The 56,389-nt window shown below is 56.7% G+C and carries 54 protein-coding genes and 1 other annotated feature (2 of these 55 only partly in view); of the genes, 30 read left to right on the top strand and 24 right to left on the bottom strand.

Annotation, left to right across the window (positions count from 1 at the left end):
- The 4 genes from ACOTWU_RS13685 to fimA form a co-directional block, all read right to left on the bottom strand.
- Positions 1-149, bottom strand: partial view of a fimbrial biogenesis usher protein gene (locus ACOTWU_RS13685; protein WP_252049330.1) — the start only. 2,410 nt of this gene lie to the left of the window's left edge; only the first 149 of its 2,559 coding nucleotides appear in the window; it begins with the start codon at positions 147-149; its stop codon lies off the left edge, out of view.
- A gap of 14 nt (positions 150-163) precedes the next feature.
- Positions 164-856: a type 1 fimbria chaperone FimC gene (gene fimC, locus ACOTWU_RS13680; protein ID WP_017383236.1), complete on the bottom strand. Its 693-nt coding sequence runs from the start codon at positions 854-856 to the stop codon at positions 164-166.
- A gap of 34 nt (positions 857-890) precedes the next feature.
- Positions 891-1,433: a type 1 fimbrial protein subunit FimI gene (gene fimI, locus ACOTWU_RS13675; protein WP_017383235.1), complete on the bottom strand. Its 543-nt coding sequence runs from the start codon at positions 1,431-1,433 to the stop codon at positions 891-893.
- 69 nt (positions 1,434-1,502) lie between these two features.
- Positions 1,503-2,066, bottom strand: a complete 564-nt coding sequence (gene fimA / locus ACOTWU_RS13670; RefSeq protein ID WP_003858911.1) for a type 1 fimbrial major subunit FimA — start codon at positions 2,064-2,066, stop codon at positions 1,503-1,505.
- Between the two features lie 310 nt (positions 2,067-2,376).
- Between fimA and folD the strand changes: the two genes are divergently transcribed.
- The 5 genes from folD (at position 2,377) to ACOTWU_RS13645 (ending at position 6,935) form a co-directional block, all read left to right on the top strand.
- A complete protein-coding gene (folD, locus tag ACOTWU_RS13665; protein WP_006809817.1) occupies positions 2,377-3,243 on the top strand; it encodes a bifunctional methylenetetrahydrofolate dehydrogenase/methenyltetrahydrofolate cyclohydrolase FolD in 867 nt (288 codons plus the stop codon).
- 2 nt (positions 3,244-3,245) lie between these two features.
- A complete protein-coding gene (gene ybcJ / locus ACOTWU_RS13660) occupies positions 3,246-3,458 on the top strand; it encodes a ribosome-associated protein YbcJ (protein WP_015571224.1) in 213 nt (70 codons plus the stop codon).
- Positions 3,459-3,740: 282 nt separating this feature from the next.
- Positions 3,741-5,240, top strand: coding sequence for a PTS transporter subunit EIIC (locus tag ACOTWU_RS13655; RefSeq protein ID WP_003858916.1), 1,500 nt, complete (start codon positions 3,741-3,743; stop codon positions 5,238-5,240).
- 83 nt (positions 5,241-5,323) lie between these two features.
- Complete coding sequence (gene malI / locus ACOTWU_RS13650; protein WP_023303216.1) at positions 5,324-6,340, top strand: Mal regulon transcriptional regulator MalI; 1,017 nt, start codon at positions 5,324-5,326, stop codon at positions 6,338-6,340.
- Between the two features lie 73 nt (positions 6,341-6,413).
- Positions 6,414-6,935, top strand: coding sequence for a metal-dependent hydrolase (locus tag ACOTWU_RS13645; protein ID WP_047731523.1), 522 nt, complete (start codon positions 6,414-6,416; stop codon positions 6,933-6,935).
- Between the two features lie 91 nt (positions 6,936-7,026).
- Here the strand turns inward: ACOTWU_RS13645 and cysS are convergent, their stop codons facing one another.
- Positions 7,027-8,412, bottom strand: a complete 1,386-nt coding sequence (cysS, locus tag ACOTWU_RS13640) for a cysteine--tRNA ligase (RefSeq protein ID WP_032647477.1) — start codon at positions 8,410-8,412, stop codon at positions 7,027-7,029.
- A gap of 175 nt (positions 8,413-8,587) precedes the next feature.
- Between cysS and ppiB the strand changes: the two genes are divergently transcribed.
- The 5 genes from ppiB (at position 8,588) to mnmH (ending at position 12,656) form a co-directional block, all read left to right on the top strand.
- Positions 8,588-9,082 (top strand): peptidylprolyl isomerase B, encoded by a 495-nt coding sequence (ppiB, locus tag ACOTWU_RS13635; RefSeq protein ID WP_000256009.1) that lies wholly within the window; start codon positions 8,588-8,590, stop codon positions 9,080-9,082.
- 3 nt (positions 9,083-9,085) lie between these two features.
- Entirely contained in the window at positions 9,086-9,808 is a 723-nt protein-coding gene (lpxH, locus tag ACOTWU_RS13630) for a UDP-2,3-diacylglucosamine diphosphatase (RefSeq protein ID WP_023303214.1), read from the top strand.
- A gap of 119 nt (positions 9,809-9,927) precedes the next feature.
- Positions 9,928-10,437, top strand: a complete 510-nt coding sequence (gene purE, locus ACOTWU_RS13625) for a 5-(carboxyamino)imidazole ribonucleotide mutase (protein ID WP_006809824.1) — start codon at positions 9,928-9,930, stop codon at positions 10,435-10,437.
- Positions 10,434-11,501, top strand: a complete 1,068-nt coding sequence (gene purK, locus ACOTWU_RS13620) for a 5-(carboxyamino)imidazole ribonucleotide synthase (RefSeq protein WP_003858922.1) — start codon at positions 10,434-10,436, stop codon at positions 11,499-11,501. Before purE ends, purK begins: the two co-directional genes overlap by 4 nt.
- 84 nt (positions 11,502-11,585) lie before the next feature.
- Complete coding sequence (mnmH, locus tag ACOTWU_RS13615; protein ID WP_032671351.1) at positions 11,586-12,656, top strand: tRNA 2-selenouridine(34) synthase MnmH; 1,071 nt, start codon at positions 11,586-11,588, stop codon at positions 12,654-12,656.
- Positions 12,657-12,781: 125 nt separating this feature from the next.
- On the opposite strand, the gene ACOTWU_RS13610 is transcribed toward mnmH, so the two are convergent.
- The 3 genes from ACOTWU_RS13610 to ybbA form a co-directional block, all read right to left on the bottom strand.
- Positions 12,782-13,927: a porin gene (locus ACOTWU_RS13610; protein WP_017383228.1), complete on the bottom strand. Its 1,146-nt coding sequence runs from the start codon at positions 13,925-13,927 to the stop codon at positions 12,782-12,784.
- A gap of 182 nt (positions 13,928-14,109) precedes the next feature.
- The gene (ybbP, locus tag ACOTWU_RS13605) at positions 14,110-16,524 is read right to left on the bottom strand and encodes a putative ABC transporter permease subunit YbbP (RefSeq protein ID WP_040117276.1); all 2,415 of its coding nucleotides are present in this window, start codon (positions 16,522-16,524) and stop codon (positions 14,110-14,112) included.
- Complete coding sequence (gene ybbA, locus ACOTWU_RS13600) at positions 16,521-17,207, bottom strand: putative ABC transporter ATP-binding protein YbbA (protein WP_017383226.1); 687 nt, start codon at positions 17,205-17,207, stop codon at positions 16,521-16,523. Before ybbA ends, ybbP begins: the two co-directional genes overlap by 4 nt.
- Here ybbA and tesA point away from each other — a divergent pair.
- The 3 genes from tesA to ACOTWU_RS13585 are packed head-to-tail and all read left to right on the top strand — an operon-like array spanning position 17,178 to position 19,513.
- Positions 17,178-17,810, top strand: coding sequence for a multifunctional acyl-CoA thioesterase I/protease I/lysophospholipase L1 (tesA, locus tag ACOTWU_RS13595; RefSeq protein ID WP_003858933.1), 633 nt, complete (start codon positions 17,178-17,180; stop codon positions 17,808-17,810). The genes ybbA and tesA overlap by 30 nt on opposite strands.
- On the top strand, positions 17,791-18,600 hold the full coding sequence (locus ACOTWU_RS13590; RefSeq protein WP_126499170.1) for an SDR family oxidoreductase: 810 nt from the start codon (positions 17,791-17,793) through the stop codon (positions 18,598-18,600). The genes tesA and ACOTWU_RS13590 overlap by 20 nt, the downstream gene beginning before the upstream one ends.
- Positions 18,601-18,658: 58 nt before the next feature.
- The gene (locus ACOTWU_RS13585; RefSeq protein ID WP_017383224.1) at positions 18,659-19,513 is read left to right on the top strand and encodes a co-chaperone YbbN; all 855 of its coding nucleotides are present in this window, start codon (positions 18,659-18,661) and stop codon (positions 19,511-19,513) included.
- A 51-nt stretch (positions 19,514-19,564) separates the two neighbouring features.
- On the opposite strand, the gene fetB is transcribed toward ACOTWU_RS13585, so the two are convergent.
- Both fetB and fetA read right to left on the bottom strand, forming a co-directional pair.
- Positions 19,565-20,347, bottom strand: a complete 783-nt coding sequence (gene fetB, locus ACOTWU_RS13580) for an iron efflux ABC transporter permease subunit FetB (protein ID WP_017383223.1) — start codon at positions 20,345-20,347, stop codon at positions 19,565-19,567.
- A complete protein-coding gene (fetA, locus tag ACOTWU_RS13575; RefSeq protein WP_015571235.1) occupies positions 20,340-21,011 on the bottom strand; it encodes an iron efflux ABC transporter ATP-binding subunit FetA in 672 nt (223 codons plus the stop codon). The genes fetB and fetA overlap by 8 nt, the downstream gene beginning before the upstream one ends.
- Before the next feature lie 142 nt (positions 21,012-21,153).
- Here fetA and ACOTWU_RS13570 point away from each other — a divergent pair, with 142 nt between their 5' ends.
- The 3 genes from ACOTWU_RS13570 (at position 21,154) to ACOTWU_RS13560 (ending at position 23,526) form a co-directional block, all read left to right on the top strand.
- Complete coding sequence (locus ACOTWU_RS13570) at positions 21,154-22,008, top strand: hypothetical protein (RefSeq protein WP_015571236.1); 855 nt, start codon at positions 21,154-21,156, stop codon at positions 22,006-22,008.
- A 154-nt stretch (positions 22,009-22,162) separates the two neighbouring features.
- Positions 22,163-23,077, top strand: coding sequence for an SPFH domain-containing protein (locus ACOTWU_RS13565; protein ID WP_003858941.1), 915 nt, complete (start codon positions 22,163-22,165; stop codon positions 23,075-23,077).
- Positions 23,074-23,526 (top strand): NfeD family protein, encoded by a 453-nt coding sequence (locus tag ACOTWU_RS13560; protein WP_015571238.1) that lies wholly within the window; start codon positions 23,074-23,076, stop codon positions 23,524-23,526. Before ACOTWU_RS13565 ends, ACOTWU_RS13560 begins: the two co-directional genes overlap by 4 nt.
- Here ACOTWU_RS13560 and cueR read toward each other — a convergent pair.
- A complete protein-coding gene (cueR, locus tag ACOTWU_RS13555; RefSeq protein ID WP_017383222.1) occupies positions 23,523-23,933 on the bottom strand; it encodes a Cu(I)-responsive transcriptional regulator in 411 nt (136 codons plus the stop codon). The two genes, ACOTWU_RS13560 and cueR, sit on opposite strands and share 4 nt — an antisense overlap.
- A gap of 108 nt (positions 23,934-24,041) precedes the next feature.
- On the opposite strand from cueR, the gene copA reads away from it, so the two are divergent.
- From copA to ybaK, 3 genes are all read left to right on the top strand, one after another.
- Positions 24,042-26,540, top strand: a complete 2,499-nt coding sequence (gene copA / locus ACOTWU_RS13550; protein ID WP_017694389.1) for a copper-exporting P-type ATPase CopA — start codon at positions 24,042-24,044, stop codon at positions 26,538-26,540.
- A gap of 50 nt (positions 26,541-26,590) precedes the next feature.
- A complete protein-coding gene (locus tag ACOTWU_RS13545; RefSeq protein WP_017383220.1) occupies positions 26,591-27,385 on the top strand; it encodes a TraB/GumN family protein in 795 nt (264 codons plus the stop codon).
- A gap of 198 nt (positions 27,386-27,583) precedes the next feature.
- Positions 27,584-28,063, top strand: a complete 480-nt coding sequence (ybaK, locus tag ACOTWU_RS13540; protein ID WP_047728176.1) for a Cys-tRNA(Pro)/Cys-tRNA(Cys) deacylase YbaK — start codon at positions 27,584-27,586, stop codon at positions 28,061-28,063.
- 89 nt (positions 28,064-28,152) lie between these two features.
- Here ybaK and ushA read toward each other — a convergent pair whose 3' ends face one another.
- A complete protein-coding gene (gene ushA / locus ACOTWU_RS13535) occupies positions 28,153-29,805 on the bottom strand; it encodes a bifunctional UDP-sugar hydrolase/5'-nucleotidase UshA (protein WP_017383219.1) in 1,653 nt (550 codons plus the stop codon).
- Positions 29,806-29,969: 164 nt separating this feature from the next.
- On the opposite strand from ushA, the gene ACOTWU_RS13530 reads away from it, so the two are divergent.
- Positions 29,970-31,190: an MFS transporter gene (locus tag ACOTWU_RS13530; RefSeq protein ID WP_045338736.1), complete on the top strand. Its 1,221-nt coding sequence runs from the start codon at positions 29,970-29,972 to the stop codon at positions 31,188-31,190.
- Positions 31,191-31,422: 232 nt separating this feature from the next.
- Positions 31,423-33,099: a YbaL family putative K(+) efflux transporter gene (gene ybaL / locus ACOTWU_RS13525; protein WP_126499171.1), complete on the top strand. Its 1,677-nt coding sequence runs from the start codon at positions 31,423-31,425 to the stop codon at positions 33,097-33,099.
- A gap of 93 nt (positions 33,100-33,192) precedes the next feature.
- On the opposite strand, the gene ACOTWU_RS13520 is transcribed toward ybaL, so the two are convergent.
- The 9 genes from ACOTWU_RS13520 to ACOTWU_RS13480 form a co-directional block, all read right to left on the bottom strand.
- Positions 33,193-34,497, bottom strand: a complete 1,305-nt coding sequence (locus ACOTWU_RS13520; protein ID WP_032104066.1) for an inosine/guanosine kinase — start codon at positions 34,495-34,497, stop codon at positions 33,193-33,195.
- 62 nt (positions 34,498-34,559) lie between these two features.
- The gene (hemH, locus tag ACOTWU_RS13515) at positions 34,560-35,522 is read right to left on the bottom strand and encodes a ferrochelatase (RefSeq protein ID WP_017383216.1); all 963 of its coding nucleotides are present in this window, start codon (positions 35,520-35,522) and stop codon (positions 34,560-34,562) included.
- Positions 35,523-35,646: 124 nt separating this feature from the next.
- Positions 35,647-36,291, bottom strand: coding sequence for an adenylate kinase (gene adk / locus ACOTWU_RS13510; RefSeq protein WP_006809841.1), 645 nt, complete (start codon positions 36,289-36,291; stop codon positions 35,647-35,649).
- A 218-nt stretch (positions 36,292-36,509) separates the two neighbouring features.
- On the bottom strand, positions 36,510-38,384 hold the full coding sequence (gene htpG, locus ACOTWU_RS13505; protein ID WP_015571245.1) for a molecular chaperone HtpG: 1,875 nt from the start codon (positions 38,382-38,384) through the stop codon (positions 36,510-36,512).
- 111 nt (positions 38,385-38,495) lie between these two features.
- A complete protein-coding gene (recR, locus tag ACOTWU_RS13500; RefSeq protein ID WP_006809843.1) occupies positions 38,496-39,101 on the bottom strand; it encodes a recombination mediator RecR in 606 nt (201 codons plus the stop codon).
- A complete protein-coding gene (locus tag ACOTWU_RS13495) occupies positions 39,101-39,433 on the bottom strand; it encodes a YbaB/EbfC family nucleoid-associated protein (protein WP_003858972.1) in 333 nt (110 codons plus the stop codon). The genes recR and ACOTWU_RS13495 overlap by 1 nt, the downstream gene beginning before the upstream one ends.
- A 53-nt stretch (positions 39,434-39,486) precedes the next feature.
- On the bottom strand, positions 39,487-41,415 hold the full coding sequence (gene dnaX, locus ACOTWU_RS13490; protein ID WP_017383214.1) for a DNA polymerase III subunit gamma/tau: 1,929 nt from the start codon (positions 41,413-41,415) through the stop codon (positions 39,487-39,489).
- Positions 40,093-40,157 (bottom strand) — a sequence feature (DnaX frameshifting element). Its footprint overlaps the gene before it by 65 nt.
- An 88-nt stretch (positions 41,416-41,503) precedes the next feature.
- On the bottom strand, positions 41,504-42,055 hold the full coding sequence (apt, locus tag ACOTWU_RS13485) for an adenine phosphoribosyltransferase (RefSeq protein ID WP_000127359.1): 552 nt from the start codon (positions 42,053-42,055) through the stop codon (positions 41,504-41,506).
- A gap of 151 nt (positions 42,056-42,206) precedes the next feature.
- Positions 42,207-42,584: a DUF454 family protein gene (locus ACOTWU_RS13480; RefSeq protein ID WP_032104069.1), complete on the bottom strand. Its 378-nt coding sequence runs from the start codon at positions 42,582-42,584 to the stop codon at positions 42,207-42,209.
- Positions 42,585-42,634: 50 nt separating this feature from the next.
- Between ACOTWU_RS13480 and priC the strand changes: the two genes are divergently transcribed.
- Positions 42,635-43,162: a primosomal replication protein N'' gene (priC, locus tag ACOTWU_RS13475; RefSeq protein ID WP_017383213.1), complete on the top strand. Its 528-nt coding sequence runs from the start codon at positions 42,635-42,637 to the stop codon at positions 43,160-43,162.
- A 12-nt stretch (positions 43,163-43,174) separates the two neighbouring features.
- On the top strand, positions 43,175-43,351 hold the full coding sequence (gene rsmS / locus ACOTWU_RS13470) for a pleiotropic regulatory protein RsmS (RefSeq protein ID WP_017694394.1): 177 nt from the start codon (positions 43,175-43,177) through the stop codon (positions 43,349-43,351).
- 1 nt (position 43,352) lies between these two features.
- Here rsmS and mscK read toward each other — a convergent pair whose 3' ends face one another.
- Entirely contained in the window at positions 43,353-46,700 is a 3,348-nt protein-coding gene (gene mscK / locus ACOTWU_RS13465; protein ID WP_032671362.1) for a mechanosensitive channel MscK, read from the bottom strand.
- Positions 46,701-46,813: 113 nt separating this feature from the next.
- Positions 46,814-47,467, bottom strand: a complete 654-nt coding sequence (acrR, locus tag ACOTWU_RS13460; protein ID WP_015571247.1) for a multidrug efflux transporter transcriptional repressor AcrR — start codon at positions 47,465-47,467, stop codon at positions 46,814-46,816.
- Positions 47,468-47,608: 141 nt separating this feature from the next.
- Between acrR and acrA the strand changes: the two genes are divergently transcribed.
- The 6 genes from acrA to ACOTWU_RS13430 all read left to right on the top strand — a co-directional run bounded on the left by acrA (position 47,609) and on the right by ACOTWU_RS13430 (position 54,446).
- Entirely contained in the window at positions 47,609-48,802 is a 1,194-nt protein-coding gene (acrA, locus tag ACOTWU_RS13455; protein ID WP_126499173.1) for a multidrug efflux RND transporter periplasmic adaptor subunit AcrA, read from the top strand.
- A gap of 22 nt (positions 48,803-48,824) precedes the next feature.
- Entirely contained in the window at positions 48,825-51,971 is a 3,147-nt protein-coding gene (gene acrB, locus ACOTWU_RS13450; RefSeq protein ID WP_015571248.1) for a multidrug efflux RND transporter permease subunit AcrB, read from the top strand.
- A gap of 510 nt (positions 51,972-52,481) precedes the next feature.
- Positions 52,482-52,856 (top strand): Hha toxicity modulator TomB, encoded by a 375-nt coding sequence (gene tomB / locus ACOTWU_RS13445; protein ID WP_006809850.1) that lies wholly within the window; start codon positions 52,482-52,484, stop codon positions 52,854-52,856.
- A 27-nt stretch (positions 52,857-52,883) separates the two neighbouring features.
- Positions 52,884-53,102: an HHA domain-containing protein gene (locus tag ACOTWU_RS13440; RefSeq protein ID WP_015571250.1), complete on the top strand. Its 219-nt coding sequence runs from the start codon at positions 52,884-52,886 to the stop codon at positions 53,100-53,102.
- Positions 53,103-53,310: 208 nt separating this feature from the next.
- Positions 53,311-53,862 (top strand): maltose O-acetyltransferase, encoded by a 552-nt coding sequence (gene maa / locus ACOTWU_RS13435; protein ID WP_015571251.1) that lies wholly within the window; start codon positions 53,311-53,313, stop codon positions 53,860-53,862.
- Between the two features lie 116 nt (positions 53,863-53,978).
- Entirely contained in the window at positions 53,979-54,446 is a 468-nt protein-coding gene (locus ACOTWU_RS13430; RefSeq protein WP_015571252.1) for a YlaC family protein, read from the top strand.
- Here ACOTWU_RS13430 and ACOTWU_RS13425 read toward each other — a convergent pair.
- On the bottom strand, positions 54,418-55,878 hold the full coding sequence (locus ACOTWU_RS13425) for a PLP-dependent aminotransferase family protein (protein WP_033486652.1): 1,461 nt from the start codon (positions 55,876-55,878) through the stop codon (positions 54,418-54,420). The genes ACOTWU_RS13430 and ACOTWU_RS13425 overlap by 29 nt on opposite strands.
- 101 nt (positions 55,879-55,979) lie before the next feature.
- On the opposite strand from ACOTWU_RS13425, the gene ACOTWU_RS13420 reads away from it, so the two are divergent.
- A protein-coding gene (locus ACOTWU_RS13420) for a GNAT family N-acetyltransferase (protein WP_032670463.1) crosses the window boundary here: on the top strand, positions 55,980-56,389 show its 5' portion. The gene runs 301 nt beyond the window's last position; 410 of the gene's 711 nt are visible here — the first part of the coding sequence; its start codon is at positions 55,980-55,982; its stop codon lies off the right edge, out of view.

Here is a 56,389-nt window from a genome sequence, read left to right as displayed (position 1 = left end):
CCTTTTTCAAAACGCGACAAATCCGCCACGCTCGCCGTGTCATCGGAGAGAAACGCCGGGTTAAAGTAGCTTTCGCCCCAGCCAGCGAGTGGCCAGAGCGTTGCCATCAGTGCCAGCGCAACCGGGCAGTAACGCCATTGAGTGTTCATCGCCCTGTCTCTGCTCACAGGCTGACGCTACGCGCCGGCGTAATGGCGCCATAGTCATTCACACTCTGCCAGGAGAGCGTGCCGCTCGCAGCGGCAGGCAGCACCTGCTGCGCCGAGCTTTTAGGAGCAACCATCAGGTTATCCAGCGTCTGACCGCCGAGCTTCAGATTGACCAGCGTGACGTAATACGGCGAGGCATTGCTCACCTTAAGATGGTTGCCGACGCGCTCAAAGCGCAGCTGTGAGAGCGCCTCTTCCGGCGGCATCGCCAGGTTAGCCGGGCGAACAAACAGCTTGATACGTGACAGAATAGCCAGTTGCAGGACGTTGTTGCCGTCCTGATGTTTTTTGCTGACGGAGGGAATCGCTTTGACGTTCATGTAAAAGAGCGATTCGCGATCGGCAGGCAGCGCCGGGCCTGCGTAGATAATGCGCAGGGTGTTTTCGCTGGCCGGCTCGCTGACAAACAGCGGCGGCGTGACGGCAAAGGTTTTTTCCTTTTGCCCGTTGGCATTTTCTATCCACGCGTTAATTAAATAGCGCTCTTGTTTATTGCTGTTGGTGATCGCCAGCGACGTTTGTTTGGCATCGGCCGGATAAATAACGCGCGTCGCGCCCAGCGCAATTCCGCCGGACGCATTCGCGCTGGCAGAAACCATCATCAAAATAAAAGATAAAAACAGTCCAGGTTTAATCAGGGTGTTCATCACAACCGTACCTTTAATAATTAGTTCGCAGGCGTCAGGGATAAATCAACGTAAACCAGACATTCGACTGAATAGTGCCTGGTACAAGGTGTTCGGAAATTGCCCGGTAGCGGGCGCTGAAATGAAATACCAGCTCGCGGGTGTCAATGGGTAACCAGCTCACCGCCGTCGCGTTCGGGATGATCTGACGTTGCTGTTCGTCAAAAAGCGCCAGCCCGACACCGCTGCTGACCGCATTTTCCCCCGGCCGCGATGTCGCCAGGAAAACCTGCGGATCTTCTGCCGGTGTCACTCCCTGGAACTGGATCCCCACGGTGCGGGAGACGTCCACGCTGCAATCCAGCAGACGTACGGTGAAAGGCACATTAACCGTGGAAAAGCTGCCGACGCCGGAAAAGGCGTTTGTGCGGTATTGCCCCATATCCACGCGCATATTCTGGCTGTCCGGGGCCACGGCGCAGCCGCCGTTCACCAGCTCTCCCCTGAGGTGTACTTTGCCGCCGTCTATGACCACGGTATGTGCGTTTACCGCTGAGGCAATCGCAAGGGCACACAGCAGTATCCCAGTCCTTGTCATCCTTCGCTCCCGGTATAGGCGATCAAAAGACCTCTTCCCTGAGGCCAGCCACATCCCTGTACTCAGGCATTACTCGTATTTCATTACGAATGTTGCGTCCGCGTTTGCCTGGCCTGGCTCGGTGGTCGCCGCCGTGGCTTTATAGCGCGCGGTGAAGTTCAGGGTGTTAGTCCCTTCAATCAGGTTCTGCGCCGCAGAGAAGGTGGCGCCGTCCGGGGTCAGCGTGGAGGATTTGCTGTCGAGGATCTCAATACCCACGCCCTTCGCGGAGTTGTCGTTATTACCGGAGCTTACCGCCAGCAGCGTTTTGTCGGTGGCGTCGATCTGGCCGGTAAACGCGACAGCAGCGGTTTTCGCTACCGCAGGATCGCAGTCGTTCAGTTCGATGGTGAACGGAATATTGGAGGTGGTGTCACCTACTTTAGTGAATTTCGCGGTACGGTACTGGCCAAGATTAACCGTCTGCTCTGAAGAGTCAGTATTCACTGAGCACGCGGCATTCACTAATTCACCTTTAAAATGCACCGTACCACCGTTTACAGATACAGGCGCTACCGGATCTTCTGCGTGAGCGGCACCCGCGACCAGGGCCAGAGTTGCAATAACAGTAGAAGCAATGTTGCTGAGTTTCATGTCTATTCCTTTAAAATGTAAATAACCCTTCCCGCGCATATTCGGGAATAAGAAATACGATCAATTAAAAAATTGAAGGCTTATTTCGGAGAGGACAAAGTAGCTCAGGAATCTATTTTGTAATATGTCAAAACGCTGCCATTTTGCCAGGTCACATCCTAATCACCTCTAAGAAATTGACCATGCCCTGAGAAGGGATTTTGCGGGACATCGATGAAATCTCGTAAAGGGTGACTGACAGCGGCGCTCGCTTCTGACAAAATACAGGCAATCCCTCCTTTCTAACGTTACAGACGGAATCTTCTCTCTGATGGCAGCAAAGATTATTGATGGTAAAACGATTGCGCAGCAGGTGCGCTCTGAGGTTGCGGAAAAAGTGAAGGCGCGTAAAGCCGCCGGATTTCGCGCCCCCGGGCTGGCCGTTGTGCTGGTTGGCAGCAACCCGGCTTCGCAAATTTATGTCGGCAGCAAACGCAAAGCGTGTGAAGAGGTGGGGTTCGTCTCCCGCTCTTACGATCTGCCGGAAACCACCAGCGAAGCGGAACTGCTGGAACTGATCGACACCCTGAATGCCGATAAAGAGATCGACGGCATCCTTGTTCAGCTGCCGCTACCTGCGGGCATTGACAACGTGAAGGTGCTGGAGCGCATCGCGCCAGACAAAGATGTTGACGGTTTCCATCCGTATAACGTAGGCCGACTGTGCCAGCGCGCGCCACGCCTGCGTCCGTGCACCCCGCGCGGCATCGTGACGCTGCTGGAGCGTTATAACATCGATACCTACGGCCTCAACGCCGTGGTGATTGGCGCCTCCAACATCGTGGGCCGCCCGATGAGCATGGAGCTGCTGCTGGCGGGCTGTACCACCACCGTTACCCACCGCTTCACTAAAAACCTGCGTCACCACGTCGAAAACGCCGATCTGCTGATCGTTGCGGTCGGCAAGCCGGGCTTTATTCCGGGCGAGTGGATCAAAGAGGGCGCAATCGTCGTGGACGTGGGTATTAACCGTCTGGAAAACGGCAAAGTGGTCGGCGACGTGGTGTATGAAGATGCCGCAGCGCGCGCATCCTATATTACTCCGGTCCCGGGCGGCGTAGGCCCGATGACGGTAGCAACACTGATTCAGAATACCTTGCAGGCGTGCGAGGAGTATCACGACGTAGAGGACGCGTAATCATGGCAACTTTTTCTTTAGGTAAACACCCGCACGTTGAGCTGTGCGATCTGCTGAAGCTGGAAGGCTGGAGCGAAAGCGGCGCGCAGGCGAAGATCGTCATCGCCGACGGGCAGGTAAAAGTAGACGGCTCGGTGGAAACCCGCAAGCGCTGCAAAATTGTCGCGGGTCAGACCGTGAGCTTCGCAGGACAGAGCGTGACCGTGACGGCCTGAGCTGTCTGATGCCCGGTGGCGCTGCGCTTACCGGGCCTACGTACTGTCTCCGTTTGTAGGCCGGGTAAGGCGAAGCCGCCACCCGGCAACTTCTCTCACAATCCCCTCACACCCATCACGGTTAATTATCGATCAACTTCAAATAATCACTATTCCCTCTGGCGAAATGTGAAAATTAAGTTGCGCGATTTTCAGACTTTCCCCACGATAAGTAGAACGTTCTACTAAAACGTTCTACTTAAAAATAACAGCGCGAAAAAGCGCTACTCGGGGGAAATCAGCATGAGCCTGATATCAGGGTTTGTTAAATCGCTGTCTAAGTTATCGATGATTGGTCGCGCCTTAATGCTGCCAATTTCACTGCTTCCCGCTGCGGGCCTGCTGCTGGCCTTCGGCGATAAGTTCCATCTGCCGCTGATGATGAACGCCGGCGGGGTTATCTTTGATAACCTGCCGATGCTGTTCGCCATCGGCTCTGCCGTCGGACTGGCTTCGGAATCCGGCATTGCCGCACTCTCTGCCGCGGTCTCCGTGTTTGTCACCAACATCACCATCAGCACCGTGCTGAGCATCACGCCGGAAATGGCCTCTCAGGGCGGCAAATACGCCATGGTCGTTGGCATTCCGACGTTGCAGATGGGCGTCTTTGGCGGCCTGATCTGCGGTATTCTTGCGGCCTGGTGTTACAACCGCTTCCACACCATGCAGCTGCCGGAGTTCCTCGGCTTCTTCTCCGGCAAGCGCTTTGTGGCGATTGCGACGGCGTTTCTGTCGTTCCTGCTCGGCCTGCTGCTGCCGTACGTCTGGCAGCATATTCAATCCGGGATCGACGCCCTGTCCGTGGTGGTAAACGGCGATAACCAGGCGGCCTCGACCTTTATCTTCGGGCTGGTGGAGCGCGCGTTGATCCCGCTCGGCCTGCACCATATCTGGTATCCCTCCTTCTGGTATTCGTTCGGGGATTACACTACCCAGGCGGGTCAGGTGATCCACGGTGACCAGACCATCTGGTTCAAGATGCTGGAAGAGGGAGTGAAATCCTTCAGCAGCGACACCTACCAGAACGCCGGGAAATTCATGCAGGGCGAGTTCCCGCTGATGCTGTTCGCACTGCCTGCGGCGTGTCTGGCGATGTACCACGAAGCGCACACGAAGAATAAGAAAATCGCGGCCGGTATTCTGTTCTCTGCGGCCCTCACCTGCTTCCTGACGGGCATCACTGAGCCGGTAGAGTTCACCTTTATCTTCGTGGCGCCGATCCTTTACGTCTTCAACGCCATTATGGCGGGCCTGGCGTACATGACCATGTACCTGCTGCATGCGCACATCGCCAAGTCGTTCTCGGCGGGCTTTATCGACTACCTGTCGTTCGGGATCCTGCCGTCGTTTAACGGCTATCAGACCAACTTCCTGAGCGCCATTATCATCGGCATTCCGATGGCATTGATCTACTACTTCACCTTCCGCTTCGTGATCCGTCGCTTCGACGTGAAAACGCCGGGCCGCACCGAAGTGACCGCCAGCGCGAATGACAAGTCCGATTCCGAACTTGCCACCGAAATCATCGGCCTGCTGGGCGGTGCGCAGAACATTGATTCCGTCGGCTCCTGCATCACGCGTCTGCGTCTGGAAGTGGCGAAGAGCGAAGCGGTGGACCGGGACGGGCTGAACGGGCTTGGCGCGCGCGGCGTGGTGTTCGTTGGCGATAACGGAATACAGGTGATTTTCGGGGCCAGAGCACAGTTTATCGCCCAGACCATGTCCACGATGATTGGCAAATAATAAGATGCCTGAAGGAGGCGTCTCCTGTACGCTGGGGGACGCCTCTTATCTGGCTGATAATCGGGAAATTTCAGGGAGCGGTTTTGAAGAAAGTCAGCATTATTGATGTCGCAAAGCATGCGGGCGTGTCGGTTTCTACCGTTTCGCTGGTGCTGCGCCAGAAAGGGAAGATCTCAGAGGCGACGATCGGGAAGGTCAATGCCGCCATCACAACGCTGGGCTATGTTCATAACGTCGCCGCTGCCAATCTTCGCGCCAACACCTCCAACTTAATCGGCCTGATCCTGCGCGACTTCAGCGACAGCTTTTCCATCAAGGTGATGGCGAGCATCGTTCAGGAGCTGGAGAAACAGGGTTATATGGTATTTCTCGGTCAGCCGCTGAACGACGGCGAACATCTTGAGCGTACCCTGCTCTCATTTAAGCAGCAGGGCGTGGCGGGCGTCATCTACCTGGCGTCGGACACCCGCGCCGCCTCTCTTCCGGAACACATTCGTCACTGCCCGCTGCCGCTTGTGGCGGTTTCGCAGTCGTTGCTGGAAGAGAAATGCAACCTGGTGATGCGCGATAACCGCCAGGCGGCGAACCTGGCCGCGCGTTATCTTATCGAGCGCGGGCACCGTAACATCGCCTACATTGGCGGGCGCGACGGGTGCCGTATCCGCGAGCAGCGCCTGCTTGGTTTTCGCAGCGCGATGACGCAGAGCGGCCTGGTCTGGCGTGAGGAATATTCTCCCGCCTGCACCGATGACACGCAGGCGGCGGCCATGGCGACTCGTCAGCTGCTGGAGAAGAACAACACGATTACCGCCCTGCTCTGCCATTCACCGGACGCGATGATCGGTTCAATCTCAGGTATTCACCAGGTGGGGCGCACGGTGGGTAAAGACGTGTTTTTAACCCAGCAGGTGGCGCTGATTGGTTTTGAAGATATGCTCCACGTTAATCTCACGTCGCCGTCACTGACTTACGTTTCGTCTGCCAGCGAAGAGACCGGCCGCCAGGCGGCAGGGCTGATGATCCGCAGGCTGAAAGAGCCGGATCTGCAAACGCAGCGCATTACCCTCTCCGGGCAGCTTATCGCGCGAGAATCGGCGTAAAATCAGAATTTAGCACAGGTTTGCTGCGGCGGATCTGCTGCTATATTCCCATGATTTGCCATGGATAAATGCAATGCCTACCATTATCACCCACGCTGCCGTACCTCTGTGTCTGGGCTTAGGGCTCGGAACCAAAGTCATCCCACCCCGCCTGCTGTTTGCCGGGATCGTCCTCGCCATGCTGCCCGATGCCGACGTACTGGCGTTTAAATTCGGTGTTGCCTACGGAAATATTTTCGGCCATCGCGGTTTCACTCATTCGCTACTGTTTGCCCTGGTGGTGCCGATACTCTGCGTGCTGGCAGGCCGACGTTGGTTCAGGGCCAGCCTGACGCGGTGCTGGCTGTTTTTAACCGTGTCATTGCTGTCGCACAGCCTGCTGGATTCAATAACGACAGGCGGGAAAGGCGTCGGCTGGCTGTGGCCCTGGTCAGATGAGCGCTTCTTTGCGCCGTGGCAGGTGATCAAGGTCGCGCCGTTTGCGCTGTCGCGCTACGCCACGCCCTACGGGCATGAGGTCATTATCTCGGAACTGCTGTGGGTGTGGCTGCCGGGGATGGTGCTGATGGGGTTGCTGTGGTGGAGGCGGAGGTAAAAGAAAAGCCGGGTGGCGGCTACGCCTTACCCGGCCTACGGTCGTGATTTTGTAGGCCCGGTAAGCGTTAGCGCCACCGGGCGTTACGGACCTACTTACGACGCCAGGTGGTTCCCTGCGGGCCGTCTTCCAGAATAATGCCCATCTCGGTCAGACGGTTACGCGCCGCATCCGCCGCCGCCCAGTCTTTCGCCTGACGCGCTTCGAGACGCGCTTTGATCAGTGCTTCAATTTCCGCCACTTCACCGTCGTCCGCCTGCGCGCCGCTTTGCAGGAACAGGTCCGGCTCCTGCTCCAGCAGGCCGAGCACGGAAGAGAGCTTACGCAGATGAGACGCCAGCGCATTGGCCGCCGCCATATCTTCTGACTTCAGGCGGTTCACCTCACGCGCCATGTCGAACAGCACGGAGTAGGCTTCCGGGGTGTTGAAGTCGTCGTTCATGACCTCAACGAAGCGGGCCTCGAACGCCTCACCGCCTGCGGCCGGAACAGATTTATCGGTGCCGCGCAAGGCGGTATACAGACGCTCCAGCGCAGCGCGAGCCTGCTTCAGGTTCTCTTCGCTGTAGTTCAGCTGGCTGCGATAGTGGCCAGACATCAGGAAGTAGCGCACGGTTTCCGCGTCGTAATACTTCAGCACGTCGCGCACGGTGAAGAAGTTACCCAGCGATTTCGACATCTTCTCGCGGTCAACCATCACCATCCCGGAGTGCATCCAGTAGTTCACGTACTCGCCGCCGTGTGCACAGGTGGACTGCGCGATTTCGTTTTCATGGTGCGGGAACATCAGATCCGAACCGCCGCCATGGATGTCGAAATGGTTGCCCAGCTGCTTGCAGTTCATCGCGGAACATTCAATGTGCCAGCCCGGACGCCCTTCGCCCCACGGGGATGGCCAGCTCGGTTCGCCCGCTTTGGACATCTTCCACAGCACGAAGTCCATCGGATTGCGCTTCACGTCAACCACGTCCACGCGCGCACCGGCCTGGAGCTGGTCCAGATCCTGGCGGGAAAGCGCACCGTAGGTTGGGTCCGTCGGCACCGAGAACATCACGTCGCCGTTGTCCGCCACATAGGCGTGACCACGCTCGATCAGCGTTTGGGTGATATCAATGATTTCATGGATATGGTGGGTCGCACGCGGCTCGCTGTCCGGGCGCAGAATATTTAAGGCATCAAAATCCTTGTGCATTTCGGCGATCATGCGATCCACCAGCGCGACAAAGCTTTCGCCATTTTCATTAGCACGTTTAATGATTTTGTCGTCGATGTCGGTGATGTTGCGCACGTACTTCAGGTTATAGCCCAGGAAGCGCAGGTAGCGTGACACCACGTCGAACGCGACAAAGGTACGGCCATGGCCGATATGACAGAGATCGTAAACCGTAATACCACACACGTACATGCCGACTTCCCCGGCATGGATAGGTTTAAATTCCTCTTTTTGGCGCGTCATTGTATTAAAGATTTTTAACATCGAAGATTCCATGTAAACACGTGTGTGGATTGTTTGTTCCTTATAATACCCATAATTCGGAGTACGGTCAGCACACAATGCAAGGTGATCGTGTCCTGTGGTTATGCTATAACAAGCCCCTATATGTGACCCGAGCATGGGTCGACGCACCACAATAACGGAACAGGATGCAAAAATGGTTACTTTCCACACTAATCATGGCGATATCGTAATCAAAACCTTTGATGACAAAGCGCCTGAAACAGTTAAAAACTTCCTGGACTACTGCCGCGAAGGTTTCTACAACAACACTATTTTCCACCGTGTGATCAACGGCTTTATGATCCAGGGCGGCGGTTTCGAGCCTGGCATGCGCCAGAAAGAGACGAAAGAAGCGATCAAAAACGAAGCGAACAACGGCCTGAAAAACACCCGTGGTACGCTGGCAATGGCCCGTACTCAGGCGCCACACTCTGCGACCGCACAGTTCTTCATCAACGTAGCGGACAACGACTTCCTGAACTTCTCTGGCGAAAGTCTGCAAGGCTGGGGCTACTGCGTATTCGCAGAAGTGGTTGAAGGGATGGACGTGGTCGACAAGATCAAAGCCGTTTCTACTGGCCGCAGCGGTATGCACCAGGACGTTCCTAAAGAAGACGTTGTGATCACAAGCGTGACCGTCAGCGAGTAATTCGTGGCGACACTCTTTATTGCGGATCTGCATCTGCAAACAGAAGAACCGGCGATAACCGCCGGTTTTCTGCGTTTTTTACGCGGTGAAGCGAAAAGCGCCGACGCGCTGTACATTCTGGGCGACCTGTTTGAGGCCTGGATTGGCGACGACGATCCGAACCCGCTGCACCGTGAGATGGCGGCGGCCATTAAAGCACTGGTGGATTCCGGCGTCCCCTGCTATTTCATTCACGGCAACCGTGATTTCCTGATCGGCCAGCGCTACGCCCGCGAGAGCGGTATGACGCTGCTGCCGGAAGAGCAGGTGCTCAACCTCTATGGCCGCAATATTCTGATCATGCACGGCGACACGCTCTGCACTGACGATACCGGCTACCTGGCGTTTCGCGCCAAAGTTCACACCCCGTGGATCCAGAAAGTGTTCCTCGCCCTGCCGCTGTTTATCCGCAACCGCATCGCCGCCAGAATGCGCGCGGGCAGCAAGGCCGCCAACAGCAGCAAATCGATGACCATCATGGACGTCAATCCGCAGGCGGTGGTGAAGGTGATGGAGAAGCATCGCGTTCAGTGGCTGATCCACGGCCATACCCATCGTCCCGATGTGCATTCCCTTATCGCCAACGGCGAGCCCGCCCATCGCGTGGTTTTAGGCGCCTGGCACAGCGAAGGATCGATGGTCAAAGTTACGCCGGAAGGTGTCGAACTGATCGCCTTCCCGTTTTAACGCCTCCCCGTCTTTTCGCTCATTTCCCGACCACGCAACCGTTTTCCTTGCCGGTATTACATGCTATTCTCTGTGCCCTCGAAAGCAGTGTGTTCCGCACCACAGGAGTTTTAAGACGCATGTCTTCCCGCAATAATCCGGCGCGTGTCGCCATCGTGATGGGGTCCAAAAGCGACTGGGCTACCATGCAGTTCGCCGCCGAAATCTTTGAAATCCTGAATGTTCCGCACCACGTCGAAGTGGTTTCCGCGCACCGTACGCCGGATAAACTGTTCAGCTTCGCCGAAAGCGCCGAAGAGAACGGTTACGAGGTGATCATTGCCGGTGCGGGCGGCGCAGCACATCTGCCGGGCATGATTGCCGCCAAAACGCTGGTGCCGGTACTGGGTGTTCCCGTGCAAAGCGCCGCGTTAAGCGGGGTGGATAGCCTTTACTCTATCGTCCAGATGCCGCGCGGTATTCCTGTCGGTACCCTGGCGATTGGTAAAGCAGGTGCGGCAAATGCCGCCCTGCTGGCCGCGCAGATCCTGGCGACGCATGATAAAGATTTGCACCAGCGTCTGGCGGAGTGGCGTAAAGCCCAGACCGATGAGGTGCTGGATAACCCGGATCCGCGGGGTGCAGCATGAAGCAGGTTTGCGTTCTTGGTAATGGTCAGCTTGGCCGGATGCTACGTCAGGCCGGTGAGCCGCTGGGTATTGCCGTCTGGCCCGTCGGGCTGGATGCCGAGCCGGAAGCCGTGCCGTTCCATCAGAGCGTGATCACCGCCGAAATTGAACGCTGGCCGGAAACCGCCCTGACCCGCGAGCTGGCGCGCCATAACGCCTTTGTGAACCGCGACGTCTTCCCGATCATTGCCGACCGTCTCACGCAAAAACAGCTTTTCGACAAGCTCGGCCTCGCGACCGCGCCGTGGCAGCTGCTTTCCGATAAGCGCGAGTGGGATGACGTGTTTGCGATGCTGGGAGACCTGGCGATTGTGAAGCGTCGCGTCGGCGGCTACGACGGCCGCGGGCAGTGGCGCCTGCGCGCGAACGACACCGCCGAGCTGCCGGACGACTGCTACGGCGAGTGCATTGTTGAGCAGGGCATTAACTTTAGCGGTGAAGTGTCGCTGGTTGGCGCGCGCGGGCATGACGGGCACACCGTTTTTTACCCGCTAACGCATAACCTGCATCAGGACGGGATTCTGCGCACCAGCGTCGCCTTCCCGCAGGCCAATGCTGACCAGCAGGCGCAGGCGGAAGAGATGCTCTCTGCCATCATGCATGAGCTGGGCTATGTGGGCGTGATGGCGATGGAGTGTTTCGTCACGCCGTCGGGTCTGCTGATCAACGAACTTGCGCCGCGCGTGCACAACAGCGGCCACTGGACGCAAAACGGCGCCTCCATCAGCCAGTTCGAGCTGCACCTGCGCGCCATCACCGATCTGCCGCTGCCGCAGCCGGTGGTGACCAGCCCGTCGGTGATGATCAACCTGATCGGCACCGATCTGAACTACAACTGGCTGAAGCTGCCGCTGGTGCACCTGCACTGGTACGACAAAGAGGTGCGTCCGGGGCGTAAGGTCGGCCATCTGAACCTGAACGATACCGACACGGACCGCCTGAGCGCCACGCTGGAAGCGATTGTTCCCCTGCTGCCGCCAGAATATGCGAGCGGTATTGTCTGGGCGCAGTCAAAACTGAAGTAAGTATCCCTCGCCGGGGAGTTGACCTTCCCCTTCCCCGGCGTACAATCCCCGCCCATTGCTGCTCAGTTTTCTTCTGGAACCACCATGAACGATGGAACGGACTATCGCGCGATCCTCGCGTCCGATACCCCTTTAATCGACGTTCGCGCGCCGATCGAATTTGCCCAGGGTGCGATGCCCGCCGCACTCAACCTGCCCTTAATGAACGACGACGAGCGTGCCGCCGTCGGCACCTGCTATAAACGCCAGGGTCCGGACGCCGCGCTGGCGCTCGGCCATAGCCTGGTCAACGGCGAGACGCGCGAGGCGCGCATCAGCGCCTGGCGGGAAGCCAGCCTTGCCCATCCTGAGGGCTACCTTTGCTGCGCGCGCGGTGGCCAGCGCTCACACATCTCCCAGGCCTGGCTGAAAGAGGCGGGCATCGACTACCCGCTGATCCGCGGCGGCTATAAGGCCCTGCGTCAGACGGCGATTCAGGTGACCATTGAGCAGTCACAAAAGCCGATGGTGCTTATCGGCGGCTGCACCGGTAACGGGAAAACGCTGCTGGTGAAGCAGCATGCGCAGGGCATCGATCTGGAAGGGCTGGCGCACCATCGCGGCTCGTCGTTTGGCCGCACGCTCACCCCGCAGCTTTCTCAGGCGAGCTTCGAGAATCACCTTGCGGTTGAGCTATTGAAAAAAGACGCCGCGCGCTGGGTGCTTGAAGACGAGGGCCGGATGATTGGCTCTAACCACCTGCCGGAGTGCCTGCGCGACCGCATGGCTGAAGCGCCTGTCGTAGTGGTCGAGGATCCGTTTGAGATCCGTCTTGAGCGCCTGCGCGAAGAGTATTTCGTCCACATGTGGGCCGACTTTTCTGCCGCCTACGGTGAAGAGGCGGGCTGGAAAGCGTACAGCGAATATCTGCATCACGGCCTGTACGCCATTCGTCGCCGTCTGGGGCTGCAACGCTTTGCGGAATTTACCGCCCTGCTGGATGCCGCGCTTGTCGAGCAACAGCGTACTGGCAGCACTGACGCGCACTTCAGCTGGCTTGTGCCGTTGCTGAAGGACTATTACGACCCGATGTACGGCTATCAGCTGGAGAAAAAGGCGGAGAAGATTGTGTATCGCGGGACGTACGAAGAAATTGCTGAGTGGCTCGATCGCTGAAAAATAAAGCCGGGTGGCGAGGTAAAAGCAAAACGGCAACCTGGGTTGCCGTTTTTAATGTTTTTTCCCTCTCCCCGTGGGAGAGGGTCAGGGTGAGGGCATCAGGCCGCACCCTACATGACAACTTAGAAGTCGTAACGCAGACGCACCAGGTTCATATCGCCCAGGTTGTCGGTGCTGGAGGTGAACACGTGTTCGTAATCCACGCGGAAACCGTAATCCAGCTGGAAGCTGATACCCACACCGTTGTCGATGCGCTGGTAGTTACGGCCATTCACGTACTCAATACGGTCGCCCATGAAGTACGGCTGGATGGATTTCACCGCATACTGACCAACCGGGAACTTGTAACCCGCAAAGTATTCAATACCCCATGCATCACCGGCGAAGTAGTCGTTAACGGACACTTTTTTGGTGGTCAGGAAGTTCTGATACCAGCCGCCGCCTGCGGAGAAGGTCCAGTTATCCGGCGTCCAGCTCAGGGCGGTACCAAGGATATTCTGGTCGTAGGATTTGCTGTCGCCGTTGTCCGGGTTACGCATGTCCGCGCGGGTGTAGTTCCACGCTGCGCCCCAGGTCAGATCGGTAGTCAGGTGATAATCGATACCCAGTGAACCGCCGCCTTTACGTTTGTAACGCAGGCCGTTGCCCGGCAGGTATTCGCTGTCTTCAAACAGGTAAGAGGCGTAGATGTCAGCATCGCCCACGGTTTTCTTGTACTTCAGCATCTGGCGTGAACGGTAAGAGCCGTCATAGTCGCCGTTGATCCCGTTACCTGGCGCCTGACCAATCATGTCGTAGTCCCAGATATCGGTTTTTGCGCCCACTACGTCATAGTACACGCTGTTCTGCTGGCCGAAGGTCAGCGTACCCCAGGTGTCGCTCTTCAGACCGGTGTAGAGCATACGACGAGAGGTGTCGTGCGCGCCGTCGGCGTAGTGATGATCCCAGTTGAACTGCGCCGGAATGTTCACACCCAGCTCGTAGTAGCTGATCCAGCTGATGTCATCGAACAGGTAGTAATCCGCAGCGAAACGGAAGCGGGTGCCGCCGTCAAAGCCGTTGCGCTTGTAGCTGTTTTTGCCGTCATCACCGGTCATATTCTGGAACTGAGGACGGATGCTGCCGCCAACGGTGAAGTTCAGGCGGCTCAGCGGGTTACCCGCCTGCGGATCCTGTTTCAGAAGGGTGATTTCCGCCTGAGAAGCGAAAGAAGCTAATGCCACTGCTGCGCCGATCGTTGTCGCCAGCGCTGTTTTTCTTATAGTCATTCTTTTTCCTTGATAGACACGCTGCTAAATATTTAGCTGGTGAATATTAACCGGAAAAATTCGGGCTGTGTGGGCGGGTTTTTAATGTTTTGTGCTACTAAATGCAGGGGCATTAACGATTTGTGCCGTTAAGCGATGACGCACCAGCAGAAATGCCGGTGCGTCATCATCACGTCAGTAAACTAGCTGACAAACTGGCGGAATAGCGCTTTACCTTTCAACAGCCGGGTTCCGAGCCAGCCGCCGCACAGGGACAGCAGCACGGCGCCGCAGACGGGCAGCGTGAGCCACAGCCGCCAGTCGGGCTCCCACGGGAAGTCGAAGACTTTGCTCTGGAGTACCGCCAGCGCGGTTTCCGCCCCGATGGCCGCCACCAGGCCCGCCACCAGACCGAGCAGGGCAAATTCGCTCCACAGCGTGGCGCGCAGCAGCCGTTTACTGGCTCCCAGCGTGCGGTAGACCACCAGCTCCTGATGACGCTGACGCATGCCCACCTGCACCTGCGCCAGCAGCAACAGCACGCCGCAGACGGTCACCAGCACTACCATCACCTCCAGCGCGCGGCTCACCTGCTCCAGCACCTGCCCGACCTGTTTGAGGATCGCGCCGATATCCAGCAGGCTCACCGTCGGAAATTCCCGGTTAAGCTGCGTCAGCATGCCGTTGCCGTTTTCCCAGCGGAAGCTGGTGAGCCAGCTCTGGGGCTGTCCGTCCAGCGCACCCGGCGGGAAGATGAAGAAGAAGTTTGGTCGCAGGCTTTCCCAGTCCACTTTACGCAGGCTGGTAACTTTGGCGGTGAAATCCTGGGTATCACCGGTGAAGGTCACGCTGTCGCCGAGGTTCACGTTCAGGCGTGTCGCCAGCCCCTCCTCCATCGACACTTCCCCCGCTTTCGGCGGCCAGGTGCCGGCAACGATCGGGTTATGGTCCGGACGTTTCGCCTGCCAGGTCAGGTTGAGTTCGCGATTGAGCGATTCATCCTTATTTCCCTCCGTCGACTGGCCGTTGATCTGCGTCAGGCGGGCGCGCACGATCGGATAGAACGATTCCGGAATAATGTGATGCTCAGACAGGAAACCCTTCAGCGGCGTCACCTGTTCGGGAGCAATGTTGATCAGGAAATAGTTCGGGCTTTCCGGCGGAAGCTGTTGCTGCCAGCGATCCAGCAGATCCCCGCGCAGCACCAGCAGAAGCGCCAGCAGCATAAACGACAGCGAAAATGCCGAGAGCTGGCTGAGGGTAGACCACGGCTGGTGCAGCAGTCGGTTAACCGCTAACCGTATGGGGAGTGATTTAACTGTCAGCTTTCTCAGGACATTAAGCAGTATCCAGCCCACTACGCCGCACAGCAGCGCCAGCACCACCGCGCCCGCCAGCACCGCCCACAGCAGCTTACTGCCGCCCATCAGCCAGGCCAACAGCCCGACCGCCACCGCAATAATCACCGGCAGATAGAACTTCAGCGGCCAGACGCTGGCCACCACATCGCGGCGCAGCACGCGCAGCGGCTGGGTGGCGAGCAGCAGCCGGTACGGGCGTAACCCCACCAGCAGGGAGATCGTCGTCATCGCGCCGATGGCCCACAGCCACGGCCAGAGGCTGGCAGGCGGTAATGCGGCGGGCAATACCGGTTTGAGCAGCACCATCAGCAGCTTTTCAAACAGCAGCCCTATCGCCCCGCCGGTCAGAGCCGACAGCGCCAGCACCATCAGCCACTGGCCGACAATCAGCTTGCGCAGCTGCGCGCGGCCCGCGCCGAGGGTTTTGAGGATCGCCACCAGATCGTAACGGCTGCGACAGTAGTGCCCCATCGCCACGGCAACCGCCGCAATGGCAAGCAGCAAGGTTAACAGCGCCGACAGCAGCAGGAACTGCTGGGAACGTTCGAGGGATTTGCCGAGCGCCCCGTCATCCTGCTCCAGCCCGTACCAGCGGTGTTCCGGCTTGAGCTGCGGCAGGAGCCATTTTTCGTACGCCTCCAGCTGCGCAGGCGTCCCGCCAAACTTATACCGCCAGGTGACACGGCTTCCCGGCTGGACGGCGTTGGTTTTCGCCACATCAGCGCTGTTCATCAGCAGGCGCGGCGCAAGCTGGAACGGATTAAATCCAGAGTCGGGCTCCTGCACCACTTCCCCGGCAATTTTGAGTGTCGCGTCGCCGACGTCGATACTGTCGCCGGGTTTCAGGTTCAGCAGCGCCATCAGTCGCGATGCCAGCAGGACCGTACCGGCCGTCGGTTTTAGCCCCGGCGGGCTGGTTTGTAAGTCACCGTACATCGGGTAGATGTCATCCACGGCTTTTACGCTTGCAAGCTGCGGCGTGTCGCCCGCAAAGGTCATAGTCTGAAAGGTGATCTGCTCCCCTACCTTCAGCCCCTCTTTGCGCGCTTCCTCAATCCAGCCCGGCGGCACGGGGCGAGAACTTTGCAGAGCCCGGTCCCCGGCCATAAATTCCCGACTCTGCTGGCTAAGCCCTTTCTCCATACGATCGCTGACGCTACCGAGCGCCAGCACGCAGGCCACCGCCAGGCTCAACGCCAGCCAGACAATCAGCAGCGAGGGCGAGCGCCACTCGCGCCAGAACCAGCGGGCAATCATGCTTCCTCCTGAAGAATACCGTTCACCAGCCGCAGGCGGCGGTCGCAGCGGGCGGCCAGCTGCGGATCGTGGGTAACCAGAATCAGCGTGGTGCCGTGCTCGCGGTTGAGGGAAAACAGCAGATCGGCAATTTTGTCCCCGGTTTTACGGTCGAGATTGCCCGTTGGCTCATCGGCAAACAGCACTTCCGGGCGGCCGTTAAACGCCCGGGCCAGCGCCACGCGCTGCTGCTCACCGCCGGAAAGCTGTGCCGGAAGGTGGTCGAGACGTTTGCCCAGCCCCAGCTGTTCCAGCAACGCCTTCGCGTGATCGCGGCTTTCACGAGTATTGTCACCGCGCAGCAGGCCGGGCAGCTCAACGTTTTCCAGCGCGTTCAGCGTCGGGATCAGCATGAATGACTGAAAGACAAACCCGATATGCCGGGCACGCAGCGCGGCGCGGGCCTCTTCATCAAGCGCGTGGAGGGGCTGGCCGACCAGGTTCACTTCCCCACTGCTGCCATCGTCCAGACCGGCGAGAATGGCCAGCAGCGTGGACTTACCGGAACCGGATTCACCAATCAGGGCGATGGTTTCGGCACGTTTGACAACGAGTTCAACTCCGGTGAGGATGGAAAGCTCGTGTTCTCCCTGACCGACGGACTTCTTAAGACGATGAACTTCAACAATGTTTTCCGCTGGCATTTGCCCTTCCTGTTTTTGATGCTGATGACCTTCCGCGCGGCGGCTGCGGACACGTTATTGATTCTGGGCGACAGCCTGAGTGCGGGCTATCGTATGGCCGCCAGTGCGGCCTGGCCCGCCCTGCTCAATGATAAATGGCAGTCCCGGGCGTCTGTCGTGAACGGCAGCATCAGCGGCGATACGTCGCAGCAAGGCTTATCGCGCCTGCCTGCCCTGCTTAAGCAGCATCAACCGCGTTGGGTGCTGGTTGAACTGGGCGGTAATGATGGTTTGCGCGGCTTCCAGCCTCAGCAAACGGAGCAAACGCTGCGGACCATTTTGCAGACCATTAAGGCCGCCAATGCCCAGCCGCTGCTGATGCAAATTCGCCTGCCCGCCAACTACGGCCGTCGGTATAATGAGGCGTTTAGCGCGATCTATCCTAAGCTTGCCAAAGAGTTTGATATTCCGCTGCTGCCATTTTTCATGGAAGAGGTCTATCTGAAACCCCAGTGGATGCAGGATGATGGCATTCACCCCAATCGCGATGCCCAGCCGTTCATTGCCGACTGGATGGCAACCCGGCTGGCTCCTTTAGTAAAACATGACTCGTCAAACAGCTGAGAACCTGACAGGTAAAGTTATGCAAAAATCGGTCTTAATAACAGGATGTTCCAGCGGAATTGGCCTTGAAAGCGCCCTTGAACTGAAACGTCAGGGGTTTTGGGTACTGGCAGCCTGCCGCAAACCCGAGGATGTCGAACGCATGCGAGGGCTGGGATTTACCGGCATTCTGCTGGATCTCGATTCGGCAGAGAGCGTAGAGCAGGCCGCCGATGAGGTTATCGCCCTGACCAACAACCGTCTTTACGGTCTCTTCAACAATGCGGGCTACGGCGTGTACGGCCCGCTACAGACTCTCTCACGGGAACAGCTGGAGCAGCAGTTCTCCGCAAACTTTTTCGGGGCGCATCAGCTTACCATGCGCCTTCTCCCCGCCATGCTGCCGCACGGCGAAGGGCGCATCGTGATGACCTCCTCGGTCATGGGCCTGATCTCCACGCCGGGCCGCGGGGCTTACGCCGCCAGCAAATATGCGCTTGAAGCCTGGTCCGATGCGTTGCGCATGGAGCTGCGCCACAGCGGTATTAAGGTCAGCTTGATTGAACCGGGCCCGATCCGCACCCGCTTTACGGAAAACGTTAACCAGACGCAGGCGGACAAACCGGTCGAAAACCCCGGCATCGCGGCGCGTTTTACGCTTGGGCCAGAAGCCGTCGTTGCCAAAGTGCGCCACGCGTTTGAGAGCGATACCCCTAAAATGCGCTATCCGGTCACGCTGGTAACCCATGCCGTCGGCTGGTTGAAACGCCTGCTGCCGGGGCGGATGATGGACAAAATTTTGCAGGGTTGAGTTGAAGCGACGACGCTTACCCCCATGTAAAGAGTAAACCGATAAAAGAGAATGCCGCATGTCCGTACAGAATATCGTCAACATAACTGAAGCTAACCTGCAACAGACGCTCGAACAGTCAATGATTAAACCGGTGCTGTTCTACTTCTGGTCTGAACGCAGCCAACACTGCCTGCAACTGACGCCGGTCCTGGAAAGCCTTGCCGCGCAGTACAACGGTCAGTTCATTCTGGCGAAGCTGGATTGTGACGCCGAACCGATGGTGGCTTCCCAGTTTGGCCTGCGCGCGATCCCAACCGTCTACCTGTTCCAGAACGGTCAGCCGGTGGATGGCTTCCAGGGGCCGCAGCCGGAAGAGGCGATCCGCGCCCTGCTGGATAAAGTTCTGCCGCGCGAAGAAGAGCTGAAAGCGCAGGAAGCCATGGCGCTGATGCAGGAAGGTAAGTACGACGAGGCGCTGCCGCTGTTAAAAGACGCGTGGCAACTGTCGAACCAGAACAGCCAGATTGGTCTGCTGCTGGCAGAGACCCAGATTGCGCTGCACCGCCCTGAAGACGCGGAAGCCGTGCTGAAAACGGTGCCGATGCAGGATCAGGATACCCGTTATCAGGGTCTGGTGGCGCAGATTGACCTGCTGAAACAGGCGGCCGATACCCCTGAAATTCAACAGCTTCAGCAGCAGGTTGCGGACAACCCGCAGGATGCCGCGCTGGCAAGCCAGCTGGCGCTTCAGCTTCATCAGGTGGGGCGTAACGAAGAGGCGCTGGAGCTGCTGTTTAGCCATCTTCAGAAGGACCTGGGCGCCGCAGACGGACAGGCGCGGAAGATGTTCCAGGAGATCCTGGCCGCGCTGGGTACCGGTGACGCGCTGGCGTCGAAATATCGTCGTCAGCTGTACGCGTTGCTCTACTAGTAAAAAAATGCCCGGTGGCGCTAACGCTTACCGGGCCTACAAAAGCCGATATTACCCCGTCTTTTTCAACTGCGTCACCACCAGCTGGTGGCGCGCGTTGTAAAACTTCCGATAGGTCAGGTAGCAGGCAATGATGGTGGACAGGCTCGCCGTAGAGAGCAGCATAAACGTCACCATAATCTGGTACTTAATCGCTTTTACCGGATCGATACCGGCAAAAATCAGCCCCGACATCATGCCCGGCAGGCTCACCAGACCCACCGTTTTGGCGGAATCCACCGTTGGGATCAGCGAAGAGCGAATGCTGTCGCGGATCAACCGCGCAGAGGCCACCTTCGGCGTCGCGCCCAGGCTTAGCTTCTCCTGAAGCTGCTGCTGTTCACTGCTGAACCGTTGCCCCAGATTGTTGTAGCACAACCCGACCGCCACCATCGCATTGCCCGCAATCATCCCGGAAATGGGGATCACCTGCATCGGCGTAAATTCTATCGAGCCGGAGAGTACCAGTACCGCCAGCGTTAACGCGGTCCCGGTAGTGATGGCGATCAACGACGAAATGAACGCTTTATCGATGTATTTACTGCGTTTCTGCGCGTTCCATGCCGCGTTAAAGCAGATAAACAGCACCATCAACAGGGTCAGCACGGCATGATTGACGTTGAAGATGTATTTCAGCACATAGCCGACGATGATGAGCTGAATGACCGCGCGGGCGATACTCCAAAGAATATCTTTTTCCAGCCCCAGCTTTTCCCGGTAGCTGACCACAATCGCCACCAGCACCAGGACCATCGACAGCGCCAGCGATTCGTTGGTTATGTTATGTTCACCCACGATGAGCCTCCTCCATTTTCCCGCCCTGCGGCCTGAGCGTGATGACATCATCCGCATGGGTAATTTCATTTGAATCATGCGTCACCCACAGCACGGCAATATTCTGCTCCCGGGCGTAGCGATGGATAATGTCATTGACGTTGCGCTTGTTAGCGTCATCCAGCGCGCTGGTGATTTCGTCCAGCAACAGCGCCTTCGGCAAGAATTGCAGGTTACGGATCAGCGAGACGCGCTGCTTTTCCCCTCCCGACAGTTCGGCGATCGATTTGGTCAGCGTCTCCGGCGAAAGCCCGAACCGAGTCAGATCGTCGGTAAACTTTTTTGGATCAGGCGTTTGGTTGCGGATGTGCCAGGGGAAAACCAGATTGTCGTACACCGTGTCGCCAAACAGGGACGGCGTTTGCACGCAGTATGACACCTGCTGGCGATAGCTTTCCGGTGAAAGCGTGGCGATATCTTTTCCTGCAAACAGGATGGTTCCCTCCGTTGGGCTCAGTAGCGAAGCCACGATTTTCAGGAGGGTGCTTTTGCCGCAGCCGGAGGGGCCAGTTATCAGTTTAAATTCGCCCGGAGAGAGACAAAAATCAACGTGCTGAAGGATGGTGTTATCACCCACACGAAAGCCAACATCCCTGATATCCAGAAGATTTTTTTTATTATTCATTCCGATTCCATTAACCGCTGTAATAAGAACAGCCTTTAGCATAATCCTTTCCGCTACGCAGCGCGAATAGCCTTAACCTATAGCAAGTGTTAAACTTTTTGCTCGCTAATTGTCACCTCTATAACTACAGGAAGTCAGCAACATGACACATATCTTTTATGAGTTCTCTTCCCTGAAGCCTGGTGTTCCTGATGTGGAAACATTAATGGAAGTCATCAATTCTTCTGAACTCACGCGTTTTGTCATGGGTGCAGAGGTGGTCGATTTTGTTAAGAAGGCGCTCATCGTTAACACCACAATCGGTAGCTTTAAAAACTGCTATTTTGCTTTCGATGATGGGGCTTACTTTCTCGAGTTTGACGGCAAGGGTAAATCCAGACGCTTTACTGAGGTGCCGGACTGGTTCGTTTCCCCCGCGGAATTTGCCCGCTCGCAATGGCTGATTAACCATGATCTGGCCGATGTGAAGGCGACGGCGTTTATTGACGTGCTGATGTCCTATCCGCTTAAAGAGCGCCGGGCGCACTGCAATCTGCTGTTTGGTCTGGATCTGCATAAGGTCAATGTGGTTCCGGCGCCTACAGCCCCTGCCGGAAAAATGGGCAATAAAAACGGAAAAACCACCAAGCCTCGCGTCACAGACCTCGGCTCTTTTGAGCTTTTTACCGCGTTCTTTGCGCGTATGAAAACCGCCGTCAATGCTAATGAATTCCCTACCCTACAGGTGCTGACCGGCCAGGAGGATCTTACAAAAGCGCCGCACAGCTTAAAGCAAGGGATCAGAACCTGGTTTAAAGCGATTACCGGCGATCTGCCGCCGAACAACAAACGTGTCGGGGCGGGCAATGCGGTATTGTTCTGCGCTCCCGTTCGCGAGCAGATCCAGCAGATAGAGGCCATCGGCCTGGAAAAATACTATCAGGGCTTATCAAAAGCCATCGCTGACGCCGGGGATGGGTTTATCACCGACTTCAGCTATACCTGGTCTGAAAAGTAACGTTTTGCGCCCCGCATTCCGAACGGGGCGTTTTATTTCTGCCAGTCCGGTTCCCACCTCTTTACAGGGGCGAAATCCTGTTCGTTAGCCGATATACTTACGTTCAACAAATACGCAGTTTTTCTCGTTACGGCATGCAAAACAGGAGGTTTTTATGCTCATCGTTGTTCCTGTCCTTATATTCGTTGCGCTGGTTATCGTGGGCGCAGGCGTCAAAATTGTCCCGCAGGGTTACCAGTGGACCGTCGAACGCTTCGGTCGCTACACCAATACTCTTCAGCCGGGTTTAAGCCTGATCGTCCCGTTCATGGACAGAATTGGGCGTAAGATCAATATGATGGAGCAGGTGCTGGATATCCCTTCCCAGGAAGTCATCTCCAAGGATAACGCCAACGTCACCATCGATGCGGTGTGCTTTATTCAGGTGATTGATGCGCCGAAAGCGGCCTATGAGGTGAGCAACCTGGAGCTGGCGATCGTCAACCTGACCATGACCAACATCCGTACCGTGCTTGGCTCAATGGAGCTGGACGAAATGCTCTCCCAGCGCGACAGCATAAATACCCGCCTGCTGCACATTGTGGATGAAGCCACCAATCCGTGGGGGATCAAAGTGACCCGCATTGAGATCCGCGACGTGCGCCCACCGGCAGAGCTGATTGCTTCCATGAACGCGCAGATGAAGGCCGAGCGTACCAAGCGTGCCTATATTCTTGAAGCCGAAGGGGTGCGTCAGGCTGAAATCCTGAAAGCGGAAGGGGAAAAACAGTCGCAGATCCTGAAAGCCGAGGGCGACCGTCAGTCAGCCTTCCTCCAGGCGGAAGCGCGTGAACGTTCGGCAGAAGCGGAAGCCCGCGCGACGCAAATGGTCTCCGAGGCGATTGCCGCCGGGGATATCCAGGCCGTGAACTACTTCGTCGCGCAAAAATATACCGATGCGCTGAAGGAGATCGGCTCCGCGAACAACAGCAAGGTGGTAATGATGCCGCTGGATGCCAGCAGTCTGATGGGATCTATCGCCGGAATTGCCGAGTTGATCAAAGACGGCGGAAACGAGCGTAAAAAATGATTGAGCTCATCGTTGCACATCCTCATGCGTTCTGGCTAAGCCTTGGCGGTTTACTGCTGGCCGCCGAGATGCTTGGCGGCAACGGTTATCTGCTGTGGAGCGGGGTTGCCGCGGTGATTACCGGGCTGGTCGTCTGGCTGCTGCCTGTCGGCTGGGAGTGGCAGGGCGCGCTGTTTGCCGTGCTGACGCTGCTGGCCGCCTGGCTGTGGTGGCGCTGGCTGAACAAACGGGTGAAGGCGCAGAAGCCGGTCGACGCGCACCTCAACCAGCGTGGGCAGCAGATCGTGGGTAGACGCTTTACGCTTGATAACGCGCTGATCAACGGACGCGGTCATATGCGCGTGGGGGACAGTTCGTGGCCGGTGGTGGCCGACGATGACCTCAGCGCCGGCACGCGGGTTGAGGTCATTGCGGTGGAAGGCATTACCCTGCGGGTTAAAGCCTGTTAGGCGTGGGTTTTACGGTGGCAGCAGCCGGAAAGATTGTCGATAATCGGGCACTCGGCGCTGTCATCTCCCGGGCAGGATTCTGCCAGCTGTAACAGTTGCTCACGCATCGCCTGTAATTCGATGATATGGCGTTCGATCTCCGCCACTTTTTCCAGCGTACGTTTTTTCACGTCGGCACTGTGGCGTTTCGGATCGTTAAACAGGTTAACCAGCTCGCCGCACTCTTCAAGGTTAAATCCTACCTGTCTTGCCTGGCGCAGTAACGTCAGTTCATCAAGATGCAGCTGCGTATAGCTGCGGTAGCCGTTTTCACTGCGCAACGGTGGCGTCACCAGCCCTTTTTCCTCATAAAAGCGAATCGCTTTGCTGGTTAAGCCGGTTTTTTTCGCAACATCGCTGATATTCACATTTCCCCCTTGACCTTCCCCTTGATGGAAGGTTTAACCTTCATAACAGTTAGCGAAAAGCAGAGTGAAGGTCAACAATTGACCAGAACATTATACGGGAGTTTTGTTATGTCTCACACTATTGACCTGACACTGGACGGCCTCTCCTGCGGCCACTGTGTCAAACGCGTTAAAGAAAGCCTGGAGCAGCGTCCTGACGTGGAAAGCGCTGAGGTGAGTATCGATCATGCCGCCGTGACCGGCAGCGCCAGCGCCGACGCGCTGATTGATACCATTAAACAGGCCGGTTACGGGGCGGAGTTAAGCCACCCAAAGGCTAAACCGCTGGCAGAGTCATCATCCCCGTCGGAAGCACTGACAGCGGCCACTCCTGAGCTTCCGGTAGCTGATGATATTGATGACAGCCAACAGCTGCTGATCAACGGCATGAGCTGCGCCAGCTGCGTCTCCCGGGTACAAAACGCCTTACAGGCGGTACCGGGCGTCGCACAGGCACGGGTAAACCTGGCGGAGCGTACTGCGCTGGTGATGGGCAGCGCCTCCGCCGCAGAGTTAGTGCAGGCCGTGGAGAAAGCGGGCTACGGGGCGGAGGCCATCGAAGATGATGCCGAGCGCCGCGAGCGCCAGCAGGAAACGGCTGTCGCCACTATGAAGCGTTTCCGCTGGCAGGCGATTGTCGCCCTGCTGGTCGGTATTCCGGTGATGGTGTGGGGCATGATGGGTGACAACATGATGGTCACCGCTGACAACCGCACCCTGTGGCTGGTGATTGGTCTGATTACCCTTGCGGTGATGGTGTTTGCTGGCGGACATTTCTATACCAGCGCCTGGAAGAGCCTGAAAAACCGCACCGCGACGATGGACACGCTGGTCGCGCTCGGTACCGGCGCGGCGTGGCTGTATTCGATGAGCGTGAACGTCTGGCCGCAGTGGTTCCCGATGGAGGCGCGCCATCTCTATTATGAAGCGAGTGCGATGATTATCGGTCTGATTAACTTAGGCCATATGCTCGAAGCCCGCGCGCGTCAGCGCTCGTCGAAAGCGCTGGAAAGATTACTCGATTTAACCCCGCCGACGGCCCGCGTGGTCACGGACGACGGGGAAAAAAGCGTTCCGCTCTCAGAGGTACAGCCGGGAATGACGCTGCGCCTGACCACCGGCGACCGCGTGCCCGTCGACGGTGAAATCACCCAGGGCGATGCCTGGCTGGATGAAGCGATGCTGACCGGCGAGCCGATACCCCAGCAGAAATCTCAGGGCGATGCGGTGCATGCGGGTACGGTGGTACAGGACGGCAGCGTACTGTTCCGCGCCAGCGCGGTCGGGAGCCATACCACGCTGTCACGCATCATTCGCATGGTCCGCCAGGCGCAGAGCAGTAAGCCGGAGATTGGTCAGCTTGCCGATAAAATCTCCGCCATTTTTGTGCCGGTGGTCGTCGGTATTGCCCTGCTGAGCGCGGCGATCTGGTATTTCTTCGGCCCGGCGCCGCAGATTGTCTACACCCTGGTGATCGCCACCACGGTGCTGATCATCGCCTGCCCTTGTGCCCTTGGCCTGGCCACGCCGATGTCGATTATCTCTGGCGTCGGACGCGCCGCCGAATTTGGCGTACTGGTCCGTGATGCTGACGCCCTGCAACGGGCAAGCACGCTGGACACCCTTGTCTTTGATAAAACCGGCACGCTCACCGAGGGCAAACCGCAGGTGGTGGCCGTCAGTACCGTTGGCTGTACGGAGACGGACGCCTTGCGCCTGGCCGCCGCGCTGGAACAAGGTTCCAGCCACCCGCTGGCGCGCGCTATCCTGGAGAAAGCCGGTGATGGCCGTCTGCCGCAGGTCAGCAACTTCCGCACCCTGCGCGGTTTAGGGGTCAGCGGTGAAGCCGAAGGCCATACGCTGCTGCTGGGCAACCAGGCACTGCTGACTGAACACGGCGTTGATACGTCCGCACTGGACGCAGAGCTAAACGCGCAGGCCTCTCAGGGCGCGACGCCGGTTCTGCTGGCGAGGGATGGTCAGGTGGCGGCGCTGCTGGCCGTGCGCGATCCGTTACGCCAGGACAGCGTAGATGCCTTACAGCGCCTGCACCGCGCGGGCTATCGTCTGGTGATGCTGACCGGGGACAACCCCACCACCGCCAACGCCATTGCGAAAGAAGCCGGTATTGATGAGGTGATCGCGGGCGTGCTGCCGGACGGCAAAGCGGACGCCATCAAGAACCTGCAAAGTCAGGGTCGCCAGGTGGCGATGGTGGGCGACGGCATTAACGACGCCCCGGCGCTGGCGCAGGCTGACGTAGGCATTGCGATGGGCGGCGGGAGCGATGTCGCCATTGAAACCGCGGCGATCACCCTGATGCGCCACAGCCTGATGGGGGTGGCGGATGCGCTGGCGATTTCGAAAGCCACGTTGCGCAACATGAAGCAGAACCTGCTGGGGGCCTTCGTCTATAACTCGCTCGGCATTCCGATTGCCGCCGGGATCTTGTGGCCGCTGACCGGTACCCTGCTGAACCCGGTTGTTGCGGGTGCGGCGATGGCGCTCTCTTCAATTACCGTGGTGAGCAACGCTAACCGTCTGCTGCGGTTTAAACCGAAGGATTGAACCTTGTACCCGTACGCGCTAGCATGAACCTTTCCGGTCATGGAGCGCGTATGGGTCTGTTTAATCGTCTAAAAACATCGTTTCGCGCCCTTTTTCCCCGCCGTTATGCCTGGCCCGGTATGGATATTTCGCTTCCGGGCGGGCAGCATCTGCACCTGGTGGGAAGCATTCATATGGGCACGCAGGACATGTCCCCCCTGCCCTCCGGCCTGATTAAACTGCTGAAGCGCGCCGACGCGCTGATCGTCGAAGCCGACATCTCCGGCCATGAATCGCCGTTTGCAGGGCTGGAAAGCGATCGCCCCCTGGCGGAACGTCTTAACGGGACGCAGCTGGCTGAGCTTACCCGTCTTGCGGATGAGACCGGCGTCTCGCTCTCAATGCTCGACACTCTGCCCCTGTGGCAAATTGCCATGGTGCTACAGGCCACCCAGGCGCAGCGCCTGGGGCTGCGCGGCGATTACGGTATCGATTATCAACTGCTGAATGCGGCAAGGGCACGCAACCTGTCCGTCATTGAACTGGAAGGCACGGACAGCCAGATTGCGCTTCTTCGCCAGCTTCCCGATGACGGCCTCATGCTGCTGGATGATACCCTGACCCACTGGCACACCAACGCGCGTCTGCTGCAAACGATGATTGGCTGGTGGCTGGATGCGCCGCCCGCAGACGGTAAGCTGGCGTTACCGTCGACGTTCAGTGAATCGTTGTATGATGTGCTGATGAACGCGCGCAACCAGGCGTGGCGGGAGACACTATATGCCCTGCCTGCCGGTCGTTATGTTGTCGCGGTTGGCGCGTTGCATTTGTACGGAGAAGGGAATTTGCCGTCGCTGCTGAAATAAAAAAATGGCCAATATCTCTATTGGCCCGTCAAAGAGGAATTTCATCGTTTTTATTATACCGAAGTGACCTTCGGCTACGCCGATTGTCGCTCAAAGTAACCATCACTGCCAATACTATTGCGCAAGATGGTGCTATTTTTTAGACAAACGTCAGGCGTATGCTGCTGGTATGAATCGTCTGTCGTAAGAAGGATAGCCATGACTCCCGCCGTTAAATTACTCGAAAAAAACAACATTTCTTTCCGGATCCATACCTACGATCACGATCCGAACGAAACCAACTTTGGTGATGAAGTGGTGCGCAAGCTGGGGCTGAACGCGGACCAGGTCTACAAAACGCTGCTGGTCGCGGTGAACGGCGATATGAAGCACCTCGCCGTGGCAGTGACGCCCGTCGCCGGACAGCTTGATCTGAAGAAAGTGGCCAAAGCGCTGGGAGCGAAAAAGGTCGATATGGCTGACCCGATGGTTGCGCAACGCACAACGGGTTATCTGGTCGGCGGGATCAGCCCACTCGGCCAGAAAAAGCGTCTGCCGACGCTGATCGATGCGCCTTCGCAGGAATTTGAGACGATCTATATTTCTGGCGGCAAACGCGGGCTGGATATCGAACTGGCCGCAGGCGATCTGGCGAAAATACTGGACGCGAAATTTGCGGATATTGCGCGCCGGGATTGAGAAAATTGCCCGGTGGCGCTGCGCTTACCGGGCCTACGATTCAAATGTAGGCCGGGTAAGGCGAAGCCGCCACCCGGCAAAAAAACGCACTACTGCCAGCTCACCTCGCCTTTCGGCTCATACATGTTCACGTCAATCGGTGAATTTTGCTGGATAAACTGCTTCAACACTTCCGCATCAATAAACCCGGTATTTACATAGCCCGGTTTGTTATCGATATGCGGATAGCCGTCGCCGCCGGTGGCGTTAAAGCTTAACGTTGCCAGGCGGTAGGTTTTCGCCGGATCAACCGGTTCGCCTTTGATTTTGAGATCGTTAAGCTTGCCGTCCTTCGCGACGAAGCTGACGTTAGCAAACTGCGGATACGCCCCGGAATCCGGCTTCATCTGCGCCACGGCGGTCAGGTAGTCAATCACCTCCTTCCCGCTCATGTCCGCATAGACCACCACGTTGCCAAACGGCTGCACCTTGAGCACGTCTTTATAGGTGATGTCTCCGCCTTCAATGGAATCACGAATACCGCCGCCGCTCATCACGCCGAAATCAGCATTCGTGCGCGCCATCTGCGCGGCCAGCACCAGACGCCCCATGTTGGTCTGTACAAAGCGGACTTTGCTGCGGTCCCCTTCCAGTCGTCCGTTAAGCGTGCCAATCTTCACGTCCAGCTGCGCTTTCCCTTTGCTCTGGAACGGCGTCAGCAAAGAGAGCATCTGCTGGTTTTCAGCGATCTCTGGCGTGTAGAGTACCCGCTCGCTTTTGCCATCCGGGTAGGTCACTTTCTTCTTCAGGTTGACCGGGATGAGCTGATAGTGCACCAGCTTCATTTCGCCGTTACGGAATTCGAAATCCGCGCGGCCAACGTATTTACCCCACTCGTGGGCCTGTACAATCCAGATCCCGTTCTGACGATCAGGCGCGCACGGCGTGCCGGGCACATAATCTGCCTGCTTTTTATTCTCAGAAGCCATGCAGACCGGATCCTGTGAGTGACCGCCCACAATCATCGCCAGCGAGCCCGCAGGAAGGCTGCGCGCCATCTCCACGTCGCCCGGCGCGTTAGAGCCGTGCTGACCGTTATCGTAATGCCCCATGTGGGTGGTCGCGATAATCACATCCGGTTTTTCATTCTGCTGCAACTCCTGGATCACCAGCTTCGCTTCGTCCGCCGGTTTACGAAATTCGATGTCGGTGAAAAATTCAGGGTTGCCAATTTTGGCCGTATCGTCGGTGGTTAAGCCGATGACCGCGATCTTCAGATCCTGACGCTTAAACAGCGCCCACGGTTTAAACAGGCGCTCGCCGGTGCTTTTCTGATAAATATTGGCGGAAAGGAACGGGAATTTGGACCACTTCTCCTGCTGGCGCAACACGCTCAGCGGATTATCAAACTCGTGGTTTCCGACCGCCATCGCGTCGTAACCAATTAAATTCATGCCGCGGAAATCAGGCTCGGCATCCTGTAAATCAGATTCCGGCACCCCGGTATTAATATCCCCGCCCGACAGCAGCAGGACGCTGCCGCCCTGGGCCGCGACCTCTTTACGAATGCCGTCCACCAGCGTTTTTTGCGCCGCCAGGCCATATTCACCGTATTCGCTGCGCCAGAAATGGCCGTGATGATCGTTAGTATGCAGAATGGTAATTTTATAGGTTTTATCTTTTTCATACGCCTGCGCGGGCAGGCTTGTCAGCCCCCATGCGGCGATGAGCGCCAGCGCGACGCCACGCTTCATTAACTTCATCTTCTCTCTCCCTGACCCATAGACAAACGCAAAAATTACAGTGACTCACAAGAATAGACAAATAAGTTTTCAGAATTGCGACTTTCTTCAAATGTCACGGACGGGTATGTTAGTCGGATAATAATTACTCCCTGCATCTCTAATAACAAATCGACGTGGTATTTATGGCAATCAGTGAATCAACCCAGCCCGTCCAGGGCGCTCCGGCGTCGCCGCCGAAATCGCGCACTTCCTTTAAAGTATTAGGCGCAATCAGTCTCTCTCATCTGCTCAACGACATGATCCAGTCGCTGATTCTGGCGATCTACCCGCTGTTGCAATCTGAGTTCTCATTATCCTTCGTGCAGATCGGGATGATCACCCTGACCTTCCAGCTGGCCTCTTCGCTGCTACAGCCGGTGGTGGGCTACTGGACGGACAAATACCCGATGCCATGGTCGCTGCCCATTGGCATGTGCTTCACCCTGAGCGGGCTGGTGCTGCTGGCCATGGCGGGCAGCTTTGAGGCGGTACTGGTTGCCGCGGCGCTGGTGGGAACCGGTTCATCGGTGTTCCATCCGGAATCGTCCCGCGTGGCACGTATGGCCTCAGGCGGACGTCACGGGCTGGCGCAGTCTCTGTTCCAGGTGGGGGGTAACTTTGGTAGCTCCCTCGGTCCTCTGCTGGCGGCGGTAATTATCGCGCCTTACGGCAAAGGCAACGTGGCGTGGTTTGTGCTGGCCGCGCTGCTGGCGATTGTCGTCCTGGCGCAAATCAGCCGCTGGTATGCCGCGCAGCATCGCGTAAATAAGGGAAAACCTGCCGCGAAGATAACCAATCCCCTTCCGCGCAATAAGGTGATCCTTGCCGTCAGCGTGCTGCTGGTGCTGATTTTCTCGAAATATTTCTATATGGCGAGCATCAGCAGCTATTACACCTTCTATCTGATGCAAAAATTCGGATTATCAGTACAAAACGCCCAGTTCCACCTCTTTGCCTTCCTGTTTGCGGTGGCGGCAGGCACGGTGATAGGCGGCCCTGTAGGGGATAAAATTGGACGTAAATATGTGATTTGGGGCTCTATCCTCGGCGTCGCGCCGTTTACGCTTGTTTTACCGTACGCAACGCTGGAATGGACCGGAATATTGACGGTGATTATTGGTTTTATTCTCGCATCGGCATTTTCAGCCATCCTGGTCTACGCGCAGGAGCTGCTGCCGGGACGTATCGGTATGGTTTCCGGCCTTTTTTTCGGTTTTGCCTTTGGCATGGGCGGCCTTGGCGCAGCCGTGTTGGGGATGGTTGCAGACCACACCAGCATCTTCCTGGTCTATAAAATCTGCGCTTTCCTGCCACTTCTGGGGATGTTGACCATATTCCTGCCTGACAATCGTCATAAAGCGTGACTTCACGGCTGCCAAAGTTAAACTTTGGCAGCCGGATAACCTGATGCCATAAGGCTTTCCTCTCCCTCCCCTCAGCAAATTTATCAAAATCTGCCTTTTTTCATGCTTATTGCCTTTTTATTGTGATTTCAACAATTATTCATAAACATAAGCGTAAAAATTGTCATAAACTATTAATCGGCTTTTTGGTATTTGCACCAAAAATGGATCACCCATCGCGAAAGGAGACGGAATGCACCACGCCACACCGCTTATCACCACCATTGTTGGTGGACTTGTGCTCGCTTTTATTCTCGGCATGATTGCCAATAAATTGCGTATTTCGCCCCTGGTAGGCTATTTGCTGGCGGGCGTGCTGGCAGGGCCCTTTACGCCGGGTTTTGTCGCAGATACCAAACTGGCGCCTGAGCTGGCGGAATTGGGCGTGATCCTGCTGATGTTTGGCGTCGGACTGCATTTTTCCCTGAAGGATCTGATGGCGGTAAAGTCGATCGCCATACCGGGAGCGATCGCCCAGATAGGGGTGGCGACGCTGCTGGGCATGGCGCTTTCGGCGGTGCTGGGCTGGTCAATCATGACCGGTATCGTATTTGGGCTGTGTCTTTCAACCGCCAGTACCGTGGTGCTGCTGCGCGCGCTTGAAGAGAGACAGCTGATAGACAGCCAGCGCGGACAAATCGCGATAGGCTGGCTGATTGTTGAAGATCTGGTAATGGTGTTGACGCTGGTTCTGCTGCCTGCCGTTGCCGGGATGATGGAAAAAGAGAATATCGGCTTCGCCTCGCTGGCGCTGGATATGAGCATTACCATCGGTAAAGTCGTGGCGTTTATCGCCATCATGATGCTGGTGGGCCGCCGTCTGGTGCCGTGGATCATGTCCCGCAGCGCCGCCACGGGCTCGCGTGAACTGTTCACGCTTTCGGTCCTTGCGCTGGCGCTGGGCATTGCCTTTGGCGCCGTCGAGCTGTTTGACGTCTCCTTTGCGCTGGGCGCGTTCTTCGCCGGGATGGTGCTGAACGAGTCCGAGCTGAGCCACCGTGCCGCGCACGATACCCTGCCGCTACGTGATGCATTCGCGGTGCTGTTCTTTGTCTCCGTCGGGATGCTGTTCGACCCGCTGATCCTCATTCAGCAGCCGCTGGCCGTGCTGGGTACGCTGGCAATCATCATCTTTGGTAAGTCCGTTGCCGCCTTCTTCCTGGTACGGATGTTCGGTCACTCGCCGCGCACGGCGCTGACCATCGCCGCCAGCCTGGCGCAGATTGGCGAGTTCGCCTTTATTCTTGCTGGTCTGGGGATGGCCCTGAACCTGCTGCCACAGGCGGGGCAAAATCTGGTGCTGGCGGGGGCGATCCTCTCCATCATGCTAAACCCGGTATTGTTTGCCCTGCAGGAGAAATATCTCGAGAAGACCGAAACCCTCGAAGAGCAAACCCTGGAAGAAGCGATTGAGGAGGAGAAACAGATCCCCGTAGATATCTGCAACCACGCGCTGCTGGTCGGTTTTGGCCGCGTCGGCAGCCTGCTCGGTGAGAAGCTGATGGCCCAGGGGATCCCCCTGGTAGTGATTGAAACCTCCCGCACTCGCGTCGACGAGCTTCGCGAGCGCGGCATCCGCGCGGTGCTGGGCAACGCGGCTAACGAAGAGATTATGAATCTGGCGCATCTGGACTGCGCTCGCTGGCTGCTGCTCACTATCCCGAACGGTTACGAGGCTGGCGAGATTGTCGCCACAGCCCGTGAAAAATGCCCACATATCGAAATCATTGCCCGCGCCCATTATGATGACGAAGTGGAGTACATCACCGAGCGCGGCGCGAATCAGGTGGTGATGGGTGAGCGTGAGATTGCGAATACAATGCTGACAATGCTGACAAAACCGCCAGTTGAAGAGGCGGTGACGGGTTAAGTTTTGTGCGGCCTGATGCCCTCACCCTGGCCCTCTCCCACAGGGAGAGGGAACAAACACTAAAAACGGCAACCACAGGTTGCCGTTTTGCTTTTACCTGTCCCAATACGCCTCTTCGAGGCTGTCTTCCCGTTCCGGCAGCCCCCGCGTTAAGCGCGGTGAATGCTGGTTCAGCACCTGATAACTCACGCGGTTCGCGTACTTGCACACCTGCGCCAGCGAGGAGTAGGTCAGCCAGTTGAAGGTGTGCTTGCTGGAATTCGGCACATTGGTTTTGTGGTAGGCGTTGGCGGTGATGTCGTGCAGCAGCGCGGCCAGCGCGCCGTCGCCCGCGCCGTTGGTGTTCATGATCTTCTCGGGGCCACCCATATACGGTGCGATGTGGGAGAAGATACGCAGCGGGTTGATGCAGTCTTTATGACGCATGGCGCGGCTGAACTCGTACTGGTTAAATTCGGCGATTGCGCCCGGCAGCAGCGGGTGCTGGGTTTTCCGCTTGCTCTCTTCTTCCGTGAAGCCCGCCATATACAGCCCGACCGGCCCGGCGGTGCAGAGCACCAGATCTACCCAGTCCAGCGCCTTATCAGACGCCAGCAGCGGATCGCTTTCGCCGGTCAGCGCTTCGGCTTCTTCTTCATTCATCGCCAGAATCGAGACGTGTTCTTTCAGGAAGGCCTGCCACCACTCCGGGTTGTCGGCAATGACGAATTTGGTGCCCAGCGTCAGAACCACAGGCACGTTGTATTTCTTCGCGTACTCAATTGCCTTCATGGTTGCGTCCGGCATTGGTTCGCCCGGCTTGCAGCGCACCAGATAGGAGGTCAGTACCAGCGCAGACGCGCCCGCGATCACCTCTTCCGGGATACTTTCAGCGCGCAGCTTGTTCATATGGCCGGGGCTGATGGCAAAGGTACGCTCGCCGGAATCGCTTATCAGCGTAAAGCAGCGGCCAATCGGCCCGTCAACGCCCTGCAAATAGTTCAGATCGGTGCGGCTGGAGGTATTGCACAGGTAGCGGTAGGCATAGCCACCGATTTCGATATTGCTGCACATCACGCCAAGCAGCACCGAGCGGTCGTCTGCCAGTACGGAGTAGTTGTGCATGGTGTTGCCGATGGTGCCGCCGGCAAACTGGTGGGTGATAAGATTTTCGCGCACCAGCTCCTGATACAGCGCTTCAGCAACGTCATCCTCAATCACCAGCGAGTGCCCGGCGCTCAGACCGTAACGTGCGACAAACGCATCATCCACTTTGGCTTCAATGTCCACCAGCGTCTGATCGATACCGACCACCCAGGCAGCGCTGGTTTCGCTTTCCTGCTGAATTTGCTGTAACAGCGGATCGCGGGCATCGACGGGGAAATAGTGTTTGGACTTACGTTTACCGGGAAATTTCATGGTCTGAACTGTGCAAAGAATACGGGCCGGGAATGGTAGCACAAACCCGGCCCGTAACGCGATCAGCGGCGGGTGGTGACCAGTGACACCATCATGTCGATGTGTTCAGGGGAGTCGTTAAGCGCAGGAATGTATTCGTATTTCGTTCCGCCCGCCTCCATAAAGAACTCTTTGTTCTGGACAGCAATCTCTTCCAGCGTTTCCAGACAGTCCGCCGAGAAGCCCGGCGACATCACCTGAATGTGCTTCACGCCCTTCTCGCCCAGCATCTTAAGCGTTTCATCAGTATACGGGGTGAGCCACGGTTCACGGCCGAAGCGCGACTGGAAGGTCATCATCACCTTCTCAGGCGGCAGGCCGAGGGCGGAGACCAGCTCGCGGGTGGTATCGCGGCAACGCTGGGGGTAATCATCCCCTTCGTTCGCGAAACGCTGCGGAATACCGTGATAGGAGAGCAGCAGCAGATCCGGCTCGCCGTGTTTTTCAAACGACGCGCGCGCGCTGCTGGCAAGCGCCTGAATGTACAGCTCGTTATCGGCGTAGTCGCGGATAAAGGTGATACCCGGTATACGGCGGCGGGTCGCCAGAATGCGCGCCAGTTCGTCCCAGACGGCAGCTACCGTGGAGCACGAATACTGCGGATAAAGGGCCAGCACCACAATGTGTTCAACGCCCTGCGCCAGCAGAGAGTCGACGGCGCTTTCCAGGGACGGCTTACCGTAGCTCATGCCGAGCGCAACGGGCATGTCCGGCAGGCGGGCGGCCAGCGCCTTCTCCTGACGACGGCTGTACACCATCAGCGGCGAGCCCTCTTCCATCCACACGGACTGATAGAGCTTTGCCACACGCGGGGAACGAATCGGCAGAATGACGCCACGCAGCAGTGGCCACCACAGCAGTCTTGGGGTATCCACGACGCGCGTGTCGCTTAAAAATTGTCGCAGGTAGCGTTTGACCGCCGCTGGAGTAGGTGCTTCTGGGGTGCCCAGATTGGCAAGCAGGATGCCGGTTTTCGCCTGACTCATTCACGCCTCTTAACCATTTGATAGGCTGTCAATTGTAGCGGAAATGCGTTTAAACGAAACCCATTGCTGTAATAGGTAAGATGAGAATTTTTCTCACCCGGGGCTCCGGGTGAGAGAGGTGCGCTTAGCCGAGGATTTTTTCCAGCTCTGCACGTACGTCAGCCACGGCTTTGGTGCCGTCCACTTTCGCGTATTTGGTGTTACCCGCCTGCGCTTCTTTGGTGTAGTAGCCGATCAGCGGTGCGGTCATCTGATGATATTCCACCAGGCGTTTACGCACGGTTTCTTCCTGATCGTCTTTACGGGTGGTCAGCTCTTCGCCGGTCACGTCGTCTTTGCCTTCAACCTTAGGTGGGTTGAATTTGATGTGGTAAACGCGGCCAGAAGCAGCGTGTACGCGACGGCCAACGATACGGTCAACGATCAGCTCGTCTGGTACGTCGAACTCCAGCACGTAATCCACGTTGATGCCCGCTTCTTTCATGGCGTCAGCCTGAGGAATGGTGCGCGGGAAGCCGTCCAGCAGGAAACCGTTACGGCAGTCTTCCTGAGCAATGCGCTCTTTAACCAGCGCGATAACCAGTTCGTCGGTCACCAGTTTGCCTGCGTCCATGATGTCTTTCGCTTGTTTACCCAGCTCGGAGCCAGATTTAACAGCGGCGCGCAGCATGTCACCGGTGGAGATTTGCGGAATACCGTATTTCTCCATGATGAACTGAGCCTGAGTTCCTTTACCCGCGCCCGGAGCGCCAAGCAGAATAATACGCATTGCGAAAATCCCCTCAAAAGTCGATTCAATTTTTCAAAAAGCGCTAAACAATACCACCAGAACGGGTATGGCTCAAGGAAGGCGGGAAGGCTGAAACGGTTAACGGGGGGAGATAATTTGGCTTCGTGCGGTCTGGTGCCCTCACCCTAACCCTCTCCCACAGGGAGAGGGAACTCTTTCACCCTCTCCCTGTGGGAGAGGGCCGGGGTGAGGGAAGATTACGCCAGCAGCAGCGCATTCACACGTTTAATGAACAGGTTAGGATCTTCCAGCGTACCGCGCTCGGCCAGCAGGGACTGATCCAGCAGCAGTTCAACCCACTCCGCAAAGCGGGCGTCGTCCTGGGTATCCGCCGCGCGTTTCACCAGCGGGTGATCCGGATTAAGCTCAAAGATATATTTCACTTCCGGCACGGCCTGGCCCGCCGCAGCGAACAGTTTCGCCATCTGGGTGCTCATTTCGTCCGCATCGGTGGTGACAATGGCTGGCGTATCGGTCAGACGGTGCGTGAAGCGCACCTCTTTCACGCGGTCGCCCAGCAGCGTTTTAACGCGCTCAACGAACGGCTCCAGCGCCTTCTCGGCTTCTTTCGCGCTGTCGTCCACTTCATCCGCCAGCTTATCGATAGACTCGTCGGCTTTGGCAACGGACTGGAAGGATTTACCGTCGAACTCGGTCAGGTAGTTCATCATCCACTCGTCGATGCGGTCAGACAGCAGCAGCACTTCGATGCCTTTCTTACGCAGCAGTTCCAGATGCGGGCTGCTCTTCGCTGCCGCATAGCTGTCGGCGGTGATGTAGTAGATCTTCTCCTGCCCTTCTTTCATGCGGGAGACGTACTCTTCCAGCGACACGGTCTGGGCGGAGGAGTCGTTGTGCGTAGAGGCGAAGCGCAGCAGTTTAGCGATAGCTTCCACGTTCGCAGTATCTTCCGCCGGACCTTCTTTCAGCACCAGGCCAAACTGTTTCCAGAAGGTCTGGTATTTTTCCGCATCGTCCTTCGCCAGTTTTTCCAGCATCTGCAACGCACGTTTGGTCAGGGCGTTGCGCAGGTTACGGGTGACGGTGCTGTCCTGAAGAATTTCACGAGAGACGTTCAGCGGCAGATCGTTGGAGTCTATCAGGCCACGCACAAAGCGCAGGTAGTTCGGCATGAACTGCTCGGCGTCGTCCATGATGAAGACGCGCTGCACGTACAGCTTCAGGCCGTGCTTGTGATCGCGGTTCCACATGTCCCATGGCGCCTGCGCCGGGATGTACAGCAGGCTGGTGTACTCCTGTTTCCCTTCCACACGGTTGTGGCTCCAGGTCAGCGGATCGGTGAAGTCGTGGGCGATGTGCTTGTAAAACTCGTTGTACTCGTCGTCTTTAATTTCAGCTTTATTACGCGTCCACAGCGCCTGCGCCTTGTTGATTTTCTCCCAGGAAACCACGGTTTCGCCGTCTTTCTCTTCCTGTTTTTCAATCTCAACCGGCAGCGCGATATGGTCGGAATACTTACTGATGATGGAGCGTACGCGCCAGTCGTTCAGGAAATCGTCTTCGCCTTCACGCAGGTGCAGGGTGATTTCGGTGCCGCGATCCGCTTTGGTGATGTCATCAACGGTGTATTCACCTTCACCTTTAGACTCCCACAGCACGCCGTTCTCGGCGCTGTCGCCCGCGGCGCGGGTGCGCACGGTGACTTTGTCCGCCACGATGAACGCCGAGTAGAAGCCTACGCCGAACTGACCGATCAGCTGGCTGTCTTTCGCCTGGTCAGAGCCCATGGACTCAAGGAACGCTTTGGTGCCGGATTTGGCGATGGTTCCGAGGTGGTCAATCACCTCGTCGCGGTTCATCCCGATGCCGTTATCGGCGATGGTCAGGGTGCGGTTCTCTTTATTAAACGAGACGCGCACGCGCAGCTCGCCGTCGCCTTCATACAGATCCGGGTTAGACAGCGCGCGGAAGCGCAGCTTGTCCGCCGCATCAGAGGCGTTGGAAATCAGCTCACGCAGGAAGATTTCTTTGTTGGAATACAGGGAATGGATCATCAGGTGCAGAAGCTGTTTTACTTCTGACTGGAAACCACGGGTTTCTTGTCCTTTCATCTAAGTCGACCTCAACAATGCCATTTAATGGGGTTGTAAAACGTTGAGTGAGAGATGGGGATAAGGGGAGGAATTTTCAAGCGGAGGCCGCGCGCGGAGGCCTCCGTTTGGTCAGAAAATAATCTTGTGACGTCCGGCCAGCGAGTGTGACAGCGTGGTGCCGTCGACCATCTCCAGCTCACCGCCGACCGGCACGCCGTGGGCGATGCGGCTGGCGTCAACGCCGTACTGCGCGCACAGCTCGGCGATGTAGTTGGCGGTTGCCTCCCCTTCCACCGTCGGGTTGGTGGCGAGGATCACCTCTTTGATGGTTTCCGACTCCAGGCGCTGCTCCAGGCGATCGAGACCAATATCGTCCGGGCCGATGCCATCCAGCGGGGAGAGATGCCCCATCAGCACGAAATAGCGGCCGGAAAACTGCCCGGTTTGTTCGATGGCGTAGATGTCCGCCGGACTCTCCACCACGCAAATCTGACCGTTTTCCTGACGACGCGGGTTCGTGCAGATGTTACATACGTCCTGCTCGGTAAAGGTCCGGCAATCCGCACAGTGGCCAATTTCTGACATGGCGCGGGTCAGAGCCTGCGCCAGGCGCATCCCGCCGCTGCGGTCGCGCTGCAATAGCGTAAACGCCATACGCTGCGCCGACTTCGGGCCAACGCCCGGCAGGCAGCGCAGTGCTTCCATTAACTGCGTGAGCAGCGGACTGGTTTGCATCAGAATGGCATCTTAAAGCCCGGCGGCAGTTGCATACCGCTGGAAACAGAGGCCATTTTCTCTTTCTGGGTTTCGTCGATACGGCGAGCGGCATCGTTAAACGCGGCTGCAACCAGATCTTCCAGCATCTCTTTGTCGTCTTCGAGCAGGCTCGGGTCGATTTCAACGCGACGGCAGTTATGCGCACCGTTGATGGTCACCTTGACCAGACCGGCACCGGATTCACCCGTGACTTCCAGCTGAGCGATCTCTTCCTGCATCTTCTGCATTTTTTCCTGCATCTGCTGAGCCTGCTTCATCAGGCCACCCAGACCGCCTTTTCCACCAAACATAGGCTTCTCTCTTCTTTCACGTTAAGGATTACAACCGTAAGTCAGACTCACGATCAAATGGGGCGAATACTCTCTTCATCCAGATCGGCGTCGAAGAACCGACGCAGGGTCTGGATGTTGTTATCCGCAATTATCGCCTCTCGCGCCTGCGCGAGCTTCTCTTCATAAATGGCCTGACGCCACTCGAGCGGCGTTTTCACCGCCGGATTATCATCTTCAATGATAGTCAATTCAACCGGTACACCCTGTAATGCGGTAAGCGCCTCGGCCAGCGCCTTTTGCGCGCCAGGGGAGTTGAGGTGCCGCTGGCCAGGGCGCAGGTGCAGACGCACCTGATTACCGTCCTGCTCTTTCCAGGCGTTCAGCGCGACCTGCTCCACCAGCTTCGGCAGTTGCAGTTTGCTGACCTCGGCGGCCCAGGCATCGCGCTCAATGGATTCTTCCGCGAGCTTCGCGGACAGCTCCGGCGTTTTTTCATGCTCCAGCGCCTTTTTCAGCGCTTTTGGCGTGGCGACCACTTCCTTGACCGTTTCAACAACGGTGGTCGCCTTCCAGCGGTATGCCTCTTCTTTCGCCGGGGCTTTTTGCTCGAGCGCGGACGGTGCCGGACGCGACTGCACGCGCTCCGTTACCGAGGCCAGTCGTTCAAGCGCGGCGTTGTTCACCGGCCGCGCTCTTGCAGGCGCTGCCGGTTCACTCTTTTTTGGTTTGGTTGCTCCCTGCGCACGTTGCAACTGGCTTCGTGCGGCAAGCACCGAACTGGTGGCATCCGACAGCGGCACGTTTTGCGGCGGCGGCGATGCCGGTTGCGGTGGCACCTGCTGCGGTGACATTACCGCCGTCGGCGCAACCGGCGCAAAGGACTGCCGGGGCGTTTCCGGCTCCGGCAATGGCTTGCGCGGATGGAAGGCCAGCGCGCGCAGCAGCGTCATTTCAACGCCCATCCGGCGATCCGGTGCAAACGGCAGCTCTTTGCGGCCAATCAGCAGCGTCTGATAATAAAGCTGAACGTCAGCCGGCGGCACGGTGCGCGCAAGTTCACGCATCCGCTGTTCAATGGTCGCCATGTCCGCGCCAATGGCCGACGGAGACAGTTGCAGCATCGCCACGCGGTGCAGCAGGCTGAGCATCTCGACCAGCAGCGCTTCCCACTCAATGCCACGGGCAGCGGCGTCGTTGACGAGGGTCATTACCCGCTCACCGTTGGCGGCAATCATCGCTTCAATAAGCGACAGCGCCTGATCGTCATCCAGCGTGCCGAGCATAGTGCTGACCGCGTCGGTGGAGAGTTTACCGTCACCGCTGGCAATCGCCTGATCGGTCAGGCTCAACGCATCGCGCAGGCTGCCGTCCGCGGCACGGGCCAGCAGTTGCAGCGCACGTGGCTCGTGGACAATGTTCTCTTCATCGAGGATATGCTCAAGCTGAGCGCGGATCTGCTCAACGTCAAGCGCCTTCAGATGGAATTGCAGGCAGCGCGAGAGGATCGTGACCGGCAGCTTTTGCGGATCGGTGGTCGCCAGCAGGAATTTGACATGCGCAGGCGGCTCTTCCAGCGTTTTCAGCAGGGCGTTGAAGCTGTGGCGCGACAGCATGTGCACTTCATCGATCAGATAGACCTTGAAGCGGCCGCGCGCCGGGGCGTACTGCACGTTGTCGAGCAGATCGCGGGTGTCTTCCACTTTGGTGCGCGAGGCGGCGTCGATCTCAATCAGATCGACAAAACGCCCCTGCTCGATCTCACGACAGTTGTCGCACACGCCGCACGGGGTGGCGGTGATCCCGGTTTCGCAGTTCAGACCTTTTGCCAGCAGACGGGCAATAGAGGTTTTACCGACGCCGCGGGTGCCGGAGAAAAGATAGGCGTGATGGATGCGACCTAGCGACAAGCCGTTCGCCAGGGCCGTCAGCACATGTTCCTGACCGACAACGTCAGCAAAGGTTTGTGGTCGCCATTTACGGGCTAACACCTGATAACTCATGGGCAGGCTCTGCAACGCTGGAAGGTGAATTAATGGAGGGGAATGCTATCACAACCTCACCCATTGAGCGAGGTTGTGAGATACGGGATTAATGTCCCGGGAATGGCACCAGGCTGTAGCTGGTAATACCCTGTTTTTCCAGGCGCTGCTCGCCGCCGAGATCGAACAGGTTGATGATGAATGCCGCGTCGGTCACTTCCCCGCCCAGACGACGGATCAGCTTCACGGTCGCTTCGATGGTGCCGCCGGTTGCCAGCAGATCGTCCACCACCAGCACTTTGTCGCCTGGCTTGATGGCATCAACGTGAATTTCCAGCTGATCGGTGCCGTATTCCAGCTCATAGCTCTCAGCAATGGTTTCACGCGGCAGTTTGCGCGGCTTACGCACCGGCACAAAACCCACGCCCATCGCCAGCGCAACCGGTGCGCCAAACAGGAAGCCACGGGCTTCAGTACCTACTACTTTGGTGATCCCGGCGTTTTTATAACGCTCAACCAGCAGTTCAATGCTGAGGGCGTACGCTTTCGGGTCTTCCAGCAAGCTGGTGACATCGCGGAAAAGAATGCCAGGTTTTGGATAGTCCTGGATACTTTTGATGCTATTTTTCAGATATTCAAGCTGCTGTGCAGTTGCGGTCATCGGTTTGTGCCTAAATGAAACAGTGTTACTCACGGCGCGCGACGAGTCGGTCAAAGTAACAGTTGTTTAACCTTTGACCAGGCGCACCTGTGCTCGAAAACGGTCGAATTTACTGGCTGTGCGCCATAATTGCAACCGCCATGATGAGGCTTCAGTGCTTTTGTTGCTTTTCATCAACCACGGGGATCCGCCACATAAAGATCAGCAGGCAGACCAGGATCGCCAGCAGCAGAATGCGCACCCACATCATTTTCACCAGCCATAACGAGACGGCGAAGGTGATCAAGATGAAGGCAATGGCGCGCGGCTTAGCCCCGGGCGGCATGGCCCGGTGTTTTTGCCAGTGCCGCAGGTAGCCGCCAAACCACGAGCGGTACAGAAGCCAGTGGTGAAAACGCGGCGACGAGCGGGCGAAGCACCAGGCGGCCAACAGGATAAACGGGGTGGTCGGCAGCAAGGGTAAAACCACACCCAGCGTGCCCAGCACTACCGCGAACCAGCCAATGATGATTAAAATAGTACGCTGCATAATGCGAATCGTTATCAAACTGAACGGCTACTTTACCACTGGAGAGCGCCTTGAAAACAGCACTGCTTCTTGAGAGGCTGCAAAATCAGCTGATCGCGCTGCGGGCGCAGGCCACGCCGTTGATGGGCCACGCCACGCTGAAACCGCGCTTTGACCGACAGCTCTTCCGCACCCGCAGCACGGTCATTGAGGATTATCTTGCTGAAGCGCAGACCAATCTCGACGAGCTTCGTCACGCGGTTGAGAGTGAACAGCAGGAACAGGTCGCGTGGCTTGCGGAGCATCTTACCGAGCAGATCACCGCCCTGCACCGGGAAATCGCCGCCTGGCCGTTACGGGCGTGGGACAGCGCCTCGCCGGGGCTCGGTAAATGGCAGCGCAAGCGGCTGGAGAACCAGGAGTTTGAGCGCCGTCTGTTTGAGATGAAGCGCGAGCGCGAAGCCCGCCTGAACACCAGCGAAACGCTGGAAGAGCAGCAGTTATTAATGCGTGAAATCAGCGCGCTGGAAGGCCGCATCGTCCGCTGCCGTCAGGCGCTGGATGAGATTGAACGCGTCATCGAACGCCTGACCCGTTAACAGGAGCCACTGATGTCACTGGAAAATGCCCCCGACGAGGTCAAGCTGGCCGTCGATTTAATTATGCTGCTGGAGAATCACGAGATCCCGGCGGAGACGGTGCTGAAAGCACTGGAGATTGTGCGACGAGATTTTGAGGGGAAACTTCCCCCTCACCCTACCCTCTCCCCAGAGGGGAGAGGGAAATAGATTAGGCGGGAGTAGGGTCGTCCCCCTTAATCTCGCGCTTCACTTCCGTATGCTCATCGCCTTTCTCGTTGCGCAGATGAACCTCAAGCTGATTAAAGGCGATATTAATATCGTTTTCACGACACAGACGGTCAATGGTGCGGTTCAGCTCATCGACGGTGTAGCTGCGATCGCGCAGTTCGCGTACGTACAGGCGCAGCTCATGATCCAAAGTGCTCGGCCCGAAGGTGGTGAAGAATACCGCTGGCGCAGGATCGTGCATCACTTTTGGATGGTCAGCTGCCGCCTTCAGCAGTACCTCTTTCACCTTGTCCAGATCCGAGCCATAGGCCACCCCGAGTCGGATCACCACGCGAGTGGTGGTATCCGAGAGCGACCAGTTGATCAGACGCTCGGTCACAAACGCTTTGTTCGGGATGATCACCTCTTTACGATCGAAGTCGGTAATGGTGGTCGCACGAATGCGGATCTTGCTGACGGTCCCGGAGAAAGTACCGATGGTGACGGTATCGCCGATACGCACCGGACGTTCGAACAGGATAATCAGGCCAGAGACAAAGTTACCGAAGATCTCCTGCAAGCCGAAGCCCAGACCCACCGACAACGCCGCCGCCAGCCACTGGAGTTTATCCCACGAGACGCCCAGCGAGCCGAATACCGTCATCGCCCCGACAATAATAATGACATAGTTCAGGATGGTGGTAATGGCGTACGACGCCCCCTGACGCAGGTTCAGCCTTGAGAGCACCAGCACTTCCAGCAGACCCGGCAGGTTGCGGATCAACGCCCAGGCAACCACTGACGACACCAGCGCAAAGAGCAGGCTGCCCATGGTGACGCTTTTCATTACCGCAGCGCCCGCTTCGGTACCGTTGTATTGCCAGAGCGTGATACTGTCGAGGTAGGCGAAGACGGTAATTAAATCAGACCAGATGGCCCAGAACATCACCGCAAACAGGGCGATCATCACCAGCATGGTAATACGCATCGTTTGCTGGTTAACCTGCTCCAGAGCAATGGTCGGCTCTTCCTGCGGCTCTGCCCCTTCAGCCCCCTCTTTCACCTGATGCTGCCGACGGGCAACAGCACGACGATAAGCAATGCGGCGCGCCGCCACGCTCAAACCACGCAGCACGGTCTGGAACAGCAGGTTCCATACAATCACCAGATAAACCGTTTCGATCCAGCGGCCGGACAGACGCAGCGTGGTATAGAAGTAACCCGTCGCCGTCAGCACCATCAGCGCCAGAGGAATGATCGCCAGTACCGTTACGGTAGCCAGACGAAGATTGTGGGACTCTTTATCCCGCCAGCTGTCGCGGCACATTGGCCACATCAGAACGGCAATCAGCAGCAGGTTCAGCATAATCACCAGTTGCCCCAGCACGTCATCCATCAGGTGCAGCGGGGAAAGCTCCGCCACAACTGACCAGAAGTGCAGCGGCAGCAGCGCGAGGCTGATGCGCACAATCTGGCGACGCCAGTGGCTGGTGAGTTTTTCCGGCATGTTGAAGTGGCGGACGGCGACGCCATCTTTTTCCAGCACTTTCCAGCACAGACCAAACACCAGCCAGAACAGCGCCAGCTTCTTGCTGAACGCCCACAGCAGATCGCTGATATTCAGCTGCATGGTCAGCAGGATCAGGCCCACGGCGAGTATCAACAGGCAGACCGGCAGAGCACGGATCAGATCGATCAGGATCGCTTTCGGGGTGTGCAGTTGGCTGTCGTTACGCAGTTGCCCCACTTCCGAGGCCAGCTTCGCCTGGTACTGTTTCAGCCATTTCAAACGCCAGCGTATGACGCCAGCGATGAGCAGCAAAGGCAGCCCCGTCAGGAAGGCGATCATCACCGCAGGCCAGGCTTTCTCCCAGTTCACGGTAATTTTCATGCTTTTGATCTGGGATTTCAGCGTTTCCGGGAAAGATTTAAACCAGTCCCAGTCCATGGGTTTATTGCTGTTCACCCAGAAAATCTGCTGGGTCAGGATCTCCTGGAGGCTTTTAGAAACGCTCACCAGCTGCTGCTGGTTGATTTGCAGGTTAATCGCCATCATCAGCTGGTTGCCCAGCTGCTTGTTAAGCTGATCGAGCAATTCGCGGCGCATGTCCACCACCTGCAACAGCGCGTCGTGAACTTCAGCGTTCACTTCACCTGAATGGCCCTCTTCCACTTTGGCAACGAAGGTATCGCTCTGGAATAGCGCATCGCGCTGCTGGTTAACGTCAAACTGTTCAAGACGCAAATCCGCAATGCGGTTGGTCATGTCTTCCAGCTCGTCGGCGGACGGCAGCGTCTGCTGTTGCTGGTAGAGAATGCGCGACAGCAGCAGGCTGCCCTTCAGGACGGCAATCTGCTCCTTGACGTTGCGCTCGGCCTGCAAAGCGCGATCCAGCCAATTTTTGACCTTAATATTTTGCTGCACCAGCGCGCTGCCGTTTTCAGTCGCCTGAATCAGACGCTCGCTCAGCTGGTGGTTAATCTCCAGCTCCTGCTTCACCAGCGGGTTGGCCTGAATACGGGCCGTCTCGTCTGGCGAAACCGCTTCCTGCGCCGTTTTTTCAGTCAGCGTCAGGCGCTTGCTGTTCACCGCTTCCTGCAACAGCTGAAGCTGATGCTCAAGCCGGTTGATATTCGCGGTCACGTAGTCACGCTGTTTTTGCAGCGCATCCTGTAGCACCGTGTTGCCTTCCAGGCTCTTACGCTGCTGTTCAATCTCCGCGTTTAGCAGCGTCTGTTGGATGTTCAGCAGCGTTTGCTGGGTGGGACGAAGCGCCCCTTCCCCCACGGTGATGCCATTCAGACGGTTACGTATCTGCTGTAGCTGTTGCGACGCCGAGTACATGGCGTTCTGCACACGCTCAGGCTGGGTTTGCAGCGAAACCAGCTGGCTGTTGTAGGTTGAGAGATCGGATTGCGCCGTTTGCAGATCGTCCAGCAGCTGCGCCACGCGCGACTCAAGCTGGCGCAACGACAGCGTGGCAAGCGTTTTTCGGGTTTCATCGTCGTTATCGACGTCGCTGAGCGCACTCAGCGCCTCCGTTGCCTTACGCATGTTCTCCGGCGCCTGAGCGACCTTCTGCCGTAGCTGGGCCGTTTCGGCTTTGATGCGATCGATCTTGTCCAGCGTTTCCAGGGTTTCCGTCAGATCCTGCTGAACGAGTTTTTCCTGGGCGGAGAGATCTTTTTGCTTATTCAGGGTGTCGAGTTGCGACTGAACATCAGCACGCGTGGGAATGTCACTGCCGTTGTCTGCACGTGCCCATGAAAGCGGCGCGGCTGCAAAGTAAAACAGCAGGATCAAAAACAGGGCCAGAACAGGATGTTGCGAGCGATTGATGTGCAGCATAGTTGTGAATGTGATGTGAGAAATGACCGGAAATAGTCGGGCATGAAGGATATCACGCCCGGCTGAAGCAGAATAGTACGACGGAAAGGGTCTACGATTTTTACCATGCCCGATCAGGCAGAGCGCGGGCTAAGTTTACTTTGAAGGGTCGGACAGAGCTGGCACATCTCAAGAAAAATTTCGACGTAGCTGCGCGCCTCTGATCTGAGATCGAACGACTCCGGAGCAAAAAGCCAGTTTTCCATCAGGCCGGAAATATAGCTGCGCATCAGGATCGCCGCCCGGCGGGTGAGTAATGTGGCAGGAAGCATTTTGGCCTGCATGCACTCCGTGAGGACCTGTTCGATGCGATCGTAGCTTTCCAGACACAGGTCGCGCTGCGCCTGTTGAACCACCGCCATTTCACCAACGAACTCACATTTATGGAAGATGATTTCCATCATCAGACGCCGACGCTCTTCAACAACCGTCGCTTCAAGGATATATACTAGAATTTCTCTTAACACTGAGAGTGGATCGTGAGGGAATTTTGCCCGATACTCACTCTCAAGATCGCTAATGCTGGACTCTGAAAGCTCCCAGATTTCACCAAACAGATCGGACTTGTCTTTGAAATGCCAGTAAATCGCTCCCCGCGTGACGCCCGCGGCCTGAGCAATCTGTGCCAGCGAGGTTGCCGAAACACCCTGCTGTGAGAACAAACGCATTGCCACATCCAGAATGTGTTGTCGGGTTTCCAGCGCTTGTTGTTTGGTTTTTCGTGCCATACGTTGATGAATTTACAGGAGTCAGATTTACATACATTTATGAATGTATGTACCATAGCATGACGATAATATAAACGCAGCAATGGGTTTTTAGACTCAGGACCCTTGATCAATTTGAAATCGGACACTCGAGGTTTACATATGAACAAAAACAGAGGGTTAACGCCTCTGGCGGTCGTTCTGATGCTCTCAGGCAGCTTAGCGCTTACAGGATGTGACGACAAACAGGCTCAACAAGGAGCTCAGCAGGTGCCAGAAGTTGGCGTCGTGACGCTCAAATCCGAACCTCTCCAGATGACAACAGAACTACCGGGCCGCACCAGCGCCTACCGCATTGCGGAAGTGCGTCCGCAGGTGAACGGTATCATCCTGAAACGTAACTTCACCGAAGGCGGTGATGTCAAGGCAGGCGAGTCTCTGTATCAGATTGATCCAGCAACCTATCAGGCGTCTTATGAGAGCGCTAAGGGCGATCTGGCCAAAGCCGAAGCGGCAGCCAAAATCTCGCAGCTGACGTTGAATCGTTACAAGAAACTGCTCGGCACGCAGTACATCAGCCAACAGGATTACGATTCTGCCCTGGCCGATGCACAGCAAGCCAACGCAGCCGTTGTGGCGGCGAAAGCGGCGGTAGAAACCGCGCGTATTAACCTGGCCTACACCAAAGTGACCTCCCCTATCAGCGGTCGCATTGGTAAATCAGCCGTCACCGAAGGTGCGCTGGTGCAGAACGGTCAAACCAACGCGCTGGCCACCGTGCAGCAGCTCGACCCGATCTACGTTGACGTCACCCAGTCCAGCAACGATTTCCTGCGTCTCAAACAGGAGCTGGCTAACGGCACCCTGAAACAGGAAAACGGTAAAGCCAAAGTGGAACTGGTTACCAACGACGGTATCAAGTTCTCACAGACTGGCACACTGGAATTTTCTGATGTGACCGTCGATCAGACCACCGGCTCTATCACCATCCGGGCCATTTTCCCCAATCCGGATAAAACCCTGCTGCCCGGTATGTTCGTACGCGCCCGTCTTGAGGAAGGGACTAACCCAAGCGCCATTCTGGTTCCTCAGCAAGGTGTGACCCGTACGCCACGCGGCGATGCGAGCGCACTGGTTGTGGGTGCCGATAACAAAGTCGAAACACGCAATATCACTGCAACGCAGGCGATTGGCGACAAGTGGCTGGTAACGGAAGGTCTGAAAGATGGCGATCGCGTAATTATTACTGGTTTGCAAAAAGTTCGTCCTGGTGCGCAGGTCAAAGCTCAGGAAGTGAAATCTGACGACAAACAACAAGCGTCGGCCGCTGGCCAGTCAGAACAAACCAAGTCTTAACTTAAACAGGAGCCGTTAAGACATGCCTAATTTCTTTATCGATCGCCCCATATTTGCGTGGGTGATCGCCATAATCATCATGCTGGCCGGGGGACTTGCGATCCTGAAGCTGCCTGTCGCGCAATATCCAACGATTGCGCCGCCGGCAGTGACGATCTCCGCAACCTATCCGGGCGCTGATGCCAAAACGGTGCAGGATACCGTTACGCAGGTTATCGAACAGAACATGAACGGTATCGATAACCTGATGTACATGTCCTCAAACAGTGACTCAACCGGTACGGTTCAGATCACCCTGACCTTTGAATCCGGTACGGATGCGGACATTGCACAGGTTCAGGTGCAGAACAAATTGCAGCTGGCGATGCCTCTGCTGCCGCAGGAAGTACAACAGCAGGGCGTGAGCGTCGAGAAATCGTCCAGTAGCTTCCTGATGGTTGTCGGCGTGATCAACACCAACGGCACCATGACGCAGGAGGATATTTCCGACTACGTGGGCGCCAACATGAAGGACGCCATCAGCCGTACGTCTGGTGTGGGTGACGTTCAGCTGTTCGGTTCCCAGTACGCGATGCGTATCTGGATGGATCCGAATAAACTGAACAACTTCCAGCTGACGCCGGTTGACGTGATCAGCGCAATTAAAGCGCAGAACGCCCAGGTTGCCGCCGGTCAGTTGGGTGGTACACCGCCGGTGAAAGGCCAGCAGCTTAACGCGTCGATCATCGCGCAAACGCGTCTGACCTCCGCCGATGAGTTCAGCAAAATTCTGCTGAAGGTGAATCAGGACGGTTCGCAGGTTCGCCTGCGTGACGTGGCGAAGGTTGAGCTGGGCGGTGAGAACTACGACATCATTGCAAAGTTCAACGGTAAACCGGCTTCCGGTCTGGGTATCAAACTGGCGACGGGCGCGAACGCCCTGGACACCGCGACGGCTATCCGTGCAGAACTGAAGAAGATGGAACCGTTCTTCCCGTCAGGTCTGAAAATCGTTTATCCGTATGACACCACGCCATTCGTTAAAATTTCGATTCACGAAGTGGTGAAAACCCTGGTTGAGGCGATCATTCTCGTCTTCCTGGTGATGTACTTGTTCCTGCAAAACTTCCGCGCAACGCTGATCCCAACCATCGCCGTGCCGGTTGTACTGCTCGGGACCTTCGCGGTGCTGGCGATATTTGGCTACTCGATAAACACCCTGACGATGTTCGGGATGGTGCTCGCCATCGGCTTGCTGGTGGATGACGCCATCGTGGTGGTCGAAAACGTCGAGCGTGTCATGGCGGAAGAAGGCCTGCCGCCGAAGGAAGCAACCCGTAAATCAATGGGCCAGATCCAGGGCGCGCTGGTCGGTATCGCGATGGTACTGTCTGCGGTATTTATCCCGATGGCCTTCTTTGGTGGCTCTACCGGTGCGATTTACCGTCAGTTCTCCATCACCATAGTTTCGGCGATGGCGCTGTCGGTACTGGTTGCACTGATCCTGACGCCAGCCCTGTGCGCGACGATGCTGAAGCCGATTCAGAAAGGCGGTCACGGCGAGCATAAAGGCTTCTTCGGCTGGTTCAACCGCATGTTTGATAAGAGTACGCACCACTACACCGACAGCGTGGGTAACATCCTGCGCAGCACCGGTCGTTACCTGCTGCTCTATATCATCATCGTGGTGGGCATGGCTTTCCTGTTCGTTCGTCTGCCAAGCTCGTTCCTGCCAGATGAAGACCAGGGCGTGTTCCTGAGTATGGCGCAGCTTCCGGCCGGTGCGACGCAAGAGCGTACGCAAAAGGTGCTGGATGAAATGACCGACTACTTCCTGACCAAAGAGAAAGACAACGTCGAATCCGTGTTTGCGGTTAACGGCTTTGGCTTCGCGGGTCGTGGTCAGAACACCGGTATCGCCTTCGTTTCTCTGAAAGACTGGTCTGAACGTCCGGGCGCAGAGAACAAGGTAGAAGCCATTACCGGCCGCGCGATGGGCACCTTCTCACAGATTAAAGATGCGATGGTCTTCGCCTTTAACCTGCCAGCGATTGTTGAACTGGGTACGGCGACCGGCTTCGACTTCCAGCTGATTGACCAGGGCGGTCTGGGCCACGAAAAACTGACTCAGGCGCGTAACCAGCTGTTTGGCGAGGTGGCAAAACACCCTGACCTGCTGGTGGGCGTACGTCCTAACGGTCTGGAAGATACGCCGCAGTACAAGATCGATATCGACCAGGAAAAAGCGCAGGCGCTGGGTGTTTCCATCAGCGACATTAATACCACGCTGGGTGCAGCCTGGGGTGGCAGCTACGTCAACGACTTCATCGACCGTGGTCGCGTGAAGAAAGTCTACGTGATGTCCGAAGCGCAATACCGTATGCTGCCGAACGATATCAACAACTGGTATGTTCGCGGCAGCGATGGCCAGATGGTGCCGTTCTCCGCCTTCTCAACCTCGCGCTGGGAATACGGTTCACCGCGTCTGGAGCGTTATAACGGCTTGCCATCGATGGAAATCCTCGGTCAGGCAGCCCCGGGCCGAAGCACCGGTGAAGCCATGAACCTGATGGAAGAACTGGCCAGCAAACTGCCTGCGGGTGTCGGCTACGACTGGACCGGCATGTCCTATCAGGAACGTCTGTCCGGTAACCAGGCCCCTGCCCTGTACGCCATTTCACTGATTGTGGTGTTCCTGTGTCTGGCGGCATTGTATGAGAGCTGGTCGATTCCATTCTCCGTTATGCTGGTGGTTCCGCTGGGGGTTATCGGTGCGCTGCTTGCCGCAACGTTCCGTGGGCTGACCAACGACGTTTACTTCCAGGTGGGCCTGCTGACAACCATTGGCTTGTCGGCGAAGAACGCGATACTAATCGTCGAATTCGCCAAAGATCTGATGGAGAAAGAAGGAAAAGGCCTGATTGAAGCAACGCTGGAAGCCGTTCGTATGCGTTTGCGTCCAATCCTGATGACGTCCCTGGCATTTATCCTCGGCGTTATGCCGCTGGTTATCAGCTCCGGCGCGGGCTCCGGCGCACAGAACGCAGTAGGTACCGGCGTAATGGGTGGGATGGTAACCGCGACCGTTCTTGCGATCTTCTTCGTACCGGTGTTCTTCGTGGTGGTTCGCCGCCGCTTCAGCCGTAAGAATGAAGACGTTGAGCACAATCATTCGGTAGAACATCACTGATACCGGTTTCACATGATAAAAAGGCCGCATTTGCGGCCTTTTTCTTTTTCAGAAAAAATCATAAAATAGACCTATTGCCTTTCTATTTATTTTCCTCTTTTTTAATAAGGCCTATCATAATAGGCCGATAACTTACACCAGGAACTCAGCATTCTTTTATTATCATTTCGTGACGTAAATTATTCGGACTATTCCTAAGCAATGGAAAATATCTGAAGATATCTGGTTTCGGACTTCACATGAAACTTTGCGCTAACTCAATGAATTCTAAGGAACCGATAAAAATCGTCTTTTTTATTGATTAACGCGTTCGCTGCAAAAGGTAGATTTGCGTAAAGGCTCGAACAGTAACGATTTAATTGTAATTTTTCGTAATAGCGCGGTGAAATCTTGATCAGAGTGGCTTATAGTTAGAGTTATCAGGAACACAGCTCCCGTGTGGCTAAGCAAGTTGTATCCATCCCGACATGATGTTCGGTGAGTAAAAAATCACTCAGAAGGGGATGCGCTATGGACGAGTACTCGCCAAAAAGGCATGATATCGCGCAGTTGAAATTTCTCTGCGAATCCTTGTACCATGACTGCCTTGCCAATCTTGAAGAAAGTAACCATGGCTGGGTGAACGATCCAACGTCTGCTATCAATTTACAGCTTAACGAGCTGATCGAGCATATCGCCACCTTCGCACTTAATTATAAAATTAAGTACAATGAAGATAATAAGTTGATAGAGCAAATTGATGAATACCTGGACGACACCTTTATGTTGTTCAGCAGCTACGGCATTAACGCACAGGATTTGCAGAAATGGCGTAAATCAGGAAACCGTCTATTTCGCTGCTTCACTAATGTCAGCAGAGCTAATCCGGTTAGTCTTTCCTGTTAAAATTATTACAATTACTAAGGTGAATTTATGTCTGATAAACCATTAACAAAAGTCGATTATTTGATGCGCCTGCGACGCTGCCAGTCAATTGACACTCTCGAACGTGTTATTGAGAAAAATAAATACGAGCTGTCTGATAATGAACTGGCGGTATTTTATTCAGCTGCCGACCATCGTCTTGCTGAGCTGACCATGAATAAACTGTATGACAAGATCCCCTCTTCGGTGTGGAAATTTGTTCGTTAATCGTTGAAGAGAGACTGTAAAGGCATTACGCCCGTTGTTAAGCTGAATTTACCTTTCGAATTACGCTTCAAATGCAAACGCCAGGTTCCCGTATAAAACGTATTTATGCGCAAGAATGTTGTGACTCCCGTCACAGCCACTTTTAGGGAACGTTCCCTTTCTGGTTAATCCTCTTTACGCTGCGTAAAACGATTCCAGAGAGGTTCCCATGAGTGAAGAAAAACAGAAGATGATTGCAGGTGAATATTACCGCCCTGGCGATGACACGCTGAGGGCTGACCGTTTACGCGCGCGTCATCTTGTTCACCGCTATAACCATACCGCACCCGATGAGAAGGCCGAACGTCGCGCCTTATTAGCTGACCTGCTGGGTCAAAGCGAAGGTGCCTATATAGAGCCAAGCTTCCGCTGCGACTACGGGTATAACATCTATCTGGGCAACAATTTTTACGCTAACTTCGATTGCGTCATGCTGGACGTCTGCCCTGTACGCATTGGCGATAACTGTATGCTTGCGCCGGGAGTGCACATTTATACGGCCACGCATCCTCTGGATGCGACCGAACGTAACAGCGGGCTGGAGTACGGTAAACCGGTCACCATTGGTGATAATGTCTGGATCGGCGGACGCGCGGTGATTAATCCAGGCGTGACCATTGGCGATAATGCCGTTATCGCTTCCGGCGCGGTAGTGACCAAAGACGTGCCGGCCAATGCGGTAGTGGGCGGGAATCCGGCGAAAATCATTAAAATGATCTAAGCGCATCCTGAGTAACTGTTATGCTTTTTCCTGGCATAACTGTTACTTTCATCGCATAAACCCCTCTCATAAAATAGGCAGATCACCTGTATTTTTAACAATCATAAAGGCAAAAAATGACAGAGATACAGCGCCTGCTTACCGCCACCATCGACGATCTCAATACCCGCGAAAAGCGCGACAATCGCCCGCGCTTTAGCATCAGCTTTATTCGCAAACACCCCGGATTGTTCGTCGCCATGTACGCCGCCTGGCTGGCAACGCTTATCGTCATGCTGAAGTCTGAAACACTGGTCGATTCCGTCTGGCTACTGGTTGTGCTGTTCGTGGTGTTTAACGCGTTTTTCTTTTTCGACGTCAATCCGCGTTACCGGTATGAAGATATCGACGTACTCGATTTCCGCGTGTGCTACAACGGGGAGTGGTACAACACGCGCTACGTGCCGAAGGAGCTGATCGACAGCATCCTGCACTCGCCAGCCGTCGAAGCCGGGCAAAAAGAGAAGTTGCAGAAAATGGTCATCACTAAGGGCCAGCTCTCTTTTTATGATGTCTTTACCCTTTCCCGCCCCACTGCTGTGTAATGAGCGCCTGAAGACGTCGGATACCCGGCGCAAACTGCGAAGCAGAGGTATTACCGTAACCTAAAACCAGACCGGTTTGCCCCTGCTTCGTCTCAAGGTAATACCCGCTCAGCGCAGCGGGTGCCAGCTGAAACGCTCTCGCCTGCTCCACCAGCCGCTGGTCGTCGATACCGTCAATTGCCAGCGTCAGATGCATTCCCCCTTCCCCGGCAAGAACACGATGCGGCGTATGAAGCTCTGCGCTCAGCACCTCCCGCAGCTGGCGGTAACGCTTACGATAAAGGCGGCGCATGGCGGCAAGATGTCGTGCATAGTGGCCTTCCTCAATAAACAGCGCCAGGGTGCGCTGTTCAGCGCGATGCCCGCCGCGCAGCAGCGAGCCGATGGCCGGACGCGCCGCCTTCGCCAGCGCTGGCGGTAACACCATGAACCCCATCCGGAGCGATGGAAACAGCGTTTTGCTGAACGTCCCCAGATACACAACGGGCGCATTGTTGACCATTCCGAGCATCGCCGGGACGGGCTCACCGGTATAACGAAATTCGCTGTCGTAATCATCCTCAATGATCCACGCGCTGTGCTGCCGGGCCAGTTCCAGCAGCGCCAGACGCCGCCGCGCGCTGAGCACGCTTCCGCAAGGGAACTGATGCGATGGCGAGGTAAAAATCAGCGTGGGTGAAGGCGCAGACAACCCTTCCCAGCACATCCCCTCGTCATCCACCGGTATGCCGGACATCGCCAGGCCGGTTTTGACGAAAGCGCTTTTGGCGCCGCTATAGCCGGGATTTTCCACCCAGGCAACATCCCCCGGCTCGCTTAACAGCATCGTGCACAGATTGACGCCCTCCAGCGCCCCTTCGGTTATCACAATCTGGCTGGCATCGCAGTCAATGCCGCGGGACAGCGCAAGATGGCGGGCAACGGCGGCCCGCAGCGTCGGCTCGCCGGCCGGGTCGCCATACCCTAACAGGGTGCTTCCCTCCTCGCGCAGAACACGATCGTACAACCGCCGCCACAGCGGTAAGGGGAAATAGTTGATGGCAGGCGTTCCCGGCGTAAACGCCATCACCGGGGTGTCGCGCGGCACAGGCGCGGGCAGCAGGGCGACACGTTTTGTCAGCCTGACGTCCGGGTCCGGTAATGTCCGGGTAATCGTCCGAGGAGCGAATTGCCCCACCCGCGTACCCTGGCGGCTACGCAGCAAATAACCTTCGAGCGTGAGCTGGTCCAGCGCCGCATTGACGGTATTTCGGGACACCGAGATCTGCTGCGCCAGCGTTCGCGAGCCGGGCAAATGGCTGCCGGACCGGAGCCTTCCGCACAGTATGGCCTCCCGCAAAGCAAGATAGAGCGCACGCTGGAGCGTCTCTTCCCCACGTTTTTTCAGCGCAGCATGGAGCAAGGTGTAAAGCTCATCACCCGGTATATTCATCATTCCTCCTCGTGGTACCAGAAAAACATAGCCTGGTGGTTCTTTTTAAGGAACCAGCAATTCATTAATCTGGAGATCTTTTCAATGTGACGGGAATAAAGATGAATACATTCAATGAGTTTGGACAACCTGTAGGTGAAAGCCTTTTCGACTGGCAGCCTCGCCCGCACCCGTCCCGGGTGATACTTCAGGGTCGCTATTGTCGGCTTGAGCCGCTGCGCGTGGAGCATGCCCCGGCGTTGTTCTCTGCGTATTCCCTGGCCGGAGATACCCGAAGCTGGACGTGGCTGCTGCGTGAACCCGATGCCACCGCAGAGGAGTTTGCCGAATGGGTGGCGAGCGTGAGCGAATTAGCCGATCCCATCCACTTTACCGTTATCGATAACCAGACCCAGTCTCCTGTCGGGACGCTGTCCCTGATGCGGATCGATCCTAAAAACGGCGTTGTGGAAGTGGGACATGTTCACTTCTCGTCACTGTTAAGTCGCACGCCCATGTCGACAGAAGCGCA

The organism is Enterobacter cloacae complex sp. GYL001 (genome assembly GCF_049237125.1).
In the GTDB taxonomy this organism is placed as follows: domain Bacteria; phylum Pseudomonadota; class Gammaproteobacteria; order Enterobacterales; family Enterobacteriaceae; genus Enterobacter; species Enterobacter hormaechei_C.
The sequence above is the reverse complement of the archived record's forward strand: the minus strand, read 5'-3'. Positions and strand labels throughout refer to the sequence as shown.

What these genes read in the sequence shown, in the direction of transcription:
- fimC (WP_017383236.1), bottom strand. Translation starts at nt 856, where the DNA reads ATGAACACCCTGATTAAACCTGGACTGTTTTTATCTTTTATTTTGATG.
- fimI (WP_017383235.1), bottom strand. Translation starts at nt 1,433, where the DNA reads ATGACAAGGACTGGGATACTGCTGTGTGCCCTTGCGATTGCCTCAGCG.
- fimA (WP_003858911.1), bottom strand. Translation starts at nt 2,066, where the DNA reads ATGAAACTCAGCAACATTGCTTCTACTGTTATTGCAACTCTGGCCCTG.
- folD (WP_006809817.1), top strand. Translation starts at nt 2,377, where the DNA reads ATGGCAGCAAAGATTATTGATGGTAAAACGATTGCGCAGCAGGTGCGC.
- ybcJ (WP_015571224.1), top strand. Translation starts at nt 3,246, where the DNA reads ATGGCAACTTTTTCTTTAGGTAAACACCCGCACGTTGAGCTGTGCGAT.
- ACOTWU_RS13655 (WP_003858916.1), top strand. Translation starts at nt 3,741, where the DNA reads ATGAGCCTGATATCAGGGTTTGTTAAATCGCTGTCTAAGTTATCGATG.
- ACOTWU_RS13645 (WP_047731523.1), top strand. Translation starts at nt 6,414, where the DNA reads ATGCCTACCATTATCACCCACGCTGCCGTACCTCTGTGTCTGGGCTTA.
- cysS (WP_032647477.1), bottom strand. Translation starts at nt 8,412, where the DNA reads ATGTTAAAAATCTTTAATACAATGACGCGCCAAAAAGAGGAATTTAAA.
- ppiB (WP_000256009.1), top strand. Translation starts at nt 8,588, where the DNA reads ATGGTTACTTTCCACACTAATCATGGCGATATCGTAATCAAAACCTTT.
- purE (WP_006809824.1), top strand. Translation starts at nt 9,928, where the DNA reads ATGTCTTCCCGCAATAATCCGGCGCGTGTCGCCATCGTGATGGGGTCC.
- purK (WP_003858922.1), top strand. Translation starts at nt 10,434, where the DNA reads ATGAAGCAGGTTTGCGTTCTTGGTAATGGTCAGCTTGGCCGGATGCTA.
- mnmH (WP_032671351.1), top strand. Translation starts at nt 11,586, where the DNA reads ATGAACGATGGAACGGACTATCGCGCGATCCTCGCGTCCGATACCCCT.
- ACOTWU_RS13610 (WP_017383228.1), bottom strand. Translation starts at nt 13,927, where the DNA reads ATGACTATAAGAAAAACAGCGCTGGCGACAACGATCGGCGCAGCAGTG.
- ybbP (WP_040117276.1), bottom strand. Translation starts at nt 16,524, where the DNA reads ATGATTGCCCGCTGGTTCTGGCGCGAGTGGCGCTCGCCCTCGCTGCTG.
- tesA (WP_003858933.1), top strand. Translation starts at nt 17,178, where the DNA reads ATGAACTTCAACAATGTTTTCCGCTGGCATTTGCCCTTCCTGTTTTTG.
- ybbA (WP_017383226.1), bottom strand. Translation starts at nt 17,207, where the DNA reads ATGCCAGCGGAAAACATTGTTGAAGTTCATCGTCTTAAGAAGTCCGTC.
- ACOTWU_RS13590 (WP_126499170.1), top strand. Translation starts at nt 17,791, where the DNA reads ATGACTCGTCAAACAGCTGAGAACCTGACAGGTAAAGTTATGCAAAAA.
- ACOTWU_RS13585 (WP_017383224.1), top strand. Translation starts at nt 18,659, where the DNA reads ATGTCCGTACAGAATATCGTCAACATAACTGAAGCTAACCTGCAACAG.
- fetA (WP_015571235.1), bottom strand. Translation starts at nt 21,011, where the DNA reads ATGAATAATAAAAAAAATCTTCTGGATATCAGGGATGTTGGCTTTCGT.
- ACOTWU_RS13570 (WP_015571236.1), top strand. Translation starts at nt 21,154, where the DNA reads ATGACACATATCTTTTATGAGTTCTCTTCCCTGAAGCCTGGTGTTCCT.
- ACOTWU_RS13565 (WP_003858941.1), top strand. Translation starts at nt 22,163, where the DNA reads ATGCTCATCGTTGTTCCTGTCCTTATATTCGTTGCGCTGGTTATCGTG.
- ACOTWU_RS13560 (WP_015571238.1), top strand. Translation starts at nt 23,074, where the DNA reads ATGATTGAGCTCATCGTTGCACATCCTCATGCGTTCTGGCTAAGCCTT.
- copA (WP_017694389.1), top strand. Translation starts at nt 24,042, where the DNA reads ATGTCTCACACTATTGACCTGACACTGGACGGCCTCTCCTGCGGCCAC.
- ACOTWU_RS13545 (WP_017383220.1), top strand. Translation starts at nt 26,591, where the DNA reads ATGGGTCTGTTTAATCGTCTAAAAACATCGTTTCGCGCCCTTTTTCCC.
- ybaK (WP_047728176.1), top strand. Translation starts at nt 27,584, where the DNA reads ATGACTCCCGCCGTTAAATTACTCGAAAAAAACAACATTTCTTTCCGG.
- ushA (WP_017383219.1), bottom strand. Translation starts at nt 29,805, where the DNA reads ATGAAGTTAATGAAGCGTGGCGTCGCGCTGGCGCTCATCGCCGCATGG.
- ACOTWU_RS13530 (WP_045338736.1), top strand. Translation starts at nt 29,970, where the DNA reads ATGGCAATCAGTGAATCAACCCAGCCCGTCCAGGGCGCTCCGGCGTCG.
- ybaL (WP_126499171.1), top strand. Translation starts at nt 31,423, where the DNA reads ATGCACCACGCCACACCGCTTATCACCACCATTGTTGGTGGACTTGTG.
- ACOTWU_RS13520 (WP_032104066.1), bottom strand. Translation starts at nt 34,497, where the DNA reads ATGAAATTTCCCGGTAAACGTAAGTCCAAACACTATTTCCCCGTCGAT.
- hemH (WP_017383216.1), bottom strand. Translation starts at nt 35,522, where the DNA reads ATGAGTCAGGCGAAAACCGGCATCCTGCTTGCCAATCTGGGCACCCCA.
- adk (WP_006809841.1), bottom strand. Translation starts at nt 36,291, where the DNA reads ATGCGTATTATTCTGCTTGGCGCTCCGGGCGCGGGTAAAGGAACTCAG.
- htpG (WP_015571245.1), bottom strand. Translation starts at nt 38,384, where the DNA reads ATGAAAGGACAAGAAACCCGTGGTTTCCAGTCAGAAGTAAAACAGCTT.
- recR (WP_006809843.1), bottom strand. Translation starts at nt 39,101, where the DNA reads ATGCAAACCAGTCCGCTGCTCACGCAGTTAATGGAAGCACTGCGCTGC.
- ACOTWU_RS13495 (WP_003858972.1), bottom strand. Translation starts at nt 39,433, where the DNA reads ATGTTTGGTGGAAAAGGCGGTCTGGGTGGCCTGATGAAGCAGGCTCAG.
- dnaX (WP_017383214.1), bottom strand. Translation starts at nt 41,415, where the DNA reads ATGAGTTATCAGGTGTTAGCCCGTAAATGGCGACCACAAACCTTTGCT.
- apt (WP_000127359.1), bottom strand. Translation starts at nt 42,055, where the DNA reads ATGACCGCAACTGCACAGCAGCTTGAATATCTGAAAAATAGCATCAAA.
- ACOTWU_RS13480 (WP_032104069.1), bottom strand. Translation starts at nt 42,584, where the DNA reads ATGCAGCGTACTATTTTAATCATCATTGGCTGGTTCGCGGTAGTGCTG.
- rsmS (WP_017694394.1), top strand. Translation starts at nt 43,175, where the DNA reads ATGTCACTGGAAAATGCCCCCGACGAGGTCAAGCTGGCCGTCGATTTA.
- mscK (WP_032671362.1), bottom strand. Translation starts at nt 46,700, where the DNA reads ATGCTGCACATCAATCGCTCGCAACATCCTGTTCTGGCCCTGTTTTTG.
- acrR (WP_015571247.1), bottom strand. Translation starts at nt 47,467, where the DNA reads ATGGCACGAAAAACCAAACAACAAGCGCTGGAAACCCGACAACACATT.
- acrA (WP_126499173.1), top strand. Translation starts at nt 47,609, where the DNA reads ATGAACAAAAACAGAGGGTTAACGCCTCTGGCGGTCGTTCTGATGCTC.
- acrB (WP_015571248.1), top strand. Translation starts at nt 48,825, where the DNA reads ATGCCTAATTTCTTTATCGATCGCCCCATATTTGCGTGGGTGATCGCC.
- tomB (WP_006809850.1), top strand. Translation starts at nt 52,482, where the DNA reads ATGGACGAGTACTCGCCAAAAAGGCATGATATCGCGCAGTTGAAATTT.
- ACOTWU_RS13440 (WP_015571250.1), top strand. Translation starts at nt 52,884, where the DNA reads ATGTCTGATAAACCATTAACAAAAGTCGATTATTTGATGCGCCTGCGA.
- maa (WP_015571251.1), top strand. Translation starts at nt 53,311, where the DNA reads ATGAGTGAAGAAAAACAGAAGATGATTGCAGGTGAATATTACCGCCCT.
- ACOTWU_RS13430 (WP_015571252.1), top strand. Translation starts at nt 53,979, where the DNA reads ATGACAGAGATACAGCGCCTGCTTACCGCCACCATCGACGATCTCAAT.
- ACOTWU_RS13425 (WP_033486652.1), bottom strand. Translation starts at nt 55,878, where the DNA reads ATGAATATACCGGGTGATGAGCTTTACACCTTGCTCCATGCTGCGCTG.